We start from the raw sequence: 57,671 nt of genomic DNA, 5'->3' as shown, positions 1-57,671 counted from the left end.
CTATGCGGCGGGACCGGGAGCGACCGTATTCTCGGTGGGAAGGGTAACGACCACATCACCAGCAGCGGCGACGCTACAGTCGGGTTTCGTCAAAACGCTAATGAGAAATGGACTTCACCGAACGGCGAGACGATGCTCGTGCAGGGGCCGTCCTGGGGTGTCTACATTTCCAATGACCCTGACAAAACCACGGTCTGGGCTGGTGTGACTATGCCCGCAGGCGATGACGGTGACTTCGTCGATGCCGGCGCCGGAAATGATGATGTCATTGGCAGCGGCGGCGCCGACCGGCTGCTCGGTGGTGATGGCGATGACCAGCTCGACGGCATCGCCGGTAACGACGAACTCGAAGGCGGCGACGGTAAGGACATCCTCCGCGGCGATGGCTTGACCAAACCGGGATTCATGAACAGCCTCCCGGCCGCTTCGCATGGTGCCGACTTCCTCGACGGTGGTGCCGGAGACGACATGTTGTTCGGCAGCGGCGCGGGTGACGTGCTGTTCGGCGGTGTGGGCAATGACAGGCTGTGGGGCGATTCCGGCGGCAAGACTGACGATCCTTACTATGTTGACTTGGCGTACCACGGCAACGATTACCTCGACGGTGAAGATGGCGACGACTACCTCGAAGGTGGCGGCAAGGACGATACGCTGTTCGGCGGCGCAGGCAACGACAATCTCTGGGGTGATACCCCGATCAACAATATCACCAGGCCGGGTGATAACGCCAAGATATGGGGCAACGACTATCTCAATGGCGAGGAGGGCGACGATTTTGCCCAAGGCGGTGGCGGAAATGACACGCTGAGCGGCGGGAGCGGCAAGGACGTCCTGTACGGGGACGGACGAAGCTCGGTTGTGGCCGGCAGCTTCGAGGGCGATGACATGATCGACGGCGGCGATGGAGACGATCAACTCATCGGTGGCGGCGGCAAGGATAATCTGAGCGGTGGCGCCGGCGACGACCTGTTGCTCGGCGACGATGACGTCGCCAACCTGTCGATCGAAGCCAATGGCAATGACTTTCTCGATGGTGGCGATGGTAACGATCAGCTCGGCGGCGGTGGCGGTGACGACGTGCTGCAGGGCGGTGCCGGAAATGACACGCTCGATGGCGGTACGGGTGCCGATGTTCTCGACGGTGGCGAGGGCGACGATGTGTATACCGTCGACAATGTAGGCGATATCATCCGCGAAACCGCGCCGCCGCAAACAGGCGCGGCGGGCAAACAATCGGCATCGGGGAGCGGCCTGGATCATCTCGGCGGCACGTTGATGACGACCAATACCATGTCCGCTGCAGTTGCAGCCGCTGCGAGTATCGACAATGTCAACAGCAGCGTCAGCTACCAACTGGGTGACAACCTCGAAAACCTCATACTGAAGGGTAACGACGCAATCGACGGCACGGGAAATGAGCTGGCAAACGCGATGTTCGGCAATAGCGCCGACAATACGCTCGATGGCGACGCCGGTGCCGACACGCTTGACGGCGGTGCTGGTGCCGATCAGCTCGACGGCGGCGCCGATATCGATTCCTTGTTTGGGCGTGTTGGCGACGACCGCTTAACCGGTGGCACCGGCAACGATGTGCTCAACGGCGGCGCTGGCAACGACGTGTACATCTTCAACCGTGGCGACGGTAGCGATACCATCGAAAATAGCGATCTCCTGCGCGATAGCGCCAACCTGGCGACTGCCCAGGCGGTCGATACCCTGCGTTTCGGCGCAGACATCGAGGACGCGGATATCATCGTTTCACGCAGCATGAACAGCCTGGTATTGAACGTCAGGGGAAGCGATGACCAGGTCTTCATCAACGATTACTTCGCCGCAGAAACAGTGGCGGGAACCCTCGTGTCCGATTTTAAAGTCGATCGCATCGAATTCGCGAACGGCGTTGTCTGGAATCCGGCCAAGATCGATGCCATCCTGCTGCGGCAGGCGAATAACCACGCCCCTGTTGCCGGTCCTGGGGTCCCATTTCTTGGCGCGCGCGCTGGCGCCCCGTTCAGCTACACGCTCGCTGCCGCAAATCTGACCGATCCGGATGCGGACGACACGCTCCACTACAGCCTTCAGCTGGAGGGCGGCCTGCCAGCGCCTGCCTGGGTCAAATTTGACGCTGCGACCCGTACGGTGTCCGGCGTGCCCGACGACGCCAGCGTCGGCAAGTTGGTGCTGATCGTCGTAGCGACGGACAATTATGGCGCCGGTACCGGTATCGGCCTTGTCATGAATATCGGCGCAGCCAATCGTAAGCCGGTATTGAACGCTGTCCCGGTCGACGCGAAGGCTGCGCGCGGCACGCTGTTGACCTACAACGTTCCCGCTAATTTATTTACGGATCTCGATGGTGATGCGCTGACCTACAGCGTGACCCTGGACAAAGGCGGAAGCCTGCCATCCTGGTTGAGCTTCAATCCCAAGACAGGTGTACTGAGCGGTACACCGACCACGCTCGATCACCTGGTGCTGGCCATCACCGCCACCGACGTGCATGGCCTGAGCGCCCAAACGCTGATGAAGCTCGATGTCGACAATCGGGCGCCAACGTTCGGCGCCTGGGCGCAAGTGCCAGGCGGGGCGGCCAACGATGTCTGGCAGTTTACGCTGCCGCAGGGCAGTTTCACCGACAGCGACCCGGGCGACATCCTGTCCTACGCCGCCACGTCGCCCGATGGCAGCGCGCTGCCGGCATGGCTCAAGTTCGACGCCACTACCCGCACGTTTTCCGGCCGTCCGCCGGCAGCGGGAAAGTACGAGGTGCTCGTCAAGGCAAGTGACGTCAGCGGCGCAAGCGTATCTGCTTTACTCCCGATCACGATCGACCCGAACCAGGTCTACTCCGGCACCGACGCTGCCGATGCGAAAGAGGGCGGCTGGGGCCACGATAGCCTCAAGGGCCTTGGCGGCAACGACACCTTGCTCGGCTCCTTCGGCAACGACCGCCTCGATGGCGGCACTGGTAACGATGTCCTCAAGGGTGGTGGCGGCGCGGATACCTATGTGTTCGGCAAAGGCTACGGCAACGACATCATCGACAACCAGGACTTGCCGTCGCAAGCAGGTATCGACACCATCGAGTTCCTGCCCGGCGTCGCCGTGGGCGACGTCAAGCCGACCCGCTTCGACAACGACCTGATACTGAGCCTGCCGGCAAGCGGCGACAGCCTGCGCGTGTTGAATTACTTCAAGGCTGACGAGCTTGCGCTGTCGCAGGTCGAGACCATCAAGTTTGCCGATGGCACAAGCTGGACCCTGGCCCAGATCCTGCCATTCTTGCTGGTCGGCTCGGCCGGTAACGACAAGCTGTACGGCACCGATGGAAACGACCTGCTCGATGGCGGCGCCGGCAACGACCGGCTCGACGCGGGCGCTGGCAACGATACCCTCGCAGGCGGGACCGGCAGCGATGACCTCATCGGCGGCGCCGGCGCGGACACCTACCGCTTCAACAAGGGCGACGGTAAAGATACGATCTCCGACGTCAGCCCGGCCGTCACGGCACCGGACGTCGACCGGCTCGAATTTGGTGCCGGTCTGTCACCGGCCGATGTCGAGGCCGTGCGCGACGGCCCCACCTTGCGCCTCAATTTCGGCAACAGTGGTGACGGGGTCACCATCTGGAGCTATTTCAGCGCACGCACCGACCTGAATCTGGCGGTCGAGCAGATCGCCTTTGCCGACGGCACCTTGTGGACCCAAGCCATGGTCCTGCAACAGGTGCTCAAAGGCACCGACCTGGACGACAAGCTCGACGGCACTTCAGGCAACGATGTCATCACCGGCCGCAAAGGCCAGGATACCTTGCTTGGCATGCAGGGCAATGACAGCCTGTCCGGCGGACCAGGCAACGACACGCTTGACGGCGGCGCCGGCGACGATGTGCTCGACGGCGGCGCGGGGCGCGACCGCATGGTGGGCGGCGCCGGCAATGATACCTTCGTGTTCGGCCACGGCGACGGCCCGGATTTCATCTTCACCAGCGACACGGCGGCCGGCAAGGTCGACACCATCCGCTTCGCAGACGACGTGCAGGCCAGCGATGTGCTGGTCGAGCGCTGGGAAAACAAGCTGGTGCTGACCATCCGCAGTTCCAAGGATACCTTGTTTGTAGAGGACTATTTCCTGGAAACTAACGGGGTACGCACTGGAAAGATCGAACAGGTGCAATTTGCCGAGGGCGTCAGTTGGAGTACGGCGGTCATCGACCAGATGGCGGTTCCCCACACGAACACGAAACCGTTCATCTCTGACATGCCGTTCGACATGTACGGGAACATCAACAGTACATTCAGCGTGGTGTTGCCCACGAACCGGATCGTCGATCCAGATTATTATGACGTGTTGTCCTTTACTGTAGGCACCTTGCCGGGCTACCCTGCGGTGCCCGCATGGCTGAAATTCGATCCCCTCACGATGAAGTTGTCGGGCACCCCGGGTGCCAGCGACCAGGGCGTCGTGCCTTTCTATCTCTTCGGCACGGACCTGTACGGCGCCACGACTGCGCGCCAATTCTTTATTAACATTGGTCCGGTGAGCGTCGCACCCACGCTCCAGTCGCCTGTGCCCGACATCGTGACGTCGCAAGGAACGCCATTCCAGATCACTCTGGGCGACGTGTTCAAGGACGACGACAAGGGCGATGTGGTCGCGTACAGCGCAACCCTCGCTTCCGGTGGCGTGCTGCCGACATGGCTGAGCTTCGATCCGGCCACCCGTCAGTTCAATGGCTTGTCCAACGCTGCCGGGACGGTGAGCGTCAAAGTCACGGGAACTGACCTGGGCGGCAAGACGGCATCCGATGTGTTCGATATTGTCGTCAGCGCCAACAATACCGTCACCGGCACTGCCGGCAATGATACCTTGAAGGGTGGGGCCGGTAACGACCTGATCAAGGGACTCGGCGGCAACGATGAATTTGAAAGCGGACCGGGACGCGATACCCTCGAAGGCGGTACTGGCGACGATACCTATGTCATCAATGATGGCGACGATAGCGTGACCGAGAACGTCAACGAGGGTATGGATACGGTGCGTACCGCGCTGCCGAGCTACACGCTGCCGGCCAATGTCGACAACCTCGTGTTCAGCGGTGAGGGAACGCAAAGCGTTCTGACAGGTAATAAGCTCGACAATAACATCAGCGCCGGGCCCGGCAGCCAGACGCTCGATGGCGGCGTGGGCGCCGACACCATGGCCGGCGGTGCCGGTAATGACACGTACGTGGCCGACAGCACGCTCGATATGGTCGTGGAACTGCCTGGCGGCGGGTACGATATGGTCAATGCCAGCGCGAGCTTCACATTGCCCGCCAATGTGGAATCGTTGGAATTACTGGGAACGGCAAACATGGATGCCACTGGCAATGCGGCAGACAATACGATCCAGGGAAATGAGGGCAATAACCGCCTCGACGGCGGCGGTGGCAGCGATTATTTCTACGGCCGCGGTGGCGACGATACCTACGTCATCGACAGCATCGACGATGAACTTGTCGATGAAAGCGGTAACGATACGGTCGAGACCAGCATCAGTTCCCAAAATGTTCTGTTCGCTGGCATCGAGAACCTGACACTGACCGGCGGCGCGCTCTCGCGCTTTGGCAACGCGCTCGACAACGTCATCAAGGGCAACGCGCTGAAAAATACCCTGTCCGGCCTTGCAGGCAACGACCAGCTGTTTGGCGGTGCCGGCGACGATACCCTGTCCGGCGGCGCGGGTAACGATGTGTATGTCGTCGAACGCGGCGACGGCAAGGACGTGATCGTCAACGACGATGTGCTTGGCGCCGTCGATACGCTGCGCTTCGGCAAAGACATCGCAGAAGCCGACGTCATTGCGCAACGCAGTGGCGACAATCTGCTTCTGCAAATCAAGGGGAGCACGGATCAAGTGACGTTCTCCAAATACTTCATTGCAGACGTGAGCAAGGATGGGGCGATCGTCAACAACAAGATCGAGCGTGTCGAGTTTGCCGGCGGTGCCGTATGGAATCAGGCCAAGATACAGGCCCTGGTCGATATCAGCACCGCCAACAAGGTGCCGGTACGCGGCCCGGCGGCGGTGGCGCCGTTCAAGGCGGAGGTGGGCAAGCCGCTCACCTTCACCCTCGCAGCCAATACCATGGTCGATCCGGACCCGCTCGACACCTTCGCCTACAGCGCATCGTTGGCCAACGACGTGCCCTTGCCGGCATGGCTGAAGTTCGATGCGGCCTCGCGTACCTTCACCGGCACGCCCACCGCCACCGACGTGGGCTCGGTTCCGGTCAAGCTGTGGGGAACGGACAACCATGGCGGTCGAGGCTATATCGACTTGCCGCTGGTCGTCAGCCCGGCCAACCGCACGCCGGTCCTGGCGGCCGCGCTTGCTGACCAGGCCAACGCCCTGGGTACCGCATTCAGTTATGTGGTGCCGGCAGGCGCATTCACCGATCCGGATGCGGGAACGGTGCTCAGCTATAGCACCACCATGGCAGACGGCACGCCTTTGCCTGGCTGGATGTCGTTTAACGGCACGACGCGGGCATTTGGCGGCACCGCGCCGGCCGCCGGAACGTTCAGCGTGAAAGTCACCGCCCGCGATACCGGCAATCTGAGCGCCAGCGATGCCTTCGATCTCGTCGTCAGCGTCAAAAACCTGACACTGACCGGAACCGCCGGCGCCGACCAATTGAACGGTGGTGCAGGTAACGATATCCTCAATGGACTGGACGGCAACGATAAGCTCAACGGCGGCGAGGGCAACGACAGCATGGACGGTGGCCTTGGTATCGACACCATGAGCGGCGGTACGGGCGACGATGTGTATGTGTTCAATCAGGCGGCCGACGTGGCAGTGGAAGCTGCCAACGAAGGCAACGACACGGTCAAGTCGGGCCTGACCACGGTACTGGGCAACAACATCGAGGCGCTGACCCTGACGGGAACGGCGCCGATCAACGCCACCGGCAATGCGCTGAACAATGTACTGACCGGTAACTCGGGCGACAACATGCTCGACGGTGGTAGCGGGGCCGATGTCCTCAACGGTGGCTCCGGCAACGACCTCTACATCGTGGACAATACCGGCGATAGCGTAAACGAGGGCAACTACGTCGGCATCGACACCGTGCAGACGGGCTTGAACTACGAGTTGGGCGCCTACCTCGACAACCTGACCCTGACCGGTAGCCTGGCGGTCGATGGCAAGGGCAATGCCGGTAATAACGTGATCAAGGGAAATGCCAACAACAACCTGCTCGATGGCGGCGGCGGGGCGGATGCACTCAGCGGCGGTGCCGGCAACGACACGTATATCGTCGATAATGCCGGCGATACCGTGGCCGAGCTGGCGAACGAAGGCATCGATACCGTCAAATCCGGCGTGAACAGTGTCCTGGGCGCGAATATCGAAGCGCTGTTCCTGACAGGCGCGAACGGGATTGGCGGCACCGGTAACGCGATCAACAACCTGCTCGTCGGCAATGGCGCCAACAACGCGCTGAACGGGGACGCGGGCAACGACCTGCTTCAGGGCGGGGCCGGCCTGGATACGCTCACTGATACCCTCGGCAATAATCTGCTCGATGGCGGTGCCGGCAATGACGCGCTCACCGGTGGCGTTGGCAAGGAGATGTTGATCGGCGGCGCCGGCAACGATGTGATCGTCACCGGCGACGGGGCCGATATCATCGCCTTCAACCGCGGGGACGGGCAGGATGTGGTCAATGCCAGCACCGGCAAGGACAATACCGTTTCCCTGGGCAAGGGCGTGCTGTACGCGGATTTGCTGTTCAAGAAAACCGCTAACGACCTGGTGCTGGTGACCGGAGCTGCCGAACAGATCACCTTCAAGGACTGGTACGCGGCGCCCGCCAATCGCAGCGTTGCCAACTTGCAGGTGGTGATCGAAGGCGGCAGCGACTACAACGCCGCGTCGGCCAACAAGCTGAGCAACAAGAAAGTCGAGCAGTTCAACTTTGACGGTCTGGTCGGGGCGTTTGATGCTGCCCGGACTGCGAATCCGGCGTTGACGAGTTGGGCCCTGTCGACCTCCTTGCTCAATTTTTACCTGAGCGGCAGCGATGCGGCGGCACTGGGCGGCGACCTCGCTTACCAGTACGCCAGGAACGGTAATTTGTCCTCGATGTCGATGCTGCCAGCCGGCGCTCTGTTGTCGAGTCCGGCGTTCGGTGTCACTGCGCAGCCGCTGCAGGCGGGATCGGCATTACGCGACCTGTCGCCACAGCTCGTGTGATTTGATGAAGCTTAGGAACGGGTGAATACCCGTACCGTCGTCACGAAAGCCGCCTGGGTCATACCAGGCGGCTTTTTTATCAGGTACCGATGCCTGCATGCCACCCGGTGTCGAGCAATCTGATCAGCGCCTTGGATTGTTCTTCTGCTCGGAAGTTGCCAGCAAGCCCGTTGAGCTGGCGCGAAAAAATCGGACCAGAGAGGTCAAACTGAGCAATACTTGGATAAGACATCAAGCGGCATCTTGCGCTTCGTCCAGGAGGGACGCGAAGTCTTCTTTCGACATCGGGCGAGGGGGCGTGGTACTTGCCCGCAGCGCATTCTCAGCAAGCGCAATCAGGGTCAGTTCACTGAACCCGGCGGACGCCAGCGGTGCAGGCGCGGCGTAGTCGAGCACCGTTTTATCGCGTCGCGTGACTAAATTGATGTGTTTGCGAGGTTGTCGGGCCATGGTAGCCTCCCTGTGTCATGTCGTCTTCCCAACGCCGCTGCCAAACAGCGGCGCCATGGACCAACACTATCACGGCCATGCGCGCGCACGCGAGCAAGCGCGCCCTCAACGGCGGGGAAAACGCCAATTTCACCTGTGCCGTTCCCGGCCGCCTCACAAAATTCCCAATGACCCTCATTAATACAAACAATGAGGTGCTCGCCTCATCTTGTCGTATCATAATAACCAATGAGAGCTTCTCATTCGATAGTTTTTCTTAACCCACAAAATTCACGCACGAGGATACCCATGTCGCTGATCAATACGCAAATTCCGGTTTTCAAAACCCAAGCTTTCCACAACGGCAAATTTGTTGAAGTCTCGAACGAGTCGATGAAGGGCAAGTGGTCGGTCGTGATCTTCATGCCTGCCGCGTTCACCTTCAACTGCCCGACCGAAGTCGAAGATGCGGCCCAGAACTACGCCGAATTCCAGAAAGCCAACGCGGAAGTCTACATCGTCACCACCGACACCCACTTCTCGCACAAAGTCTGGCACGAAACCTCGCCGGCCGTCGGCCAGGCCAAGTTCCCGCTGGTGGGCGATCCAACCCACACGCTGACCCGCGCGTTCGGCGTCCACATCGAAGAAGAAGGCCTGGCGCTGCGCGGCACCTTCATCATCAATCCGGAAGGCGTCATCAAGACCCTGGAAATCCATGACAACGCCATCGCCCGCGATGTCAAGGAAACCCTGCGCAAGCTCAAGGCTGCCCAGTTCGTTGCCGCCAACCCAGGCCAGGTGTGCCCGGCCAAGTGGAATGAAGGCGCGAAGACCCTGACCCCATCGCTGGACCTGGTCGGCAAGATCTAAATAGCAGCAAACAGGGAGGGCGCGGCGCCTTGCGCTGCCTTTCCTGCACCGGGAACCAGCCCGACGGTTCCCGGATTTCATTCAAGGCACTTTCTTACGGATATGAACATGCTTGACGCCACCCTCAAAACCCAGTTGCAAGGCTATTTGCAGAACCTGCGCGCGCCGATTCGTCTCATCGCAACGCTCGATCACAGCGAAAAAAGTGCCGAACTGCGGGAACTGCTGGCCGAGATCAGCAGCCTGTCCGATAAAGTCAGTGTTGACGAGTCGGGCACCGATAGCCGCAAGCCTTCGTTCGTGATCGCCCGCGAAGGCGAAACCCACGGCGTGCGCTTCGCCGCCATTCCCCTTGGGCATGAATTCACCTCGCTGGTGCTGGCCCTGCTGTGGACCGGCGGCCATCCGCCGAAAGTGGAACCCGAAGTGATCGAGGCCATCAAGGCACTCGACGAAGCAATCGATTTCGACGTCTACATGTCCCTGTCCTGCCACAATTGCCCCGACGTGGTGCAGGCAGCGACCTTGATGGCGGTCTTCAATCCGAAGATCCGCACCGTGATCATCGATGGCGGCTTGTTCCCGTCGGAAGTCGAGACGCGCCAGGTGATGGCGGTCCCGATGGTCTTCAAGAATGACAGCATGTTTACGTCCGGTCATATGACCGTGGAAGAACTTGTCGCCAAGCTCGACGTGAATTCGGCTGAACGCGAAGCGAAGAAACTCAATCAAAAGTCCGCCTTCGACATGCTGATCGTCGGCGGCGGCCCGGCCGGCGCGGCGGCAGCGGTGTATGCGGCACGCAAAGGCATCCGTGTCGGCGTGGCGGCCGAACGCTTCGGTGGCCAGGTCAACGACACCATGGCCATCGAGAACTATATCTCGGTGCTGGAAACGGACGGCCCCACCTTCGCCGCCGCCCTCGAAGCGCAGGTACGGCACTACGAAGTCGACATCATGAACCTGCAGCGCGCCGAACGCATCGTTCCCGCCGCCACGCCGGGCGGCCTGGTCGAGGTGCACATGCAAAACGGCGGCGTGCTCAAGGCCCGCAGCGTGATCGTCTCGACCGGCGCGCGCTGGCGCAACGTCAACGTGCCCGGCGAAGCCGAGTACAAGAACAAGGGCGTGGCCTACTGCCCGCATTGCGACGGCCCCTTGTTCAAAGGCAAGCGCGTGGCCGTGATTGGCGGCGGCAACTCCGGCGTGGAAGCGGCGATCGACCTGGCCGGTATCGTCCAGCACGTGACCCTGGTCGAGTTTGCCGATGCGCTGAAAGCCGATGCGGTACTGGTCAACAAGCTCAAGAGCCTGTCCAACGTCACCATCCACGTGAACGCCCAAACCACCGAGATCACCGGTGACGGCCAAAAAGTCAATGGCCTCGGTTACAAGGACCGTAGCACCGGTGCGGAGCACCACGTGGCGCTGGAAGGCGTGTTCGTGCAAATCGGCCTGGTGCCGAATACCGAATTCCTGAAAGGGACTTTGGAACTGAGCAAGTATGGCGAGATCGTTGTCGATGCCAAATGCCACACCAGTCTGCCGGGCGTGTTTGCCGCCGGCGACGTGACCACGGTGCCGTACAAGCAGATCGTCGTTGCTGCGGGCGAAGGATCGAAAGCCGCACTCAGCGCGTTCGACTACCTGATTCGTCAACCGGTGGTGAGCAATGTTGCCAATGAAGAGGAAGTCGCGCTGGCAGCCTGATCGCAGCAGTGCTTCGCTTCACAAAAAACCGCCCGGCTTGAAACCGGGCGGTTTTTTTGCGCCTGCGAACTGGGCTCCCCGGCGCCAATGAACTTTTGCCCAGGAAATGCGACTGTCCGCCGCACCGCTTTTTCCGCAAACGGGACTGCGCCTGCGTGCCGCCGCAGCGTGATATGGCGCAGACGCGCTCGCACGCACCGGCCTATTCTTGAAGCGGGCCATGCGCGCGGCACGCCGCAACGCCCGGGCCGGGTTCGCGCTCATCGAACCCATCCGATTTCCGTCAAGGAGTCCTCCATGTTCATCCCCAGGCATTGCTTCGGACTGGTCCTGATTGCCGCCCTCGCGTTGCCGCTGGCAGCCCCGGCGGCGACGCGCTACACCGTCCACACGGTTGGCGTCGCCGGCAGCAGCGCGCGCGATATCAACCTGAGCGGTCACGTGCTCGGCGCCTATACCGACGGCAGCGGCACCATGCGCGGCTTCCTCAACACCGGTGGCATGCCGCTCGACGTGGGCTACTTCGGCGGCGACACGGTCGCCAGCGCCCTCAACGACGGCGGCATGGTGGTGGGCTCCTCGAGCAACCGCGCCGGCCGGGAGCGCGCGTTCAGCTATGCCAACGGCGCCACGCGCGATCTCGGCACCCTGGGCGGCACCTACAGCGGCGGCTACGGCGTGAATAATCAGGGCGATATCGTTGGCAGCTCCAGCACCGGCGATCCGGCCGAATCGGACCTGGAGCGGGCATTCATCTATTCCGGCGGCGTGATGCGCAACATCGGCACCTTGCCCAACGGCGACATGAGCCGCGCGCTGGACATCAACCATGCCGGCCAGGTCACCGGGCTATCCTCGGTCAGCAGCGACGGCGGTCCCGAGCATCCCTACCACGCCTTCCTGTACAGCGGCGGGGTGATGACCGACCTGGGCACCCTGGGTGGGCTGTACAGCACGGGTTACGCGATCAACGACCGCGGCGCGGTCGTCGGCGATGCCGGCAGCATGGAGGCGTATCCGGCCGGCCATGCGATTCCGCACGCCTTCCTGTATGTCAACGGGGTGATGAGCGACCTCGGCACCCTGGGCGGCAAGGAAGCCGGCAGCACGGCCTTCGACATCAATAACCTGGGCCAGATCGTTGGCGAAGGCAACAGCGAGAGCGTGCAGCGCGCTTTCCTGTATGAAAACGGCGTCCTGCGCGACCTCAATACGCTGATCGATCCCGCCTCCGGCTGGCTGTTGCAGGAGGCACGCGCCATCAACGACTGGCAGCAGATCGCCGCCACCGGCTGCAAGGATGGCCAGTGCTACGCCTTGCGGCTCGATCCGACCAGTGCCGTGCCCGAGCCTGACACCTATGCGGTGCTGCTTATTGGCCTGTGCATGGTCGGCTTTGCCGCCCGCCGCGCCGCTGGCGTGGGCGCCAACCGCACGGTGTCGAGCAGCGAGCGGTACGGTGCTGCCGCGCTGCCATTCGCCCGGTGAGCGGCGAGGGCAGCGCAGCAGGTTTTTACACGCCGCAGTAGGCGGTCTTGACGGTGGTGAAGAACTCGGCCGCGTACGTGCCCTGTTCGCGCGAACCGTAGCTCGACCCTTTGCGTCCGCCGAACGGCACGTGGTAATCGACACCCGCGGTCGGCACATTGACCATCACCATGCCCGCTTCGGCGTGGCGCTTGAAGTGGGTGGCGTACTTGAGCGAGGTGGTGACGATGCCGCTGGCCAGGCCGAACTCGGTATCGTTGGCCATGGCCAGCGCATGCTCGTAGCTGTCGGCCGGAATCACCATGCCGACCGGGCCAAAGATTTCCTCGCGGCTGATGCGCATGTCGTTGCTGCAGTCGGTAAACAGCGTCGGGCGCAGGAAGAAGCCCGGCGTTGCGCATTCCACGCGCTCGCCGCCGAAAGCCAGGGTGGCGCCTTCTTCGCGGCCAATGCCGATGTATTCCATGTCCTGGTCGAGCTGGCTCTGGTCGACCACCGGGCCGATGTCGATGCCGTCGCCGAGCGCGTCGCCGACTTTCAATGTGGCCAGCTTGTCGCGCATGGCGGCCACGAATGCCGGGTAGATGCCTTTTTCGACGATCAGGCGGCTCGACGCCGTGCAGCGCTGGCCGGTCGAGAAGAACGAACCCTGCACCGCGCAGTTGACGGCGGTGGCGAGGTCGGCGTCATTCAGGACGATCAGCGGATTCTTGCCGCCCATTTCGATCTGCACCTTGGCCATGCGGCCGATGGCGGCGGACGCCACCTTGGCGCCGGTCGCGGCCGAACCGGTGAAGCTGATCGCGTTGACCCTGCGGTCATTCAGGAATGCCTGGCCGACCACGCTGCCGCGGCCCATCACCAGGTTGAACACGCCCGGCGGCAGGCCGGCGCGGCTGATGATGTCGGTCAGGGCCCAGACGCTGGCGGGTACCAGTTCGGCCGGCTTGATCAGCACGCAGTTGCCGTAGGCCAGCGCCGGTGCGATTTTCCAGGATGGGATGGCAATCGGAAAGTTCCACGGCGCGATGATGCCGACCACGCCGACCGGCTCGCGCGTGACTTCCACGTCAAGGTTGGGACGCACGGACGGCAGCTTGTCGCCGCGCAGGCGCAGGCATTCCTGGGCGAAGAATTTGAAGATGGCGCCGGCGCGGGCGACTTCGCCGATGCCTTCCGGACGGGTCTTGCCTTCTTCGCGCGAGAGCAGGGTGCCGAGCTCTTCTTTACGGGCCAGGATTTCGCTGCCGATCTTGTCGAGCGCATCGGCGCGCATCTGGATGTTGGACAAGGCCCAGCCCGGTGCTGCGGCAGCGGCGGCGGCGATCGCCAGCTCGGCTTGCTGGGCGTCGGCCTGGGCGTAGTGGCCGATGATGTCGGTCGTGTTCGAGGGATTGATGTTGGCGGACGACGAAGCGCCGTCGACCCAGGCGCCGTTGATATAGTTCTGTTTCATGGAAGCTTTCTACGTGGTTCGCAGGGGATCGCGATGCGTGTTTGTCAAAAAACAAGAGCTTACCATTGCGGGGGGAATGCTGCCGGAGGGAGGCGCTCGATGATGGGCAATTGTGCCGATTGCGGCGTGGTTGGTGGAGACTTGCAACCGAAATCCGCCGTGCACGCCTGCTCCGTCGGTCCTGCCAATGGCAGGGCCGACTGGGGGCTTAATACTTGTAATGCAGCGCCAGGCCCACAGCCCGGTCGTAACGGCGCGTGTCGCGCACCAGCCCCGGGTCCTTGTTGAAATAATCGTGGTACGGCTGGTCCAGCAGATTGTTCCCATCCAGGGTCACGGTCAGCTGCTTGTTGATCCGGTACGACAGCGACCCGTCGAGCGAGCGCAGCGGTGCCACATACAAGTCCAGCTTGTCATTGCCCCGATAGCGTTCCTCCACCATGAACTTCGAGCGCCAGTTGTAGGCCAAACGCGCCGACCACGCCTCCTTCTCGTACAGCCCCACCAGGTTATACGAGGTCTTCGACATCCCCAGGAAGGTCGACTCGCGTCCGTCCGGATTGGTCTGCTTGCCGGTGATGTAGGTGAAGTTCGCCTCCAGCCCCAGCCCGCTCAGCATCCCCGGCAGGAAGTCGTAGAACTGCCGGTAGCTCAACTCGACGCCTTCCAGATTGGCCTTGCTCAGGTTGTAGCGGCGCGTCACATCGTACTCGCGGCCGTTGATGATTTCGCGCGCCGCCTTTTCCACCGAGCGGTCGGTGAACTTGTGCTGGAAAATGGTCCCGGTCAGGGAACCCGTCGGCGCAAAATACCACTCCAGCGCCACGTCGATATTGTCCGACCTGGTCGGCCGCAGATTCGGATTGCCGGCCGCGCCGGTGCCGACGATGCCCGACGAGGTCGGCGTCGCCGCCACCCCTTCGGTCAGCCGCAGCGCAGGATTGTAGTCGGCAAACGCCGGCCGCTCGACCGCGCGGCCACTGATCAGGCGCGCCACCAGGGTCGGCGCCAGGTCCGCGCGCAGCGCCAGGCTCGGCAGCACATCGGTGCGGCTGGTATCGGCCGACACCGGCGCGATCACGCCGGCGATCGACGAATTGCCCTTGAGCGTCTGCTCGGTGCGCACCACGCGCGCGCCCACCACGCCGCTGATCGGCACGCCCATGTGGAAGCCGAACCTGGCTTTCGCGTACAAGGCCGAGGTGCGCTCCACGTCGCTGTAGTACGACAGCGGATTGTCTTCCAGTTGCGCGGGCGAACCGGTCAGGATGGTGCGCACGACGTCGGTATGGTCGAGGATGTAGTTATGGTCGGCCACCACGTAGCGGTTCACGCCATAATTGCCGCCGGTCGGTGCCGACCGCGTCCACAAGCCAGGAAAGCTGCTCGCCGCCACGCCATGTTGCGGACTATTCGCGTACCACATGTCGCGGATGCCGCGCGAGGACGCCTTGCGCTCGGCCAGGCGCACGCCGCCGGCCAGTTCCTTCACAAAACCGAGCACGCCGTTCTCGCTGGCGTCGTAGACCACATCGCCGCGCCAGTCGTTCGAGGTGCCCTGGCGCGCGTTGGCGATGTCGGTGCCGCCGCGAACACGAAAATTGGCGTCGTCCGGGTCTTCCATGTTCGTGCCCGGGAAGTCCAGGTAGCCGCCGCCCGAGCGCACCGCGCCCACGAAGCCGCGCGCCGTGTAATCGAAGTCGAAAATCACGCGCCGCTCCTTGAAGTAGCTGGCGGTGCGCGCCACTTCGGTGGTCAAGCGCAGGGTCGGCGTGGCGTCCCAGCGCGCGCCCACGGCCACCTGTCCGTTGCTCACATCGTGCTGGTAGGCCTGGGTCGACGAGAAGCCTGGCGCGTCCTGGTTCAGGCGCGTGATGGCGTCGAGATTGTTCGTGCCCGGCTTGGTCGTGATGGTCGCGCCGGCGAAGTGCGGCGGGAAACCGAGCATGAAATTGTTCTGGAAGCGGTGATCGATATTCGTGCGGAAGCCTTCCGCGAACACTTCCACGGCCGGACTCGGACGCCATTGCAGCGCAAAATTACCCGCTTCGCGCTTGCGGTCGCCGTTCCCCATGAAGCGGCCGAAGTTCTCGGCGCCGGTCACGCCATTGTCGATCGGGATCGGAAAGCCGGCGAACGCCACTTCATCGTGGTAGCGCCCGCGCTGGTACGACAGGCCGACCAGCGCGCCAATCTCGCCGATACCGGTCTTCCAGCGGTCACTGACCATCGCGCTCAGGTCGGGGTTGTTGGTCTTGGCCTTGTCGCGGTTCTCCACGCGCGCATTCAGCTTGACCTGCTTGCCCTTGAAGTCGAACGGGCGGTTGGTGCGCACGTCGATCACGCCGGCGGTGCCGCCTTCGGGCAGGTCGCCGCCCTGGGTCTTGTAGACGTCGATGCGTTGCAGCATGGAGGCCGGCACATCCGACAGGTACAGGCTGCGGCCGGTGTCGGAAAAAAATTCGCGGCCATTGAGGAGGGCGACCACGCCGCCCAGGCCGCGAATGATCACGGTGCCGGCTTCGCCGCCGCCGCGCGTGACTTGCACGCCAGGGACGCGCTGCAGGATTTCGGCCACGTTCTTGTCGGGGAACTTGCCGATATCGTCGGCGACGATGGAATCGACCACCTGGTCGGCGTTCTTCTTGATCGTCTGCGCGCTTTGCGCCGCCTTGCGCACGCCGCTGACGGTAACGATGGCCGTATCGGCCGGAATGGGAAGGGCTTCCTGGGCGGCGACCGAGACGTGACTGAGCATGCCGGCGCCGAGCAGGGACGCGACCAGGGATTTGAGGACGATGGGACGGGCCGTGCGGGCGCGGCCGCAGGCGGGGGCGGGATGATTCATGGGTCTCCGATGATTGTTATTGAGCTAAATGCTCTTATTTGCCCGAATCATAGGGGACACGCAGAAATTGCTCCAATCATGTTTTTGCCGCTGCCGATACCGATCCTGGTATCGGCGGCACGGATTTCATGTGCTGCTTTACCGGGGTCAGACCCCGGTCAAGCAGCAGCGCCAGCCGGCTAGTCGTCGTTTTGCCAGAACGGGCCATTCTCCACGAACACCACCGTCGTGCGTGGCGGGATGGTGAAGGTGCCGCTGGCGCGCTCGTACGTCGCCGTCCGGGCGAGACGGTCATTGTCCGACTTGCGCTGCACCTTGTGCACGGCTAGCCTGCGGCCCTTGAGTTCAGCGATCGTGATGGTCTTGGCGACCTTGTCGACGTTGAAGAAGCTCGCCACGCTGCCGTATTTCGCGCCCGGATAGCGCCGCCCGTCGATGCTCATCGCGATCAAGCCGGCGATCTGCTGCGGCCCCACGTTATGGAACCTGAGCCGCTCGCTCACATCCCTGGCGCTGCGCAGGCGGAACAGGGTGCTGTCCTTGCGTATTTCCAGCAGGTCGAGGAAGTAATCGCGCGCCGATACAATTGCCGCCGTATCGGGCTTGATCAGCGCATTGGCCAGGATCGGCGACATGAATTCCCAGTTGGCCTTGTTCACGCCGGCCATCGGCAAACCGACGCCGAAGTTATTCGACTGGTATGAAAAGTCGAGACGGTTGAACCAGTCGCCCGCGTTGTAGCTGTCGCGGTCGAGCGACTTCGAACGCAGGATCTCCTGCCCCGCGTGGAAGAACGGCACGCCCTGCGACAGCATGTTGATCGCCGCGCCCAGGTTCTGCACGCGCACGCGCTCGGCCAGGCTGGTCGCCTGCGGCAGCTTGAAGGCGTTCAGGTCGAACAGGGTCTGGTTGTCATGCGCTTCGACGTAGTTGATGGTCTCGGCCGGACTGGCCGCAAACCCGGCCTTCTGCCCGAAATAATCGATCTCCGCATTCTTGCGCACGACGCCCGTGCGGTCGGTGAAGCTGTAGTCGCGCAGGGTGCCCGACAAGCCCACCTTGATCAAGTCGCCCAGGCGCAGCAGGTCGTCCTTGGTTTGGGTGCTGGCCGCATTCGGGTCATAAAAAGCGCCATTGATGAAGCCCTGCTGGCTGATCAGGTCCGCCCCGCCGTCGCAGCAGCCGCCGCCCCGCACGGCATCGCGCAGGCGGTCGTTGAACGAGCCGATACCGCTGCCGAACATATTGGCCTGGCGCGCCTGCACGAAGCGGGCGTCGTTGCCGACCACGCCGAAGTTCCAGGCTTCGCCATACAGGTAGATATCGCGCTGGGCGGCGCGCTCGACTGTCGCTTTCAGTTTTGTGAGGACCGACAGCGGCGCCATGCCCATGATGTCGAAGCGGAAGCTGTCGACCTTGTAGTCGGTGGCCCAGGTGACGACGGAGTCGGTCATCAGCTTGGCCATCATCGCGTTTTCGGCGGCGGTGTCGGCGCAGCAGCTGTCGTTGATGATGGCGCCGCTCGGGTTGAGGCGATAGTAATAGGCCGGCACGATCTTGTCGAGCACCGACAGCGGGCCTTGCTGCGAGCCGCTGGTGTGGTTGTAGACCACGTCCATCGTCACGCGCAAGCCTTGTTCGTGCAGCGACTTGACCATCGCGCGGAACTCGCGCACGCGCACCGCGCCGTCATTGGCATCGGTCGCGAAGCTGCCATCGGGCGCGCTGTAATGGACCGGATCGTAGCCCCAGTTGAAGCAGTCGCTGTCGCCGGCGGCCGCCACGGCGGCTTGCTGCGCCTCCGAATTGGACGCCGCGGCCGGAATGACGGGCGTGGCGCAGCCGGTTTCATTGACGCTGGCGATGTCGAAACTTGGCAGCAGGTGGATGTGGCTCATGCCGGCGCGCTGCAATGCGCGCAGGTGGCGCATGCCGTTCGAGTGCACGTCGGTGAAGGCGAGGAATTTGCCGCGATGGCTGGCCGGCACCGTCATGTCGCCGGCGCTGAAATCGCGCACCTGCAGTTCGTACAGGGAGATATCGGTCGGATGCTCCAGGCGTGGAATCGGATGATAATCCCAGCCGGCTGGCTTGAGCGTGGCGCTGTCGAGGTTCGCGACGAAGCTGCGCTGGCCGTTGGCGTTCAGGCTCAATGAGTAGGGATCGGTGACCACGTTGCTCACCACCGTGTTATTGGCCCAGCGCGACAGCACATTGACCGTGTAGGTGTAGTAGGCGCGGTTGGTCCAGGCGGCGTTGGGGGCCGTGTAGTGCCACACGCCGCTGGCGGCGTCGCGCGTCATCGGCACGCTGCTGGCGCTGGCCGTGCCGGCGTTCGCGTACACATTGAGCGCGACCGACTTGGCGGTCGGCGCCCACACGCGGAAGGTCGGCACGCCGGCGCGGTTGAAGGTGGCGCCGAGCGCGCTGTTGGCGGCGGCCGGGGCGAACAGGGCGTCCAGCAGGCCGCTCGTTTGCAGGGACGTGAGCTGTACCAGCTTGCCCGCCGCGTCGAACTGGGCGATGGCGAACTGGCCGCTGACTTTGGCGGCCAGGCCGGCCACGTCGGCGGCGGATAGCGTCAACGCGGTGGACCCGGCCAGGTGCGGATACTTCGTTTGCAGCGCCGGCGTCAGGGCACCGGCCACGCGCAGCGCGATGCTGCCATCGGCGCCGGTAACGCCGCCCGGTGCGGAACCCAAGCCGCCGTTGGCCGCGTAAAACAGCTTGTAGCTGCCACCGGCCGGCGTGCCCGGCCACACCACGGTATCGGGCGAGAGCCAGTGCGCGGCGGCGTTGGCCAGGTTGCCGAAGCTGATTGCCGGGGCGCTGGCGTAGACCTTGCAGTCGCCTTCGAGCAGCCAGACTTCCTGGCCGCGGGTGGCGATGTCCGCCGCAAAATCGCCGGCCTGGTCGCTGGCGCAGTTCTTGTTGCCGCTGCCGTCAGTGAGCAGGAAGTCGATTTTGGTCTTGGTGGCGTCGACCGGAATGTCGACATAGCCGCCGTAGCTGTCGCTGGCGGCCAGCATGAAGCGGTCCTTGATCCATTCCACGCTGGGCTTGGCCGGGCCGGACCAGGAATACACGCCCCACTGGGCTTCGTCGCGCTGGGCGCGCCGGTAGTGCATGCGGAGGGTGCCGGGTGCCACGGTAGCCACCGCGACCGATGCGCGCTGGACCGACTCCGACATCATTGTCGGGGTTTCGGGGGCGCTGGTGGAATCGGAACCGCCGCAGGCGGCCAGCAGGCTGGCGCACAAGCTCGCGCTGAGCAGGCGCTGATATGGCGATGTGAGGCGTGAAGTAATACTACCTAGAGAATGCATGTGCAACTCCTGAAGAGGGGGGATGTGCAGCGGCGCCCTTGTCCTTGATACGTCGTTTTTGTGATGCCGCTGGCGATAGGCTGAAAGCCTGTGTAATATTACTACATATCTTTTCAGGAGTTATAAGAAAATCAAGGCGAACGCCGGCCGCCGCCGCTGGTGAGGGCGGGACGGGATGGCTGTTTTGTAAGGATGGAAGGGCGGGGCGGGAGGTAATTGTGCTACGAACAGCTCAGGGCAGGGCCCAGATCCAGCGCACGATGTGGAAGAAGACCGGGGCGGCGAAACCGAGCGAGTCGAGGCGGTCCATGTAGCCGCCGTGGCCGGCGATGCCCGTGCCCCAGTCCTTGGCCCCGAGCGAGCGCTTCACGCCCGACATGACCAGGCCGCCCATGACGCCGCCGATGACGATCAGCGCGGCCATGCCGGCCGCCTGCAGGGGCGTGAACGGCGTGACGAAGGCCAGCAGCGCGCCGATCCCCATCGTCGCCAGGCCGCCGCCGATCAAGCCTTCCCAGGTCTTGTTCGGGCTTAGCTTGGGCACCAGCTTGTGCTTGCCGAACAGCTTGCCGAAGACGTACTGCAGCACATCGCTGATCTGCACGATGAAGACGAAGAAGAACAGCAACTGGGCGTTGTGGCCTTTGAAGCTCGGGATGTCGAGCATCAGCAGCGCTGGCGCGTGGCTGACGCCGTACACGCAGATCATCACCGCGAACACGATGCGCGCATTACGCGACAGGAAGTCCTCGGTATCCTGGCTGATCGCGCTGGCGGCCGAGATCAGGAAGAAGATATACACCGGGATCATGATCGCGAACAAGCCGTACCACTGGGTCCACAGCAGCCAGTACTGGGCGGGTAGCGCGATGAAAAAGGCGATGAACAGCGGCCAGTAATCGCTCTTGCGGGTCGGCGTGAGGGTGAGGAATTCGCGCAGCGCCATCAGCGAGGCGAAGCCGAACACCACGATCGTCACATTGCGGCCCAGGACCAGCGCCGAAAACAGCACGCCGGCCATGATCCACCAGGCGTTGATGCGGGCGTTCAGGTTGACGATGGTGGCGCTGCCGGGATTCCTGAGCCGCAGCACGAAGCCGATGCTGGAGGCGACCACCAGGATCGCCAGCAGGATCTGGCCGGTCAGTATGAATTGGGGAGTCATCGGGGGCGTCTCAGAAAGTATCGGCCAGGTCGCACACGGCCTGGTGCATGCGGGCGAGGAAGGCGTCCTTGTCCTCGCCGCGGTCGTTGAACAGCGGCGCGCCGAAGTGCGAGCGGCACAGCAGCGGCAGCGGCAGCGGGGCGCCCTTGGGCAGCGCGCGGTGCAGGTTTTGCTGGTACACCGGCACCAGGGCCAGGGTCGGCCGATCCTTGCTCAAGTGGTATAGCCCGGATTTGAACTCGCCCGGCAAGGTCGCATCCTTGCGCGTGCCCTCGGGGAACACGATCAGCGAATCCTGCTGGTCGAGCGCCTGGGACAGCGGCACCAATGCGTCGGCGCCGCCCTTGGCGCGGTCGACCAGCACCACATTGAGCAAGCGGTGCGCGATGTAGCGGCGCAGCGCCGTCTTGTCCCAGTAATCGGCCCCGGCAACCGGGCGCGTGCGGTCGCGCATGGCCGGCGGGATGGCGGCCAGCAGGCCGGTGGTATCCAGATGGCTGGTGTGATTGGCGAAAAACACGCAGGGATGAACTGGCGCCACATCGTAAAAGGCGGCGCCGCCCACGATCAGTCGCTGCAGGCCGAGCAAGGCGTCGCGCTGCATGCGGAAGAAGGGGCTCACTGCCTGGCTTTCTGTTCGAGCTGGCGGCACAGGGCCAGCGTGCGGGTCACGCAGGTGACCAGGCTCAACAGGGCGATGATGGCCATCGCCACGCCCATGGTCGGGTAGCCGAGCGGAAGCACCGGCACGGCAGCGGCGGCCAGGCAAGCCACGGTGAGGACGGCCATCCGGTGCTGCTTGGCCATGGGGCCGCGGAAATCGTGGCCGAGGCCGCAGGAAGCGCCGTACACGCGCACGTACGCGGTCAGGGCGGCGGCCAGGGCTGCCAGCCAGCCGAGCACGGGATCGCCGGCCGCATAGCCGGCGGCCACCAGCAGCAGGGAATCGGCGATACGGTCGGGGAATTCGTTGAACACGGGGCCGAGCGGCGTGGCCTTGTTGTACTCGACCGCCACCATGCCATCGAACAGATTGCACAAGAGGCGGCCCTGGATGCAGAGCGCGGCGGCGACCAGGAACGGGGCGGCGTGCTGCATGAAGAGTCCGCCGCGGATGAGTGCGGCGGCGCCGAGGGCGGCAAAGACGATGCTGAGAACGGAAATCTGATTCGGGCTGATGCCTTTGCCGGCCAGCCATCGTGCAATCCGCCGTGCCCAACCGGCATCGCGGACGGTAATGGGCCTGCGGTCCGATTCATCGTGTTGCGTCATAGCATCTATTATTGGTAGTAAAGGCGCCCCAGTGTAGTTGTTATTTAACTGTCTATCAACGTTAATATTTTTGCTTTGTGCAATTCATGCACAACCGGGGTCTGACCTCTGATTAGCTTCTGATTAGCAATTAATTGCACTGTTGCATCAAATTACATCAAGACACCAATCGGGGTCTGACCTCTAATTAGCAATTAATTCCAATAGACATAACCGGACATAACCGGGGTCTGACCTCTGATTAGCAATTAATTGCACTGTTGCATCAAATTACATCAAGACACCAACCGGGGTCTGACCTCTAATTAGCAATTAATTCCAATGCTGCATCAAATCACATCAAATTAGGCGGATGTGTCGTTGATCTGGTTAATCGGGAGGCCGCCCAGAGCGGCGAGGTTCGCTGCGTAAGAATTTATCCGCGCTGGGCCAGTTGCTCGTTTGAAATAATTTCTAATCAGAGGTCAGACCCCGGTTGTAGGAAGTTACCCTTGGATTTTGCGGGTTTTCTGACTCTGATTGAGCAATTATTTCTAATCAGAGGTCAGACCCCGGTTGGGTATAATCAGAGGTCAGACCCCGGTTGGGTAATTGTGATTGGCGGTTAGCCTTGGGCGATGCGGCCGGCGATGTGGGCCAGCGCTTCGTCGACCTGGTCGATCAGGATCAGGCACAGGTCGCCTTCGCCGAGACGCGCCAGCGCCGTGTCGATCGCGACGAACTCGCCGTTGATTTCGTCCACGTGCGTGGTGCGCACGGCGCCCGTCAGGCCCTGGCGCAGCAGCGCAACGACTTCGCCGTCGGCACGCCCGCGCTGGCACTGGTCCTGGTACAGCAGCACCTCGTCGAACGCGGCGCCGAGAATCTCGGTCTGCTGGCGGATGTCTTCGTCGCGCCGGTCGCCGGCGCCGCTGATCACCACCGAGCGCCGCTTGGCCGGCATGCTTTCCACCGCGCCGACCAGCGCCAGGATGGCGTCCGGGTTGTGGCCGTAGTCGGCAATCACGGTGGCGCCACGGTAGCTGAAGACGTTGAAGCGCCCCGGCGCGTTGTCGCTTTCGTTGGCGAACGATGTGAGCCCGGCGCGGATGTCGTCCCACGCCGTGCCGACCGCCCATGCCGCCGCCACCGAGGCCATCACGTTATCGACCTGGAAGCCGATGCTGCCGCCGCGCGTGATCGGCACGTCGGCCAGCGCGATGCGGTGCTCTTGCTTGCCTTGCGCGGCAACCAGCATGCCGCCGTCCACGTAGACCACGCGCTGCCCTTGGGCGCGGTGGGTCGACATGACCGGATGCCCGCTGTCGGCCGTGAAGAAGGTGACGCTGCCACGGCAATTGTTGGCCATGCCGACCACCACCGGGTCGTTGGCGTTCAACACCGCCACGCCGCCGTCGGCGACGTTCTGCACGATCACGCGCTTGAGCACCGCCAGGTCTTCGACCGTGGTGATGTAGTTCAGGCCCAGATGGTCGCCGGCGCCGATGTTGGTGACCACGGCCACCTGGCAGCGGTCGAACGCGAGCCCTTCGCGCAGCATGCCGCCACGCGCGGTCTCGAACACGGCGGCATCCACGTCGGGATGGAGCAGCACGTTGCGCGCGCTGCGCGGGCCGCTGCAGTCGCCGCTGTCGATGCGCCGGCCTTCGATGTACACGCCGTCGGTGTTGGTCATGCCGGTGCGCAGGCCGCCGGCCGTGAGCAGGTGGGCGATCAGGCGCACCGTGGTGGTCTTGCCGTTGGTGCCGGTGACGGCCACCACGGGAATGCGGCCGTCGTCGCCATCGGCGAACAGGGACGAGATGATCGCTTCGCCCACCGGACGGCCTTTGCCGAACGAGGGCGAGAGGTGCATGCGCAGCCCGGGGGCGGCGTTGACTTCGACGATGCCGCCGTTCTGTTCTTCGATCGGTTTGAGCACGCTGTCGCACACCAGGTCGACGCCGCAGATGTCCAGGCCCACCATGTGGGCGGCGGCAATCGCGCGCGCGGCCACTTCGGGATGGACGTCGTCGGTGACGTCGCTGGCGGCGCCGCCGGTCGAGAGGTTGGCGTTGTTGCGCAGGATGACGCGCTGGCCCTTGGGCGCCACCGATTCGGCCACCAGCCCTTGCTTGGCCAGGCTGGCCAGCGCGATGTCGTCGAAGCGGATCTTGGTCAGCGAGGTCGAATGCCCATTCCCGCGGCGCGGGTCGAGGTTGACCTGGTCGACCAGTTCGCGCACGCTGTGCTTGCCGTCGCCAACGACGATCGGCGGGTCGCGCCGCGCGGCCGCAATCAGCTTGTTGCCGATGACGAGCAGGCGGAAATCGTGGCCGGGCAGGTAGCGCTCGACCAGGATATCGTCGCGGAATTCAGCGGCGGCGTGGTAGCCGGCCACCAGCTGTTCGCGGGTGGTGACGTTGACCGTCACGCCCTTGCCCTGGTTGCCGTCCTTCGGCTTGATCACCACCGGCAGGCCGATTTCCAGCGCGGCGGCCCAGGCGTCGTCCGGGTCGGCGGCCACGCGGCCCAGCGGCACCGGCACGCCGGCCGCGTGCAGCAGTTTCTTGGTCAGTTCCTTGTCTTGCGCGATCGATTCGGCAATCGCGCCGGTGCTGTCGATTTCGGCGGCCTGGATCTTGCGCTGACGGCTGCCCCAGCCGAACATGACCAGGCTGCCATCGGTCAGGCGCCGGAACGGGATATTGCGGGCCACCGCGGCTTGCACGATGGCGCCGGTGCTCGGGCCCAGGCGCACGTCTTCATCGAGGTCGCGCAGTTGCAGCAGGGCGGCACCGAGGTCGAACGGGGTATCATCGGCAGCGGCGGCGCACAGTTGCGCGGCCAGGTTCATGGCGAGGCGGCCGACCGCTTCTTCGGAGTACTCGACCACGACCTGGTAGATGCCCTTTTCGGGCGTGGCGGTGGTGCGGCTGAAGGTGACCGGGCAGCCGGCTTGCGCCTGCAGCGACAGCGCCGCCAGTTCCAGCACCTGGGCCATGGCGATGGGGTCGTAGTGGCCGAGCGTTTGCAGCGAACTCATTTGCGGGAACAGCGCGCGCAGGCGCTTTTCGAAGCCGGGCAGGGCGTCGATATCCTGTTCGCCACTGGTGCAGGCAACGATCGCTTCGATCGAGGTGTGGTGGCTCCAGAGGTTGGGACCACGCAGGGCCCGTACGCGAGATACTTCCATAAACCGTTTCATCCTAAGTGTTGCGCTGGTGCGTCGCTGCGCCCTCGGGCGTTGACACTGCCGGCAGCCAGGCCGTTTCCGGCCGGGCGCTGTTTTGTTAAAGTTTGGCTTTTTTGGCTGTGTTGTTCGCCGCCGTGTCGAAGGTGCGCAGGCCGGCGCCGATCAGGGCCGCCGGTACGTCGAGCGCCCAGGCCGCCGCCACCGCCGCCAGCACCGTGTCGGGATACTTCGCGGTGCCCGGCTTGAGCGTGGACATCTGGAACAGCACCGTTTCCTGGGCGCCGTCGCCAAGCACCACGTCCTGGCCGCGCATGAAGACCGCGCGTTCGCCGGCGGCGCGGTGCGCCACGATCACGGGCAGTGCGGGGTCGAGCGCGTAGAAGATCACGCGCCCGTCGCACAGTTCGGCCAGCGCCGCCACGCGTTCGTCGGCGCCGTTGAGCACCGCCGCGCCGTCGGGCAGGATCACGTCGACCTGGGTGCGCAGCACGTTGGCCATGCCGTCGGCATCATGGATGTGGAATTCGGTCAGCGCTTCCTGGCCATCCATGTCGGTCACCACGCCCACCATGCATTTGTCGTAGGCCAGGCCTTCGGCCAGGATGGTGTGCGCATTGCTTTCAAAAACAGCCGCTTCGACGGTGCGGTTGATCAGCAGGCGCTGGCCGGCCTCGAAGGTCATGGCGTCGTCGCCGGTGACCTGGCGCTGGTCGAGGAACAGGCCCTGGCCGCTGGCCACGCCGGTGTGTTTGCCGGTCAGGTGCACCAGGCAGCCGATCAGGCGCGCAATCAGGCTGGTGCCCCTGGTGCCGGTCACGCCGATCAGCGGAATGCGCCCGCTCTCGCCCTCGGCGAACAGGTGCTCGATGATGGCCGTGCCGACCGGGCGCGCTTCGCCCTGGCCGGGTTTGAGGTGGGCCAAGAGGCCCGGACTGGCATTGACTTCGATGATGGCGCCGCGCTGGGTGTCGAGCGGGCGGGTGATGTCTTCGGCCACCAGGTCGATGCCGGCGATGTCCAGGCCGACGATGCGCGCGGCCAGTGCGGCGGCGTGGGCGATCGAGGGATGCACCTGGTCGGTGACGTCGATGGCGACGTTGCCGTTTGGCTGGATCAATACTTTTTGCCCGGCCAGCGGGACCGAGTGCGCGCTCATGCCCTGGCGTTCGAGTTCGAGGATGATTTCGGCGGAGATGTCGGGCGCGATGAGGTTGAGCGGCGAATCTTCGCCAACGCCGCGGCGCGGGTCGATGTTGATCTGGCTGTCGACCAGGGCGATGATGTCGCCCACGCCGTCGCCGGTGACCCACAGCGATTCGCCCTTGGCGGCAGCGACCATGCGCGTGCCGACCACCAGCAGGCGGTGTTCGTCGCCGGGGATGAAGCGCTCGACGATCACGCTGGCGCTTTCGCCCTTGCGCGCGGCCAGGTGGTAGGCTTTTTCAACGTCGGCCTGGGTCATCAGGTTGAGCGAGACGCCGCGCCCGTGGTTGCCGTCGTAGGGCTTGAGCACCACCGGCAGGCCGATGTCCTGCGCTTCTTCCCAGGCTTGCGCGGCGCTGCGTACCAGGCTGCCCTCGGGCACCGGCACGCCGCACGATTGCAGCAGGGTCTTGGTCAGGTCCTTGTCGCTGGCGATGCTTTCGGCAATCGCGCTGGTGCGGTCGGTTTCGGCGGTCCAGATGCGGCGCTGGGCGGCGCCATGGCCGAGCTGTACCAGGTTGCCGTCGGTCAGGCGAATGAAGGGGATCTTGCGCTCGGTGGCCGCTTCGACGATGTGGGCCGTGCTGGGCCCCAGGCACTGGCGGTCGACGATGTCCTTGAGGGTGGCGACGGCGGCGTCCAGGTCGAACGCGGTGTCGTCGATGGCGGCCATCAGGAGGGCGCGCCCGGTGTCGAGCGCGGCCAGGCCAACTTGTTCCTGGCGCGTGCGGAAGGCCATCTTGTACACGCCAGGCTGGCCGGTGGAGCGCGTCTTGCCGAAGCCGGTGCGCATGCCGGCCAGGTTTTGCAGTTCGAGAACGACATGTTCGAGGATGTGGCCGGACCAGGTGCCTTCGCGCAGGCGTTCCAAAAAGCCGCCGCGCTCGCCCACGCCGCAGCGGTGCTCGACCAGGCCGGGCAGCCAGGCGGTCAGGCGTTCGTACAATCCGGGCAGCAGGTTCGATGGAAAATCTTCGAGCGCGCCGATATCCAGCCACGCCTCGATGACCGGGCGATAGGTCCAGATGTTGGGTCCGCGCAGGTGACTTACCCGCAGAACACTGATTTCTTTCTTCTTTGTCATGTCGTTATTTCTTGATAACAGGCTTGGCGTTGTTCACGCCCCAAGACCTTGTAAGGCTTTTCAAAGCGCATCATGTTGTATACTTGCTAGAGACGAAGCTTACCGTGCTGAACCGATTTCTGCCAGTCTGGATTCCCGAACGCGTCGCGCGGGCCTGCCCCGCAGCGCTCCGGTACGGCATCTCCGGGAACCTTCCTGATTGCTCCCACATTGAACAATTTCCGCCCGTAAATTCGTGGCCCAGAGCCGGAACCGCACTACGATGACTATAGATCCATCTGTTTCTCCTATGACGACGCCCTCCGGGCCGCTTTCCCTGCCTGGACACTGGCAGGCTGACGTCGCCAAAATACTTGCACCTGGGGAAAACGTTTTAAGTGGCGTCGAGGTTGACCTCGATGACAAATTGCGCTTCAAAAAAGGCTTGGTGCTGGTCACCAGCCACCGCCTGCTGGCGCGCGCGCCGGGCGAAACCGCGTGGCGCGAGTGGGCTTTCCGGCCCGGATTGTCGCTCACGCACCACGATCATGCCGGCGTCGGCCATCTGCAATTGTTTGACGAACAAGGTTTGCTGAGCTCCTGGCGCTTCACCCTGGGGCAGAACTTGCACGCCATCCGCGTGCTCGACCATTTCAGCGAGCAGCGCGACAGTTTCCTGAGCGGCTTGCCGGTGCAAATGGCCGAACAGAATGTGTGCCCGAGCTGCAAGGCGCCGCTCGAACCGGGCCAGGATGAATGTCCGATCTGCACCAAGGTGCTGTACACGCCGCCGTCGACCTGGACCCTGTTCCGCCTGTGGCGCTTCGCCAAGCCGTACAGCGGGCAGCTGGGGCTGGGCTTTTTCCTGATGCTGGCCAGCACGGCGGCGCACATGATACCGCCGTATCTGACCATGCCGCTGATGGATAACGTGCTGATCCCGTTCCAGAACGGGCAGCCGGTCGACCAGCAACTGGTGTGGATGTACATGGCCGGCCTGTTCGGCTCGGCCGTGCTGGCTTACCTGCTGGGCTGGGGCAAGACCTATGTGCTGGCGCTGGTGTCGGAACGGATGGGCGCCGACCTGCGCTCGGCCACCTACGAACATTTGATGAAGCTGTCGCTGGAGTATTTCGGCGGCAAGCGCACGGGCGACCTGATGTCGCGCATCGGCAGCGGCAGCGACCGCATCTGCGTGTTTTTATCCCTGCACCTGCTCGACTTCGCGTCCGACGTGCTGATGATTATCATGACCGGCGTGATCCTGTGCTCGATCAATCCGATGCTGGCCGTGATTACGCTGGTGCCGCTGCCGTTTATCGCCTGGATGATCCATATCGTGCGCGACCGCCTGCGTACCGGCTTCGAGAAAATCGACCGGGTCTGGGGCGAAGTGACCAATGTGCTGGCCGATACCATTCCCGGCGTGCGCGTGGTGAAAGCCTTCGCCCAGGAACAGCGCGAAGCGACCCGGTTCCGCGACGCGAATAAACATAACCTGGCCGTCAACGATAAACTCAACCGGGTCTGGTCGCTGTTTTCGCCGACCGTGTCGTTCCTGACCGAACTCGGTTTGCTGGTGGTGTGGGTATTCGGCATCTGGCTGGTATCGAACAAAAATATCACGGTCGGCGTGCTGACCTTGTTCATTACCTACAGCAGCCGGTTTTATGGCCGTCTCGATTCGATGAGCCGGATTGTGTCGGTGACGCAGAAATCGGCCTCCGCCGCCAAGCGGATTTTCGATATCCTGGACCATGTGTCGAGCGTTCCGGAGCCAGGCAATCCGGTCAAGCTCGACAAGATCGAAGGGCGCATCGATTTGCGCGAAGTGGGTTTTCGTTACGGCAACCGCGCGGTCAACCGCGGCATTTCGCTCAATATCAAGGCGGGCGAATTCGTCGGCCTGGTGGGGCATAGCGGATCGGGCAAGAGTACCCTGGTCAATCTGATCTGCCGCTTCTACGACGTGTCGGAAGGGGCGATTCTGCTCGATGGCGTCGATATCCGTTCGTTTGCGGTGTCCGATTACCGGAAAAATATCGGGCTGGTGCTGCAGGAGCCGTTCCTGTTCTTCGGCACCATCGCTGAAAATATCGCGTACGGCAAGCCGCATGCGACGCGCGAGGAAATCATCGCCTCGGCGCGCGCGGCGCACGCGCACGAATTCATCCTGCGCCTGCCGCAGGGCTACGATTCGATGGTCGGCGAGCGCGGGCAGGGCTTGTCGGGCGGCGAACGCCAGCGCATTTCGATCGCGCGCGCGCTGCTGATCGATCCGCGCATCCTGATCATGGATGAAGCGACGTCCTCGGTCGATTCGGAAACCGAAAAGGAAATCCAGAAAGCGCTCGATAACCTGGTGCAGGGCCGCACCACGATCGCCATCGCGCACCGCCTGTCGACCTTGCACCGGGCCGACCGCCTGGTGGTGCTGGACCGGGGCGTGGTGATGGAAGAGGGCAGCCATGACGAATTGATGGCGCGCGAAGGCGCCTATTTCCGTCTGTACGAGGCGCAGGCGCGCAACGTCGATACGGATATGGACGACAAGGATGGGGATTAAGACATGGCAAGCGCAGCAAGCTCGATATTTACATTAAGCCGCGACAGCTTCGGCAAGCTGACACTGACGGCGGAAGACGGCGAAGTGCATTACGGCGTGGCGCCGGTGCGGGCATTCCCGATCCAGGCGCCGGAGCAGGGCATTTCGATGGTGCTATCGAACGGCAAGGAAGTCGGCTGGATCGACGATTTGGGGGCATTGCCAGCGGCGATCCGCGACTTGGTGCAAGATGAACTCGATGGGCGCGAATTCATGCCGGTGATTCACCATATTGTCAGTGTCAGCAGTTTTGCCACGCCATGCACATGGGAAGTCAAGACCGACCGGGGCGATACCGCGTTTACGCTCAAGGGCGAAGAAGATATTCGCCGGATCGGCGACGCGTCGCTGCTGGTGGCCGATAACCATGGGATCCAGTTCCTGATCCGCGATATGTTCACCATCGACAAGCACAGCCGGAAGATTCTCGACCGGTTTTTATGATGGCGTTTTGATGGAGATTGCATGCATTATTTGTTATGTTACGACCTGGCCCCGGATTATCTCGAACGTCGCGGCCAATACCGCGACGAGCACCTGAAACTGGCATGGGAAGCGCAGGAGCGCGGTGAAGTGATCATGGGCGGCGCGTTTTCCGATCCGGCCGATATGTCGGTGCTGATGTTCCAGGGCGATTCGCCGGCGGTGGCCGAGCAGTTTGCCAAGGCCGATCCTTATCTGATCCACGGCGTGGCGACCGGTTACAAGATCCGGCAGTGGAACACCGTGGTCGGCAAGGATGCCTTTGCGCCGGTGCGCCCGGAATAAAAAGCGTTAGCCTCAAGTTCGTCGTTCCTGCATTGGCAGCAACGACTCCCCGCGCCACGGCGGCACTCGGCGCGGATCCATGGTCGTTTGAATTCACCCCCACACTCATGCGCGCCTTCCACGCCGTCATCCTCCTCGTCCTCTCTGCCTTTCACGCCGCGGTCCTCGCCGCCGACCCTCCCCAGCGCCCCAAAATCGGCCTGGTGCTCTCCGGCGGCGGTGCGCGCGGCGTGGCCCATATCGGCGTGCTCAAGGTGCTGGAAGACATGCGCATCCCGGTCGACTACGTGGTCGGCACCAGCATGGGATCGATCGTGGCCGGCGCCTACGCCATGGGCAACCGTCCGGACGCGCTGGAAAAACGCATCGCCGCCGTCGAATGGGACAAGGTCCTCACCGACAGCCCGCCGCGCGGGGAACGCTCCACCTACGCCAAGGCGACCGAACGCAAGAACATCGTCAGCGGCGAGATCGGCTTTTCCGACGCCGAAATGCGCCTGCCGCGCGGCTTGAATTACGGCCAGCAGATCGAATTCTTTTTTAATACGCTGGCCGCCAAGACGGGCGATGTCACGCATTTCGACGAACTCGATATTCCTTTTCGCGCCATCGCCACCGACATCGAAACCGGCAAGATGGTCGTGCTCGAACGCGGCGGCATTGCGCGCGCGATGCGGGCCAGCATGTCGGTGCCGGGCGTGTTCGCCCCGGTTGACATCGACAACCGCGCGCTGCTCGACGGCGGGCTGGTACGCAACCTGCCGGTCGACGTGGTGCGCGCGATGGGCGCCGATATCGTCATCGCCGTCAATCTCGGCACGCCGCTGCTCAAGCGCGACAAGATCGTGTCGGCCTTCGGCGTGGGCCAGCAAATGCTCAATATCCTCACCGAACAGAATGTCGAGGCCTCGCTGCGCGAATTGACGCCGCGCGACGTATTGATCCTGCCGCAGTTGGGCGACTTCAGCGCGGCCGACTTTGAAAACTCCGCCAAGACCATCGACATGGGCGCGGCCGCCGCGTGCGTGGCGGCGGAGCGCCTGGCGCCGCTGGCCTTGTCCGAAGCCGACTTCAAGGCGCACCTGGCCGCGCGCGCGGCGCGCCATCCGGCCGCGCTCAAGGTCAATTCGGTGCGCATCGATACCAAGCAGCTGAAAAATGTCAGCGCCAATTTCATCAACCGCAAATTTTCGATCAAGCCGGGCCAGGCATTCAGCACGGCGGAACTGCACGCGAATATGAACAGCCTGTATTCGACGGGCGACTTCGAAAACGTCACCCACCGTTTCGAGAATGGCCCGGACGGGCGCACGCTGGTGATCGAACCGGTCGAAAAGGAATGGGGTCCGAATTACCTGCAAGCCGGCGTGCGCTTGTCGACCGACCTGGCCGGCGAAAGCGACTTTACGATCCTGCTGGCGCACCGTGGCAAATGGCTGACGCGCTCCGGGCTGGAATGGCGCAATACCGTCTCGCTGGGCCAGGTTAATTCCTTCACCTCGCAGCTGTATCAGCCGCTGGGCGGCGCAAGCCGCTGGTACGTGGCGCCCACGGTGCGCTTTTCGCAAAACAAGGATAACTTGATCATCAACGACAAGGCGGTGGCGACGTACAGCGCGAAACAGGCATCCATCGGGATCGACCTGGTCAATCACGTGGATGACGACAGCACCTTCAAGGTGGGGCTGGAACGCGGTACCGAACGGGCCGATCCGAGCATCGGCGTGGCGCAGCTGGCCACCGCGAAAAGCCAGATCGGCGTGATCAAGTTCGAATACGTGCAGGACCGGCTGGACGATTGGGTGTTTCCATCGACCGGCAATTACAGCGTCGTGAATGCGCGGATTGCCCCGACCTCGGTCGGCGCCACGGTCGAATACAAGCGCCTCGAAGCGGGCCACGAAATGGCCTGGAACCGGGGTTCGCACAGGTTCAGCGTGGCCGGACGCGCCGGCCATCTGTGGGGCGACGAATTGCCGCTGATGGAGCTGTTTTCGCTGGGCGGATTCCTGAACCTGTCCGGTTACCAGGCGCGCCAGCTCCTCGGCGGCGATTACCTGTTCGGGCGCGGCGTGTACACGCTCAAGACCACCTTGCTGGGTACACGCAATGTGTACCTGGGTGGTTCGGTCGAACTGGGCAAGATGACGCGCCGCTTGAATGGCGACCAGATGGAACGCGCCCAGTTTGCCGGCTCGGTGTTCGGCGCGGTCAATACCGCCCTTGGGCCATTCACCGTAGCGGTTGGCGTTGGCGAACGCGGCAACCAGACGTTTTATCTGTTCTTCGGCAAGCCATAAAGGAGCGCTGTCCCGAACCTCAACGGCGAAGGCGTGCTTCGCCGACGATGTAAGGCAGCAGGCGCGCGATATTGCGGGCGTCGTCGATGCCGCGATGGTGCGCGCCGGCGAAGGTCATGCCGGCCATCCGGATGGCTTCGCCCAGCCCCGGCTTTTTTGACAGTTTCTGGCGTTCCGCCATCATGCGCTTGACGTTCGCATGGGACCCGCTGATCGGATAGGGCACATTGTGGAATGCGCAGTCCTGGCGCAGCTGTTTCAGGTCGTAGTCGCCCCAGGAACAGAAAAGGAAGTCGCTGTATTGATACAGCCAGGTTTTGAAGTGGCCGATCGCTTCCTCGAACCGCGGCGCACTGTCGACGTCTTTTTGCCCGATCGAGGTGAGCGTGGTGCAGAACGGCGTGAGCTGCGGATGGCGCAGCGGGCGGATGAAGCTCTGGAACTCGTCGACCACGGCGAGGCTGGCGCCGTCGACCATCACGGCGCCAATTTCAATGATTTCCATATGGTCGCGCGCCACCGTGCCCTTGTCGCAGCAGGTGGCTTCAAAGTCGATGACGAGATAACGGTTGGCTTGCATGTCAGTGAATTTCCCATGTGTGTTCAGGGCGCTACTATAATCAATGAATGAAAGCACACGACATTTCACTGATGTTGGCCGATATTGCGATGGTCGGGCAGATCGAGTACGCCCTGCTCGAATGCGAGGAAGACCTGAGCGAGGAAGAAATCGGCGTGCGTTTTTGGCGTATTGGCGATATTCTGCTGGCCAACGCGCGTATCCACGATCTGGATGAAGATTTGATGAATCTTCTGTGCTTGTCGCGCTGCGTCGCATGCGAGTTGCTGTGCGAGCCCATGCGCACGAGGCATTTTCATGGGAAATGCTGGGAGTTCAAGCCTCCCTATACCAGGCATCATGGTAACAATGACGGCAGCAGCGACGTCCGGCCCGTTGAAACGCAGAAGGTCGGTATGGTGATGAACCTGCTTTATTTCCTTCGCTATGATCCGGTGTTCGTGCCCGGCATCAAAGTCCTGCGAGCCTATCACCTGCGGCATGATTTGTGGACCGCGGCCGATGTGATCTGGCGCGAATGATGGGAGCCGTAGCCCCCATCCCGCGTGCCGCTATTTTGCCGATGCGATCCAGCGATCCACGCGCGCTTCGAGCAAGGGCAGCGGCAGGGTACCGTCACCGATCACCACTTCATGAAACTTGGGCAGGCTGAATTTGTCGCCCATCGCCTTGCGCGCGCGTTCGCGCAATGCCAGGATTTTCAGCGCGCCGATCTTGTAGCTCAGCGCCTGCGCCGGCCACACCATATAGCGCTCGATCTGGTTCTTGGCGCGCGCCTCGCTGTAACCGAGCGTTTCGCGCGCGTACGCAATCGCCTGTTCGCGGGTCCAGCCTTTGGCGTGCATGCCAGTATCGACCACCAGCCTGACGGCGCGCAGCAATTCATCGTTCAGGTGGCCGAAGTAGGCTTCCGGATCGTCGTACAGGCCGAATTCGTGGCCCAGCGTTTCCGCATACAGGGCCCAGCCTTCGGTAAATGCGCCGATATTCGGGTTTTCGGTATTGAATTTGCGGAAGTCCGGTACGTCGAGTTCCTTCAGCAGCCCGGCGTGAAAATGGTGGCCAGGCTGGCCTTCGTGCAGGTACAGGGTGACCATGCCGGTCCTGCTGTATTGTTTGGGGTCGTTCACCACCGCCCAGAACACGCCCGGATGCGAGCCGTCCGCCGCCGCCGGCGTGTAATGGTCGGACGCCGTGGCGCGGCTCAATTCCGGTTCGAGCTGCAGTTCGAGCGGCGCTTTCGGCAGCAGCGAAAACAGCGGCGCGAGTTTACCCCTGACCTTGGCGTCGATCTGGCGATAGGCGTCGAGCACCTCGGCCTCGGTCTTGAATGGCTTGAATTTGTCCTGTGCTTCGACCCATTGCGGCAGCGCCGCCGGTGGGCCGCTGTAACCGAGCTTGGGACCGAGTAGCGCCCATTGCTGCTCGATGCGGGCCACTTCCTTCAATCCCAGCTGGTGAATCTCTTCCGGATTCATCGATACCGTGGTGCGGTCCTTGATTTGCGCCTGGTACCACGCCGCGCCATTGGGCAGGGCGCTCCAGCCATCGCTAGCCCGGCTGGCCGGCAGGTAGTCCTTTTCCAGGTACATCGCCAGCCGATCCAGGGCAGGGGAGAGCTTGTTCGCAATCGTGCTGCGATAGGCCGCAGTCAGGCGCTCCTGGTCCGCCTGCGAAAACGCCGCAGGGAGATTCCTGACCGGCGTGTAAAAGATATTCGCTTCCGGCGTGGCGCTGCGCAATTGCTGGAACTGGGGCAGCATCGCCACCGTCATCGCTTTCGGCTGCACGATGCCGCGCTTGACGCCCTCGCGCATATTGGCGATGGCCTGGTCGATCCAGGCCGGGAGCTGGTTCAGCCGGCTCAGGTAATCCTGATACTGGGCCACCGTGTTCAATGGCTGGGAGCCGGTGCCGCTGGCGTAATTGGCCAGGGTGCCGGGAACGTTCTCGAAGTGGTTCAGCGGGAGCAGGTGCTCGGGGAATTTTTCCAGGCCGAGGCCACTTTCCAGCTCGAATGCGAGCAGGTCGTAATTCAATTGTTCCTTGTCGCCCAGGCGCGTGCGGTCAATGGCTTTCAATTGCGTCTGCATGCGGCGGTACAAGGCAAGCTGGCGGGTGCGGCTTTTCGGCGATATGCTCATTCCCAGCTGGTCGTTATAGCGGCTGTCGCCGTTGGCGGTAATGAGCAGCGGATCGAAGCGGGCGCGCGCCTGATAAAACGCATCCGCCAGCTTGTGGAGCTGATTCGTGGCGCGCGCGGGTGCGGTGCTCGCGCTTTGATTGGCCGGTGGTGCGGCGGTCGCAGGGGAGAGCGGGGACATCAGCACGGCCAGCAATGCCGTGGTGCCGAGCAGCGGACGGGAAAGGCGCAAACGCATGAAGATTCCTTGATGTGGATGGTGGAGACGGGAACAGAATAGCGCAAATGCGCGTGGCTGGGCAGTGCCGCCACTGTATGATGAGCGGCCTTTCGGGCCGTTCCGGCCGCCGGGAGGATCATCGTCTTATGGAAGCGCCATGTCCGATTATTCGACCGTTTTGCCGCATATTGTCGTGGTTACCACCGGCACGGCCGGCGACCTGTTTCCCTTCCTGAGGCTTGGGCTCGGTTTGCGCGAGCGCGGCCATGCCGTTACCTTTCTCGCGCCCGCCATGCATGAAGCGCTGGTGCATCAGGCCGGCCTGGCGTTTCATGCCATGCCGGCCGATCCGGCCGTCCTGAACGATCCCGACCTGTGGCATCCCCGGCGCGGTTTCGGCGTGGTCTGGCGCGCCATGCAGCCTGGCATGAACGAGATGCGCGCTTTCATGGCAGCCCTGCCGCCGGATCAGCCGTGCACGATGCTGGTCCATCCGCTGATCGTGGCGCATGCCGATCTGTGCCGGGCGGATCGGCCCGGCATCAGCATCGTGGCCGGGATCCTGGCGCCATCCAATCTGCGCACGGTCCACGATCTGCCGGTGCTGGGGCCGTTCGCGGTGCCGCGCTGGATGCCATTGGCGGTGCGCCGCTGGATGTGGCGCGGGGTCGAGGCGTCGGCGATCAATCCGGTGGCCCTGCCCGACGTGAACGCGGCGCGCCGGCTGCAAGGGAGATCACCGATCTCCAGCTATATGGACACGCTGTCTGGCGCGCCCGATTTGTCGGTGACCTTGTTTCCCGAGTGGCTGGTCGGGCGCCAGCCGGACTGGCCGTCGGCGCTGGTGTGCGGCGATTTTCCGCTGTACGACCCGCACCCGGGCGCGTCGATGGCGCCGGAGCTGGCGCAGTTCATGCGCGCGGGCAGTGCTCCGCTCATCGTGACCCATGGCACCGGCAACTTGCAGGCGGCCGCGTTTTTCGCCAATGCGCTGGAAGCGGCGCAAACGCTGGGACGGCGCATCGTGTTCCTCACGCCGCACCGGGCGCAGGTGCCGGCGACGCTGCCGGCATCGGCCTTCTGGCAGGATTACTGCCCGCTGTCGGCCTTGCTGCCGGGCGCGGCGGCGCTGGTGCACCACGGCGGCATCGGCACCACGGCCGAAGCCATGCGCGCAGGCACGCCCCAACTGATCGTGCCGATGGCCTACGACCAGTTCGACAATGCCGTGCGCGTCACGGCGCTGCACGCCGGCTTGGCGCTCAAGGCGGGCCGTGCCAGCGCCCGCGCGCTGGCCGACGCCCTGCGCCAGTTGCTGCAATCGCCAGAGGTGCATATCGGTTGCTCAGCATTAAAAGCGCGCCTGGCGGCGGGGAGCGAGCTCGGTGGCGTGCTGGAATCCATATCAAAAACGGTATCGAAAACCGGAAAAATATGATTGGATTGATTCTTTGGCTTTCCTTACTATCCGGTTCAAGGGCTGAAAATACCCAGGAATCATATAACTAGAACGCCAAGGAGACGTATGACATTGCACGCACAAGGCCCCGTCGCGGCCATTTCCCGCACCCCCTTGACCTTGAAGATGACCGTGGCGGCGCTGGCCGGCGCCGGCATCCTGAGCGGCGCCTCGGTGTGGGCGCAGGACGCGCTCCCGGCCGAGGGCACCAGCGTGGTCACCGTCGCCGGCGTGCGCAAGGCAGCCCAGAGTGCCCAGGCCATCAAGCGCAATGCCGATGAGGTGCTCGATTCCATCGTCGCCGAGGAAGCCGGCAAGTTCCCGGACAAGAATGTCGCCGAAATGCTCGGTCGCATCACCGGCGTGCAGATCCGCCGTGAAAACGGCGAAGCGCGCGACGTCGTCATTCGCGGCTTGCCGGGCCTGGTGACCCTGCTCAATGGCCGCGAAATGTTCACCGCCGGCAAAGAGGGACGCAGCCTGTACCTGGCCGACATTCCTGCCGCCATGCTGCAGCGCGTGGACGTGTATAAAACGCAGGGCGCCGACATGGTCGAGGGCGGCACCGCCGGCGTGATCGATGTGCGCACCGCGCGCCCCTTCAATGCCAAGGGCTTCGCGGCCAGCGTCACGGCGCGCGTGGAAAACCGCGACAAGTCGAAAACCAACGATCCCAACCTGTCGGGCATGATCTCGAACCGCTGGAAAACCGGCTATGGCGAGATCGGCGCGCTGCTCGGCCTGTCTTACCAGGATGGGAATTACCACGATGAGGTCACCTGGAACTCGCCGCCGAAGGACCGTGCCGCCGATCTCGGCGCCGGCATTTCCGCGCCGGACGAGCTGGGCCATGTGCTGTACCAGGGCCAGCGCAAGCGCGTGGCCGCCAACCTTGCCGTGCAGTGGCGCCCGAACGCGGATCTGGAATTTTTCGCCGAAGGCATTTCCACCGAAATCCATCACGACGCCGAACGCCAGTTCTATGTCGGTTCGCTCGGCCTGAACAAGCGTTCCAGCTATACCCTCATTCCCGGCACCAAGCAGGTGCAGACGGCCACCTCGACCAACGCCAACCCGTTCGCGCTGGGCTCGACCCAGGCGCCGCACGATTACTCGCTGGGCAGCCAGGGCGCCATCGGCGCGCGCTGGAACGTGTCGCCGGGCTGGCGCGTGAGCACCGAGCTGGCGCGCACCCTGAGCCGCGTGCGCCAGGAATTTCCGATTGTCGACCTGGTGGCGGCCCCGCCTACCATCACGGGCAATACCTACGTGAATGGCGGAGCGCAATTCTCCTATCCCGGTTACGACATGACCAACCCGGACAATTACCGGGTCACCACGTTCTTCGATAACCACAACCATGCCGAAAGCCGCTCGACCGACTGGCGCGCCGACGCCACCTGGAGTCCGGACAACGATGGCTTCATCAAGGAAGTGGCCACCGGCGTGCGGGTTGCCAAACGCACTGCGGCATATGTGCACGAGCTGAACGGCTTCACGCCGGCGCCGCGCAATATTCCTCTGGGTTCGGTGCCCGGCCTGGCCTGCAATTCGATGCCGATGGCGGGCGACTACGGCATGGCCTCGTGGGTCACGCCGTGCGCTTCCTACATGCACGACAACATCGGTTCGCTGCGCACCCTGTTCAACGGCACCGGCGCCAAGACCGCGGAAGACAAGCTGTCGCAGTTCGACAACCAGGAAACCACCTACGCCATCTACACCAAGGCCAAGTACGGTTTCCGCGCCGGTGATGTTCCGGTCGACGGCACAGTCGGGGTGCGCGTGGTGCAGACCAAGGGCGTGCTGAACGGTTATTCGCAGGCCAACGACGTGATCTTGCCGGTATCGAGCTCGCCAACGTCGACCGATGTGCTGCCGAACGCCACGCTCAAGGCCATGATCCTGCCGGAGGTGCAGGCGCGCCTGACGGCGGGCAAGTCGGTACAGCGCGCCAATTTCGACCAGTTCAATCCGGGCGTGTCCTACAACGTGCCGAGCACCACCGTGCAAGCGGTGGGCACGGGCGGCAATCCCGACCTGAAACCGATCGAAGGCAAGAACTTCGATGCCGCCGCCGAATGGTATTTCGCGCCGACCGGCTCGCTCACGGCCACCCTGTTCCGCCACGACTTCAAGAATTACATCCTGACCAGTTCGACCAAGGAAAGTTATAACGGCATCGTGTACGACGTGAATCGTCCGCGCAATATGTCCAAGGGCACGCTGCAGGGCGCGGAACTGTCTTACCAGCAGTTCTACGACAAGCTGCCGGGCTGGCTGGGCGGCTTCGGCCTGCAAGCGAACCTCACCTACATGAAAGGCGAGCTGACCGATACCGGCGGCGTGCTCAAACCCTTCGTGGGCATGTCCAGGCTGTCGTACAACATCGTTGGCCTGTACGAGCGCGATGGCTGGTCCGGCCGCCTGGCCTACAACTGGCGCGACAAGTATGTCGACACCTTCAATTACCGGGGCCTGGGCTTCGATCTGATCGTCGATCCGATCAAGACCATGGATGCCTCGCTGTCCTACAAGATCAACGAAGCGATGAGCCTGACCATGGACGTGGAGAACCTGCTTGACCGCAAGTACCACGATTACCATGGCGTCGCCAGCAATCCACGCGATATCCGCCGCTACGACCGCGTGCTTGGCTTGTCGCTGCGCTACAAGATGTAAGTCGCGACTGGTGAACGTCCCGGAAGCGTTGCGTGGACATGGCACGCAGCGCTTTCTGTCCTTGTATGGCTGAGAAAGTTTGAATGAATATGCTGGCTAACAATTCCCAAAAGTTGTCGACCCTCGAAAAAGTCGGTTTCGGCACCGGCGACATGGCACTGAACGTGGTGATCTCGTCGATGATGCTGCTCATTACCTTCTTCTACACCGACATCTACGGTTTGCGCACCGAGCATCTGGCGCTGCTGTTCGTGGTGGTGAAAATCATCGGCGCGGCGGCCGACCTGGCCATGGGGCAGGTGACCGACCGCTTCACCTCGCGCCTCGGCCGCTACCGCCCGTGGCTGCTGTGGCTGTGCGTTCCCTACGGCGTCAGCGTGTTTTTCGTGTTCACCACGCCTGCCTGGGGTTATGACGCCAAGCTGGTGTGGGCGTACGGCACTTACATCCTGATGACCTTGATGACGGCCGGCGTCGGCATTCCCTACATTTCCCTGATCAGCGGCTTGACCAGCGACCCGCAGGAGCGCCTGTCGGCCAACGGCTACCGCCTGTTCTTCGCCAAGATCGGCGCCTTCATGGTGACCATCATCGTGCCGCTGCTGGCCGAAGAATTGGGCAAGGGCAGTGCGGCGGCCGGTTACCAGGCCGCGATGGCGGTCATGGCGGTGATGGGCGTGGCGCTGTTCCTGTTCTGCGTGTTCACGACCACCGAAAGGGTAATTCACGTGGTCGAGCGGCAATCGCTGGCCGAGCAGTTCAAACTGCTGATGCGCAACGACCAGTGGCTGATCCTGTGCGGCGTGTGCGTGACCGGCACCGTCGGCTACGTGGTGCGCGGCTCGGTTGCCATTTACTACGCCACTTACTACCTGGGCCTGGGGCCGAAGATGGTATCGGCCTTCCTGTCGACCGGCGTGGCGGCGGCGATCCTGTCGATGGTCGCCTCGACCTGGATCACCAAGTCGTACTGCAAGGTCAAGCTGTTCCGCTACACCCAGCTCGGCGTGGCCCTGATCAGCGTGCTGATGTACGTGGCCATCAAGCCGGGCGACGCCGTGCTCGCCTTTATCCTGTATTTCATGCTGTCCTTCGTGGTCGACCTGCATGCGCCTGTGTTCTGGTCGGCCATTGCCGAAACCATCGATTACGGCCAGGTCAAGACCGGCAAGCGCGTCTCCGGCTTTGCCTTCGGCGGCATCTCGGTGTGCCAGAAAGCCGGCATGGCGGTGGCCGGCGGCATGGTCGGCCTGTTGCTGACCTATTTCCAGTACGTCCCCAACCAGGCGCAGACCCCGCTGGCGCTGAGCGGCATCGCGCTGATGCTGACCGTGATCCCGGGCTTCTTTCATTTCCTGATGGGTGCGCTGATGTTCAAATACCGCATCACCGACAGCTACTACGGCGACGTCAAGAGCGACATGCGCAAGCTCGGCCTCGCCGCCACCTGACTTTTCATGCACAACGCAACGACCATGCAGATCCTGACACCCCTGATCGAACAACGCGCCGATCCCTTCATCTACAAGCACAGCGACGGCTATTACTATTTCACCGCCTCGGTGCCGGAATACGACCGCATCGAAGTGCGCCGCGCGCGCACCATGGCGGAACTGGCGAATGCGCCCGCAGTCGATGTCTGGCGCAAGCCCGATTCCGGCCCGTACAGCGAACTGCTGTGGGCGCCGGAAATCCACTTCAACCAGGGCGCATGGTACGTCTACTTCGCCGCCGCGCCCAGCCGCGAGATCAAACACAAACTGTTCCAGCACCGCATGTACGCCGTGCGCAACACCAACCCCAATCCGCTCGAGGGCGCGTGGGAATTCATGGGCCAGATCGATACCGGCATCGACACTTTTTGCCTCGACGCCACCACCTTTACCCATGCCGGCGTGCTGTACTACCTGTGGGCGCAAAAGGACGAGGCGATCGAAGGCAACTCCAACCTCTACATTGCGACGATGTCCACGCCGTGGCAATTGACAGGGCCGCCGGTCATGCTGAGCAAGCCCGAATTCGGCTGGGAAATCCGCGGCTTCCGGGTCAACGAAGGGCCGTCCGTGCTCAAGCGCAACGGCAAGATCTTCATCAGCTACTCGGCCAGCGCCACCGACGAGAACTATGCCATGGGCTTGCTGTGGGCCGACGAGAACGCCGACCTGCTCGACCCGGCCGCATGGACCAAGCTGGCCGAGCCGGTACTGCAAACCTGCTACGAACACGGCATCTACGGCCCGGGCCACAACAGTTTTACCTATGGCGAGGATGGCGACACGGTGATGCTGGTGTACCATGCCCGTACCTATACCGAGATCGTCGGCGACCCGCTGTGGAACCCCGACCGCCATACATTCGTCAAGCCATTGCGCTGGGACGAGCAGGGCATGCCCGTGTTCGGGCGTGCGTCGCTCGCCTGAGCGAACCCACACGAGGAGCACCGTGCAAGCGAGTATCACGCAAACCGCATTCGGCCACCTGCCCGACGGCAGGGAGGCCACGCTGACCACCTTGACCAACCCGAACGGGCTGCTTGTCAAAATCACCGATTTCGGCGGCATCATCACCGACATCCACGCGCCCGACCGCAACGGCGTGCTGGCCGACATCACGCTCGGCTTCGACAGCGTCACGCCGTACGTGAAGGAGTCGCCGTACTTCGGCGCCCTGATCGGGCGCTATGGCAACCGCCTGCGCGATGGCCGCTTCACGCTCGACGGCCAGGTAGTGCAACTGCCCGCCAACGATGGCGCGCACCACCTGCACGGCGGCGCGCTGGGCTACCACCGCGTGCTGTGGCGCGCGATTCCCTTTCAAGAAGGCGACTCGGTCGGCGTCACCCTGATCTACCGCAGCCCCGATGGCGAGCAAGGCTATCCCGGCACGCTCGACGTCACCGTGGTGTACGAACTGACCGCCGCCAACGAACTGGTGGTGGCCTTCGACGCGGTGACCGACAAGGCCACGCCGGTCAACCTGACCCAGCATGCGTACTTCAACCTGGCCGGCGGCGGCGACATCCTCGGCCACGTGCTGCGCATCGATGCCGACGCCATCACGCCGATCGACCGTACCCTGATTCCGACCGGCGAGCTGGCGCCGGTGGCCGGCAGCGCCTTCGACTTCCGCACGCCGCACGCAATCGGCGAGCGCATCGGCGCCGACGAAGAACAACTGCGCCACGGCAGCGGCTACGACCACAACTTCGTGCTCAACAAACCGGCGCCGCGCACGATGACCCTGGCCGCGCGCGTGCATGAGCCGGTGTCGGGCAGGGTGCTCGAACTGTTCACGGAAGAACCGGGTGTGCAGTTTTACAGTGGTAATTTCCTCGACGGGACACTCAGCGGCAAGGGCCGCACCTACGGCTTTCGCAGCGGCTTTTGCCTGGAACCGCAGCACTTTCCCGACTCGCCCAACCAGCGCACGTTTCCGAACACCATCTTGCGCCCCGGCGAGGAATATGCGACCGTATCCAAGTACAAATTTTCGGTGGAGAAATGATGCTTGAACTAATGGTCGACGCCAACAATGCGCTGGGCGAATGCGTGCTCTGGTGCGAGCGTAGCGGGCGCGTGTTCTGGACCGATATTCTGGGGTCGACCCTGTGGGCGCACCATCCTGCCACGGGCGCCACGCGCAGCTGGGCCATGCCGGAGCGGCTGGCATCGTTCGCCTTCACCGACCATGACGAACGCCTGCTGGTGGGCCTGGCGACGCAAGTGGCGTACTTCGAGCTGGAAAGCGGGGCGCTCACGCCGATTTGCGAGGTCGAGGCCGGGCTGAGCACACGCCTGAACGATGGGCGCTGCGACCGCCAGGGACGTTTCGTGTTCGGTACCTTCAATGAAGTCGAGCCGCGCCTGGCGATCGGCGGTTTCTATCGGCTCAACCGCGACCTGAGCCTGGAGCGCCTGCCGCTGCCGCACGTGGCGATTGCCAACAGCATCTGTTTCAGTCCCGACGGCGCGACCATGTATTACTGCGATTCGCCGGAGCGGATGATCCGCTGCTGCGACTACGACCTGGTCAGCGGCGCGCTGTCGAACCAGCGCGTGTTTGCGCAGGTACAAGGCGAGGGCGAGCCGGACGGCTCGTGCGTGGATGCGCGCGGCTACCTGTGGAACGCCCAGTGGGGCGCGGGCAAGCTGGTGCGTTATGCGCCGGACGGCAGCATCGACCGCAGCGTGGCGCTGGCGGCCAGCCAGCCGAGCTGCGTGGCGTTCGGCGGCGCGCTGCTCGACCAGTTGTATGCGACCAGCGCCAGGGTCGGGCTGGCCAATCCGGTGCAAGCGGATGGCGGGCTATTCAGGGGGACGGTGCCGGGTGTGCGCGGCTTGCCGGAGAGCCGGTTTATTTGCTGATCGTGCCCCTGGGGTTATTCCAGCAAGGTATTGATTGCTGCAAGGTCGTCAACGCTCAAGCGTCCGCCAGCCTGCTTGAGCAGCAGCAGTGCGACCACATGGCGATGGCGCGCTTGGGTCAGTTGCAGTTGTGCCTGGCCATTGGTCTGGATCGCGTTGAGCACATCGGTGAGGGTGCGGGTGCCGATTTGCTGGCCCGAGCGTATGGCGGCAAGCGCGCGCTCGGCCGCTGCCGCCCCCGCTTCGATGATCTTGATTTGCGTAATACTTCCTTGTGCCGCCTCCCATTGTGCCTTGATGTTGCGCGTAATGTCGCGCCGGGTCATTTCGACTTGCGCGATTTGAATGTCTCGCCTTGCCACGGCTTGCCTTTCTTGTGCCAGGGTGGCGCCACCCATCATGAGCGGGATCGACAGCTGCAGGCCTACGGCCGAACGCGTCGACGTCCTTGGGGGCTGATAGTCACGCGGAGCCCGTTCCGAGGTGACGGTGAGCGCTAATGTGGGAAGATGACCGGCCTGGGCCGCATGAATGCGTTCTTTTGCCGCGCTAATGCTGGCGTCGCCAGCTTGAAGTTGCGGGTGGTCGGCCAGGGTATCGGCTTGCGGGTCGGGCTCAAGCACGGCAGGCTGCCATGTTTTCTTCAGGTGTTTGAGTTGTTCCGGTGCACGGCCGACCAGTTGCTGGAGTGCCTGGCGGGCGTCGGCCAGCGCCTCCTTTGCCTGTTGGGTAATCGCCTGTGCCAGGCCGAGAGTGGCGCGCGCTTGATCGACGTCCGCGGCTGCCGACAGCCCCTCGGCCACGCGCACTTCGCTCTGCCGTACCAATTCGGCAAATGCGGCTTCGTTGGCGCCGTACGTGGCAAGCTGGCTCTCCGCGGTCAGCATGTCGAAGTAGCGAATGGCGAGCTCGGCCAGCAGAGCCTGCTTGGCTACATGGAAATTGGCGTCTTGTGCATTCGCCTCGGCGCGCGCGGCGTTCAAATTGGCGCGGGCGGCGACATCCACCACCGACTGCGTGATTTTACTGCTGGTCGTATTGTAGGATGGGGCTCCGCCCGCGCGCTGCTGCGACACACTCAGCTGCCATTGCGGCAGCAATGGCGCACGGGCGGCATCGACATCCGCGCTGGCCAGGCGGGTTTGAGCGGCGGCGCTTTGCAGCGTCGGGTAGTTGACGCGCGCATGCGTGTATAGCGTGAGCAAGTCGTCGACTGGCGCTGCCGCCACATGAGGCCCGATGCCAAGTAACGCGATCCAGGCCCACTGCTTCACGCACTGCCTCCCTTGGCAGTGAAGGCACTCGACAGGCGAGTCACTTCGCTTGCGTGGCCATCCTTGACCCGGACGATCCGTTGGGCGCGCTCGGCCAAGGGCAAATCGTGCGTTACCATGACGATGGTTGCGCCGCCAGCGTGGAGCTCTTCCAATAGTTCCATGACGCCGCGCGCCATTTCGCTGTCGAGATTACCGGTGGGCTCGTCGGCCAGCAGGAGTGCCGGCGAGCCAGCCAGGGCCCGGGCGATTGCCACCCGCTGTTGCTGGCCACCCGACAGTTGACCAGGATAGTGCTTTGCACGGGAGCCGAGACCGACCCGTTTTAGTGCGGCTTCAGCCAGTTCCAGACGCTCGGAGGCTTTGATGCCCCGGTAAGCCAAAGGGACTTCAATATTGTTGATCAGGTTGAGATCAGGAATCAAATTGAAGGCTTGAAAGATGAAACCGATCTTGCGATTGCGGAAGCGGCTCCGTGCGCTATCGTTCATCGTGCTCACGTCGGTTCCATCGAGCGAATAGGTGCCGCCGGTGGGCGTATCGACCAATCCGGCGATCCCCAGGAAGGTACTTTTTCCCGATCCGGACGGCCCGGTGACTGCGACGAATTCGCCTTGCTTGACGCTGAGGTTAAAGTCACGCAAGGCGTTTGTTTCGACGCTCTCGGTACGGTAGACCTTGGCAATATGTTGCATCAGAAGCATAGATAACCCTACTTGATTAGTTGAACGCGTTCGGCGTTTTTGAATAGTTCGCTACCTGAAATAATGATTTCTTCGCCGCTCTTCATGCCATCCAAGATCTCCACTTGCGACATGCCCTGTGCACCGAGGCGTATCGGGCGGCGGACCGCCACATCGCCCGTGACCACGTAAGCCCAGCGCCCGCCGCCTTCTTCCACAAACGCGCCGCGCGCGATGCGCAGTATCTTGGCGCGGTTGTCGAGTAATACGCGGACGGAAAGCCGTTGATTCTGGCGCAGTGCCTCAGGTTGCGCCCCATCAAAACGCAGTCTTGCAGAAACTTCCCCATTGACTACTTCAGGCGACACGCTGCTGACGCGGCCGCGCCACTGTCCGCCATTGCCGCTGATTTCCCCGGGCATGCCAGCGGTCAGCTCGCGCGCCTGGCTTTCCGCGACTTGAACCTGGACCTCAAGTTTGCTCAGATCGACGACTGCCAGCAGTTTTGCATCTTTGGCAACCGTGGAGCGGTCGTTGACGAAAATCTGGCCCACTTGCCCGTCGACCGGTGAGCGCACCGACAGTTCTTCTTGTTGCCGCTCCAAATCGCCTACCTGTAATTGAGCGCGTTCGTAAGCATGGCGGCGCGCGGCAAGCTCGAAGCGGGTCGCGTCATTTTTCAGGGTCGATGCCTTTTTCGCTTGCTCATACGCAATTTTGGCGCGCGCCACGGCATCCCGCGATTGTTCGACTGTCAGGCCGGAAGTCGCGCCGACGTCGAATGCACGCGTCTGGCGAGCAAGTTCGTTGCTGGCAGAGGCAAGTCCCAATTCGGTCGTTTGCACCGCAGCCTCGGCGCTCGCATCCGCCAGGCGTGTATCAGCCTGGGCCAGCAGCCAGGCGCTCTTGACCGCGTCGGCGGCACTTCGGGCCTGTGCCAGATTGGCTACTAATTCAGGGCTGGTGATCGTTGCCAGGACCTGGCCTGCTTTCACAGGGTTGCCAGGTTCGACGCTCAAGGTGATCGATCCGCCCGAACCCGCATACAAGGTCGGCGCCGAAGCGGCCACCACTTTGCCTTCGGCCGAGACATCGCGGGTCAGATCGCCGATCTCGGCAGTTGCCGTGGTCAGACGCGAACGGCTGTAGCTTGCTCCCCCGTTGGCGGTATGTTTGAACTGGAACCCGATGCCGGTTGCCACGGCGATGGCGAGTATCCCGGCGAAAAGCAAGCGTTTTTTACGCGCTCCGGAGGTCGGAAGCGCAGAGTCCTGGGCAGAGGTATCGGGTATCATTTTCCGGGAAGAATTATGCGTGTTGGGTTGTCAGGCGGACTTGATTGCGCTCATCGGTGAAATGCTGGAGGCGCTCAGGGCCGGCGCCAGGACCGCCAGCTGGCCCAGAATCCATAGCACAAGCGCGCCGATCGGCATGTAGACAAGTGGTAGTTTGGGCAATTCGTAATACCGCATCAATCCGAGATTCATTTCGTAGGCGAATAGCATTCCCAACGTGATCCCGAGCGTGACGATGATAAAGTTTTCGATTTGAAAATAACGCAGGATGTCGCCTTTGGTGGCGCCGAGGGCACGCCGAATCCCGATCTGCTTGCCGCGCTGGGCGACCCAGAAGTTGGCCAATCCGATAATGCCCAATGCGGTGGTGCCCAGCAAACCCGCGATCAGGCACAGCAGCAATCCCAGCATGATGTTCGATTTTTCAAAAAAATCGTGGCGCAGGTCTGGCAGGCTCTGGCTCGCGTCCAGGTCCACTATCAGATTGGGCGCGGTTTTTTGCGTGATGTTCCTGGCGTCGGCGACGATGCGCGCCATCTCGTTCGGATTGCCGCGAATGAGGTATTTACCATCAAAACCGGCCCCACTGGCGGTCGGAACGAATACCGTCCAATCGGGATCCTCATCGGCGCTGATACTCGGATAGACCGCCGAAAAGTGGTCCATCACACCGATCACCCGGAATACCGTGTTGGTCACCCAGAATTGTTGTCCTATCGGGTCCTTCCCGGGCCAGAATTTCTCTGCGAGCTTCCTGGTGATCAGGACGGGAGGATTGGCGGGAAACAGTTGGGTGAGCGGTGTGTACTCGTCCTTCGATGGCACGCGCCCGCTCACGAGCCGCAAGCCGAACGATTCGATGGCGGCATTATCGCCGAGATAGAAGTCGATCACGCCGGCCGACTGTTTTTGTTCGGGGTCGAGATGCACCCCGGCCCTCAGGCCGCCACCGCCGAACGGGACCGCGCTGACCACGCTGACGTTCTGGACCCCGGCCACGCCACGCAAAGCGGCGACCATGCGGGCGTTCAAGTCGGGCGCCTGCTGTTGATCGTAGCCGACGATTTTGATCAGCGCCAGGGACGGTTCTTCAATACCGCTGTCAATGCGCATCGACTCGATACGCTGCATGATGAGAAAGCTGGCATTGCAAAGAACGGCGCAGGAGAGCGAAATTTGCAGGGTAATCAGAAATGTCACCAAGCGATGCTTGCGTAACGCGGCCAGCACATATCGAATCTGCATAAACTCCTCTCTATAACTGGTTTAATTGTACTGCGGGTTGAATCAGCGTGGCACGCAATGCCGGTATGATTCCAGCCAATAAGCTGACCGCCACGGACAGCGCGAACGTCATGCAGAACATTGGCACGTCCAGGTAAGCAAGGTCGACATAAGACACGGGCTGCTGACGCACCAGATAAAGGCCGAACAGGGTTAACAACAAGCCTGTTACGCCACCCAGCAAACCGATGCAGGCGGCTTCGGCAAGGCACTGCGCAAATATCGCGCCGCGCGTGGCGCCGAGCGCGCGGCGCAAGCCAATCTCGGGGCTATGGCGCAGGAATTTTGCCAGCAGAAGCGCCACCACATTGATCAGGCAAATGGCCAGGAAGGCGAATGCGAGCACGGTTTGAAGTTTGACATCGGCGGGCACCACGAGGTTAAAGTCCAGCCATTCGCCCAGGGTCCGAAGGCGCGTATTTTCAGCATATTTGACGCGCCCTTGCTGTTTGAGTTGCGCCGCGCTGTTGTCCAGGAAGCGCTTATAGGCGGCAACCTTGGCCGGGTCATCCAATCGAACCCACAAGCCAATCCAGGTGCAAGGCGCGCGTTCCAGGTTTTCCAGCTGATCGCGTTTCGCCCAGCAGTTGAAAGGTTGGAAATTTCCGCCGTTGACTTCCAGGCTGGTAAAAAAAGGCATGAATACATCATCGGGTTGCCGGTAAAACGACGATGTGTCGCCGCCACTGAAGCGGCCGCCGCGGACGGCATAAAACAAGGGCGCCGGTCGCCACGCTGCGAGCACACCGACGATCTTGACATCGGCGTTCGCTACGCGAATGACCTTGCCGACGCTATTCGCGCCGCCGAACAGTTTTTCATTGAGCGATGCCGAAATGACCGCCACCCGCGTCCGTCCAGTGTCATCGGCGGCGCTCCATGCTTGTCCAAAATGAAAAGGGACATCAAACATGGAAAAGAAATCGGCAGTCGTGGCGCGCAGCGACAGCATTTGCGCAGGGAGCGACCCATCGGCCGGGCGCACCTTGGCCTTGCTGCCTGCGACCAGGACTTGCTGATCCGCCTGGCCGGCCTTCCACAGGTCGACCGCCGTTTGGTAATCAAGGACGTCTGGCGGCTCCTTGCCCTTGGACTGCGGGTTGACATCGATTTGAGCATAATAAATGTGCTGGCTTCGACCGGGCAGGGGATCGCCTGACAATAGACGCATCACGGTGAGCGTGGTCATGCTTGCGCCGATCCCGACCGCGATCGCCAGCACCATCAAGGCAGTCAGTACCCTGTTGCGCTGCGTATTATGCCGAACTACTTTTAAAATATAACTTAACATAAGCCGACCAATTAAAAAGACCCAGTGGGGGATGTCGCCGGCCCCGTGTTGCCGGGCAGGCGCTGAAGAATTCATTTCCAGGCGCAATTGAAGTCAAGTTTCCCGGCGCCGCATTGCGATTTCCTCATCCGCTGTATCGGGGCGCGAACCCGGAATGTGATCGCGGCCCGGCGAAGCGTTGCGGCGCTTGAATCGGCATTTTTTAACCGGGCTGGGCTTCTTCCGTCTCGACTGCCTCAAGCACTTGCCTGGATGGCACGCTTGCACTGCTGCCTAGCGTATGGACCTTATCGAACATCGAATAGTATTCTTCCGAGGCATGCATGATCATCACTAAAATCTTTCCCTTTGTATGTTCCCAGACGGCTGCCATCGCGATTTGACGGCTGTTGATATCGAGATTGGCCAACGGTTCGTCGAGTACATACAGGTCCGCCTCTTTCGAAAGAGCCAGTGCCAGCGAGACTTTCTGCTGCTGCCCGGCCGACAGTTGGTCGGGATATGCATCCAGGATGTCCGGCTTATCGATCATGAAGCGCTTGAACAGTTCCGCCTTGATTTCCAGGTCGCGCACGCGAAGCGGCGGGAATAATACCGGCAAGGTCGCGGCGCTGATTTCCCGGGGCAGTTCCAGCTGGCCGCTGGACGGCGACAGGTAACCGGCCAGCATGTTCGCCAGAGTGGTTTTTCCCGAACCGTTATTGCCGACAATCAGCAGGCGCGTGCCCGGCTCGACATGGATTGAAAAATCGGAGATGACCTGGTTATCGGCATAGCTGTAGCTGATGCCGCTTGCCGCCACGGCACTGCCGCTCTTGTGGTACGGGACGGCATTCTGGTCGCCGATAAACGACTTCAAGCGATTGACGATAGCGCCGAGCGCATGCAGCTCGGCCGACAGGCTGAAGATCTGGATCAAGGTGGTGGCCGATCGCCAGAATGCGTTCATGAAGGAAAAATAGGCGCCAATGGTCATCTGTTTTTTTAATACCAACAGGGAGCCGATGAAAATCGAACAGGCATCGGACACGCTCATCGTCAGATCACTCGCAGTTTGCAGGCGGCGAATGACGCGCTGCTTTTGGTAGCCGGATTCCAGCGTCTCATCCATGGTTCGATTGAACTTGTCGAGGGTCTGCGGCACCATCATGTAGGTGCGGACCATTTTGAACGCGTCCACCGATTTGGCAAGAACCCCCATCAACGAGGCTTCGTTATCGCGCTCGACCAGCGCCAGGTGGCGAATCTTCTTGCTGACTTTGACGCTGACCCAGGTGGCAACCGGGATCAGCGCGGCCAGGATCAGGAACGCTTGCCAGGAAAGAATGATGAGAACCGAGATAAGCCCGACAAACATGACGGCACAAATGATGGCCCGGCGTACCAGGATCAGCATCGGTACCAGGCCATCCTTGACGTCGGATCGGATCCTGGCGAGATAGTAGCCACTACCTTCCCGCAATACGTCGCCGTACTCCTTGCCATAATACGCATGCAGGACCCGGCCGCTGATGTCCGCCACAATCTTGTTGTCTATTCTCATTTGCCAGAGCGACAGATAGTAGCCGATGACATTGAGAACAACCCCGAGCAGTAAATAGAAGAACACGAGCATCACAAACCGGCTAAGCTCGGTTCCCTGATTGACGCCGTCAAAAATCTCCTTGACCAGCAAGGGATGGATGATCGTTTCCGAGCCGGCGGCGACGCAATTACAGAACAAGGCGGTCCAGTATTGGCGTCTTGCCGTGCCAAGCATGCTGAAAAAATTCCGGAATGTCGATGAATCGTCCAGCTTTCGGCTTGATCCGGGATGGTCTTTACTTTGTGTGTTCATCTGCTGGGACTCGATATCAGGATTGGCTTGCGGGCGCTGTCATCACTGCATCACGCTGAAAGTTGATCAAGTTCATCCAGACAAAATTCGTCCTGCGCCGGGTTTGCCCGCCGATGGAATGTCCGCATGACGCCGGCGACGCCGGTGGCGTAATCGCACGTAATTCGGAACAAGTTTTCGCCTGGCGTCGCGTAGCCATCATCAAATTTCAACAGATAAAGATCGATGATCCCCTGGAGAGACGCGTCCGCCATCGTCAGGTATTTTTTATCGTTGGAATATCGGTAGGCATCGATCAATACGTCAGCGAAGCCCGCCAAGCCGAAAATGACGCCCGCGAAACTGGCATATTTGCGATCGATATCACCCATGAATCCATCCAATTCACTGCCCCACAGGCCGTAGCGAATGGCTACTTTTACAATTCCGGCGCTACCTTCTTCAATGTAGTGTTCGTAGGTGCTGGTGTCCTCGGGGTTCGCCGCGACAGTCAGGTTGCCGGGTTCCAGTTCACGGCCCCAGGACATGTCGTACAGTACGGCTTTCTTGCCCATGGCCCGCCATTTTTCCTCGCCGGTAACCTGGGACAAGCGCAGTAAAAAGAGCGCGACGCCACTTTGCCCATAACCGAAACCGATCCACACCTGGCCATCTTCCTCCCAGTACACGCCGCGTTCATTCTCTTTCGATTGTTTCTCCAATGTCATGGCCAGATTGACTGCCGCGTCCAGGTAGCGGCCGTCTTTCAAGCGCAGATAGGCGGCGAGATTGGCCATGCCGATGCCGGCCATGCCGAAATAAAGCGAATGATGGGCGTGTGTCAGCGGGCTGTGATTTGCATGCTTGAGCAATCGTTCCGCGGTTTCCCGGTCCCCCGCCAGCAAGGAACACCATGCAATGCCAGCGGTACCGACCAGGAACCCGGGGGTGATCTCGTCCAGTTTAAGGGCCGCCAATTCATTGCGCTGGCGTTCGAGAGCGGGCAGGGGGATGTCGTAACCGCACGCCGACAGCGTATGAATAATGCCGGTCGCGCCGAAACCGAACGAACTCGGATTGTCGCGCTGGCCAAAAGGGTCGACCGGGAACAGGGTGAATATCTTATCAAGCCGATAATTTGAAGTAATGAAGCGCGCCATCTGATCGCTGATTTCCATCGGCATATCCCCTTCCAGGGCGCGCCGCTGGATCGGCTGCTCGATCGTGTACTCACTCTGTTCGAGCAGGTCGGCAGCCTGGCTGCAAGTAATCTTATTATCGACCAGCTGGGTAATGATGGAGAGCGCCGGGGTGTTCGCCCAACCCACATCGGCCACCAATCTCGGCAAGACGGCGCTAAATAAATCTTCGCGCAGGAACTGCATTGCAGCAATCGGGAAGATGGCATACATCATGATCACGCCGATCGCGAACGTATCGTCGTCGTAGGTGCTGTTCAGCTCGCGTCCCTTGGATGGGATGCGGAACTCGGGCGTATGCAGGCGTTGTGGCTCATCAATGCCAGGGCGGAATGCGCCTTCCAGGTCGATGAATCGAACCGTCATGCTGTCCCGGTCAACCAGGATGTTTTTTGGCGACACGTCGCCGATAACGATGCCCTGTGCGTGAATACGCGCCATGCCGCGCAGGGCACTGGTAAATGCCTTTTTATAGATATTGTAAAATTTTTCACTGGCGGCGATGGACGGCCGGGTGTCCACCAAGGGGCTTGATTCCAGCATCACCAGGCGTATGTCGGGAGCCGGAAAATACTCTTCAACGACGTAATAATTCTCCCAGTCCCGGAAAGAGTCGTAGATTTCGGGAGCAAGGCCGGTCCCACCGAGCAAACGGAGAATTTTTTCTTCCTGAACCAGGCGCGCCACGGCATCCATGTCGTCTTCACCCAGCTCGATATACGGGCGCGCCTCCTTGATCACCACCTGTCGCCCGCTTGCCGTTTCGGTTGAAAGGTAGACTCCTCCCGTATTCGAGAAACCAAGCGCTTCCGTCACCAGGTAGCGCCCGTTATTCAGAGTGAATTCGGCGTGATCAGGCTGTTCTTCGGGGAACGGATCGGAAGTCCACGGGGGAGTTTCGAAATACGGTGTCCGATTATCCGGAATTTGCTCGCCATCCGGTGAGAAAATGACCGACTGTTTCTCGCTCGTGTACAGCAGCTTGGTAACGGAAGTAATGCCGCCATAGCGGTAGTAGAGGCAGCGGCTATCCTTGTAGCGCCGGTCCGACAAGATGTATGAACCGATATCATCTTTCAAGACCGCATAGGCCTTTTCGATGATTTCCCGGAATTTTTCGTCGGTAGGAGGATATAGCGTGATAAATTTTCCGGATCCGCCGCGTGACCATCGCTTCGAGGTCATCATCTTGAGCGTTTCGGTGTCATTGGCGAACTTGAATTGAATATTGTTCTCAAGCGCCAGGGCTGCAACTTTGACAAGCAGGTTGCGGCAATTGGCCGCGATCGCAGACACGTGAATTTTCCACCCCTGGACCGGAAGCTTGTTCGATTCCGTACGGTTGGCGGGAAGGATGTGGGTCCATACGTCCGAGCGATGTACTTTCCATGGCTCTGCGCGTCCTTCCAACATGGGGCGGACCAGGCTGATCAGCTCTTCGCCAGGTTGATAGTGCGTGTAACCGTGTTCGTAAAAACGCTTGCTGGGCCGAAGATAGGCTATTTTGTCGATGTGGCGCAGATCGCGCATGCCCCTAAGCTTCTTAACCATATTCTAGCTCCGTTTGGTTTAATTCAACTGTTCTTTAAAACAGTTTGTCTCTGAATTGAAAAGCTGTTTATTTCTGCCGCGTCGCATTGCGCGAGCACTCGTGCGGGTTGATCGCACATGCGGGGCGAAGCGGGGTACTTGCATCACCATATCGCCGCATCTAATCTTTTTTGCAGCAATATCGCGCTGGATATCCGTTGTGTACATGGAACACCGTCAGCGACATCCTTCCCGCATGATGCCAGGGTCGTTTGGCGATAATGCGCTCATTACTGGTTTGCGGCTTGATGCGCTGCTACGATTAAAATCAAGAAAGATCGCTTTGGAATTTATATTCTCGGATGATTTCTTGAAAAAACAATTCGGGTAACAATAAAAAAAGTTACCCGAATGAAAAGCCGGTCGCGATCAGGCGCAGCGACATGCGGCTGTTGAGCTGTTGCTCCCTTCCAGGCTGACATCCAGACACTGAAAATCAAACATGACAGTCTCTGGATGCGATGCCGGATTGGATTAGCAGCAACCCGCGCCCGAGCTGGTGCAGCTCTTTACTTCTTCAACGGCTTTGTTGTAGTCGAGGCGTTGCAGATTCAAGATGCGATTCATTTTAATTCTCCTAATAAATAGTGATTTGTGAATGCAAAATTGCATCGGATTAGCAGCAGCCTGCGCCGGAGCTGGTGCAGCTTTTCACTTCGTCAACGGGTTTGCTGTAGTCCAGACGTTGCAAATTCAAAATACGGTTCATTTTAAGTCTCCTGAAAAAATGATGATTTGTGAATCTGATGCGGAATCGAATTAGCAGCAGCCAGCGCCGGAGCTGGTGCAGCTTTTCACTTCATCAACGGGTTTGCTGTAGTCCAGACGTTGCAGATTCAAGATACGGTTCATTTTAAAACTCCTAATTTTTAGTTATGGATGTGATTCCGAAACCGATAGGCAGCAGGCTGCGCATCGCGCTCCGGATAAAATGCCCTACGCTTAAAAACCCTCGACATTGCATACCTGCAGAATAAGCAATCACCCTCCGGTGCCAGTTTCTTTTTCGATTATACGAATAGCCCCGGACCAGTGATCGCTTATCAATTCATGTATTGTCAAAAGCAGATTCACTATATGTGAGTCTTTTTTTTAAGTCAACAATTTTTTTCTATCATGGTTGAAAATTCTTATATGCGGCATAGCGCCCTCAACGGCGGGCTTTTCCCTATGCCGTTACCGGCCGGGAAGCCCGTCTTTGCCCGCATTGCATAAATCAAGGGGGGGCTCGGAATAGCGCTGCTTTTGTTTTGCCGGCGCGCGACGCGCGTCGTTACCCGCATGGCATGAGTTAAAGAGTGTTCGGAATATCAGAGCATGTGTTTCTTCCGATCCGGAAGGTGCGTCATTACCCTTTTTGCGTGAATCCAGGCGTGCTCGGAATAGCCGTGCTTTTGCTATTGCCAGTAATCGCGGCGCTTGAATGCGGGCGCCGTTGCGGGCGTGGCGCATTGCTCGCCTGCTTTCCAGTCCGGGTGCTTTATCGATGACTCATCGCGCCAGCGCTTATCTTTGAAACCTGGCTTCCAGATGGCCTGCCGCGAGGTTGCAGATCGTATGCATGGATTTGACGGCGCCTGCGGAAAACGAGAGTTCGGTATCCATGATGAAAACGGCCGCACGTGCTGCGGCTGGAGGAAAAACCACGCATCCGCGAAGCTGGCGGTTTCCCGGCCGCGTTCCCGGTCTTCTCCGGCGGCGAATCGAAGCTGTCCCCGGCCGCCAATTTGAGCGGACAATGGATCTTCGGAGACACACTCGTGCCGCTGAATCGCGGAGAAGTCGTGGCGCCGGGCGCTTATACAAGCTTTACCTGGTCGTTTTCGTGGATCCGATTGCGTCGATGGCTGCCCCAACGGTAACTAG

The 57,671-nt window shown here is 61.9% G+C and carries 36 protein-coding genes (1 of these 36 running past the window's edge); 16 read left to right on the top strand and 20 right to left on the bottom strand.

The window, feature by feature from the left end; translation table 11 throughout:
* Positions 1 to 8,244, top strand: the 3' portion of a protein-coding gene (locus PO883_RS06100) for a putative Ig domain-containing protein (protein ID WP_289308942.1). 1,149 nt of this gene lie to the left of the window's left edge; 8,244 of the gene's 9,393 nt are visible here — the last part of the coding sequence; the start codon falls outside the window, past its left edge; the stop codon is at positions 8,242 to 8,244.
* Positions 8,245 to 8,323: 79 nt separating this feature from the next.
* Here the strand turns inward: PO883_RS06100 and PO883_RS06095 are convergent, their stop codons facing one another.
* Positions 8,324 to 8,476, bottom strand: coding sequence for a hypothetical protein (locus PO883_RS06095; RefSeq protein WP_289308941.1), 153 nt, complete (start codon positions 8,474 to 8,476; stop codon positions 8,324 to 8,326).
* Entirely contained in the window at positions 8,476 to 8,694 is a 219-nt protein-coding gene (locus PO883_RS06090) for a hypothetical protein (protein ID WP_289308940.1), read from the bottom strand. Before PO883_RS06090 ends, PO883_RS06095 begins: the two co-directional genes overlap by 1 nt.
* Before the next feature lie 288 nt (positions 8,695 to 8,982).
* Here PO883_RS06090 and ahpC point away from each other — a divergent pair, with 288 nt between their 5' ends.
* From ahpC to PO883_RS06075, 3 genes are all read left to right on the top strand, one after another.
* Positions 8,983 to 9,546 carry an alkyl hydroperoxide reductase subunit C gene (ahpC, locus tag PO883_RS06085; RefSeq protein ID WP_054264024.1) on the top strand — a complete coding sequence of 188 codons (564 nt, stop codon included), beginning with the start codon at positions 8,983 to 8,985 and terminating at the stop codon, positions 9,544 to 9,546.
* 108 nt (positions 9,547 to 9,654) lie between these two features.
* Positions 9,655 to 11,256, top strand: coding sequence for an alkyl hydroperoxide reductase subunit F (ahpF, locus tag PO883_RS06080; protein ID WP_289308939.1), 1,602 nt, complete (start codon positions 9,655 to 9,657; stop codon positions 11,254 to 11,256).
* A gap of 297 nt (positions 11,257 to 11,553) precedes the next feature.
* Positions 11,554 to 12,744: a DUF3466 family protein gene (locus PO883_RS06075; RefSeq protein WP_289308938.1), complete on the top strand. Its 1,191-nt coding sequence runs from the start codon at positions 11,554 to 11,556 to the stop codon at positions 12,742 to 12,744.
* Positions 12,745 to 12,769: 25 nt separating this feature from the next.
* On the opposite strand, the gene PO883_RS06070 is transcribed toward PO883_RS06075, so the two are convergent.
* From PO883_RS06070 to cphA (PO883_RS06035), 8 genes are all read right to left on the bottom strand, one after another.
* Positions 12,770 to 14,200 (bottom strand): aldehyde dehydrogenase family protein, encoded by a 1,431-nt coding sequence (locus PO883_RS06070; RefSeq protein ID WP_167089889.1) that lies wholly within the window; start codon positions 14,198 to 14,200, stop codon positions 12,770 to 12,772.
* Between the two features lie 208 nt (positions 14,201 to 14,408).
* The gene (locus PO883_RS06065) at positions 14,409 to 17,048 is read right to left on the bottom strand and encodes a TonB-dependent receptor (protein ID WP_289308937.1); all 2,640 of its coding nucleotides are present in this window, start codon (positions 17,046 to 17,048) and stop codon (positions 14,409 to 14,411) included.
* Between the two features lie 179 nt (positions 17,049 to 17,227).
* A complete protein-coding gene (locus PO883_RS06060) occupies positions 17,228 to 20,374 on the bottom strand; it encodes an alpha-1,6-glucosidase domain-containing protein (protein WP_289308936.1) in 3,147 nt (1,048 codons plus the stop codon).
* A 232-nt stretch (positions 20,375 to 20,606) separates the two neighbouring features.
* Positions 20,607 to 21,539 (bottom strand): phosphatidate cytidylyltransferase, encoded by a 933-nt coding sequence (locus PO883_RS06055; RefSeq protein ID WP_289308935.1) that lies wholly within the window; start codon positions 21,537 to 21,539, stop codon positions 20,607 to 20,609.
* Between the two features lie 10 nt (positions 21,540 to 21,549).
* Positions 21,550 to 22,143 carry a lysophospholipid acyltransferase family protein gene (locus tag PO883_RS06050; RefSeq protein ID WP_289309051.1) on the bottom strand — a complete coding sequence of 198 codons (594 nt, stop codon included), beginning with the start codon at positions 22,141 to 22,143 and terminating at the stop codon, positions 21,550 to 21,552.
* A 14-nt stretch (positions 22,144 to 22,157) separates the two neighbouring features.
* Positions 22,158 to 22,811 carry a CDP-alcohol phosphatidyltransferase family protein gene (locus PO883_RS06045; RefSeq protein ID WP_289308934.1) on the bottom strand — a complete coding sequence of 218 codons (654 nt, stop codon included), beginning with the start codon at positions 22,809 to 22,811 and terminating at the stop codon, positions 22,158 to 22,160.
* Between the two features lie 604 nt (positions 22,812 to 23,415).
* On the bottom strand, positions 23,416 to 25,986 hold the full coding sequence (cphA, locus tag PO883_RS06040; RefSeq protein ID WP_289308933.1) for a cyanophycin synthetase: 2,571 nt from the start codon (positions 25,984 to 25,986) through the stop codon (positions 23,416 to 23,418).
* Positions 25,987 to 26,083: 97 nt separating this feature from the next.
* Positions 26,084 to 28,273, bottom strand: a complete 2,190-nt coding sequence (cphA, locus tag PO883_RS06035) for a cyanophycin synthetase (RefSeq protein ID WP_289308932.1) — start codon at positions 28,271 to 28,273, stop codon at positions 26,084 to 26,086.
* Positions 28,274 to 28,562: 289 nt separating this feature from the next.
* On the opposite strand from cphA (PO883_RS06035), the gene PO883_RS06030 reads away from it, so the two are divergent.
* The 4 genes from PO883_RS06030 to PO883_RS06015 all read left to right on the top strand — a co-directional run bounded on the left by PO883_RS06030 (position 28,563) and on the right by PO883_RS06015 (position 33,925).
* Positions 28,563 to 30,818, top strand: a complete 2,256-nt coding sequence (locus PO883_RS06030) for an ABC transporter ATP-binding protein (protein ID WP_289308931.1) — start codon at positions 28,563 to 28,565, stop codon at positions 30,816 to 30,818.
* A gap of 3 nt (positions 30,819 to 30,821) precedes the next feature.
* Positions 30,822 to 31,301 carry a DUF1854 domain-containing protein gene (locus PO883_RS06025; protein WP_289308930.1) on the top strand — a complete coding sequence of 160 codons (480 nt, stop codon included), beginning with the start codon at positions 30,822 to 30,824 and terminating at the stop codon, positions 31,299 to 31,301.
* A gap of 21 nt (positions 31,302 to 31,322) precedes the next feature.
* Positions 31,323 to 31,625, top strand: a complete 303-nt coding sequence (locus tag PO883_RS06020; RefSeq protein WP_289308929.1) for a YciI-like protein — start codon at positions 31,323 to 31,325, stop codon at positions 31,623 to 31,625.
* Positions 31,626 to 31,732: 107 nt separating this feature from the next.
* Positions 31,733 to 33,925: a patatin-like phospholipase family protein gene (locus tag PO883_RS06015; RefSeq protein WP_289308928.1), complete on the top strand. Its 2,193-nt coding sequence runs from the start codon at positions 31,733 to 31,735 to the stop codon at positions 33,923 to 33,925.
* A gap of 19 nt (positions 33,926 to 33,944) precedes the next feature.
* Here the strand turns inward: PO883_RS06015 and PO883_RS06010 are convergent, their stop codons facing one another.
* Positions 33,945 to 34,505, bottom strand: coding sequence for a 3'-5' exonuclease (locus PO883_RS06010; RefSeq protein ID WP_289308927.1), 561 nt, complete (start codon positions 34,503 to 34,505; stop codon positions 33,945 to 33,947).
* A gap of 47 nt (positions 34,506 to 34,552) precedes the next feature.
* Here PO883_RS06010 and PO883_RS06005 point away from each other — a divergent pair, with 47 nt between their 5' ends.
* On the top strand, positions 34,553 to 35,026 hold the full coding sequence (locus PO883_RS06005; RefSeq protein ID WP_289308926.1) for a hypothetical protein: 474 nt from the start codon (positions 34,553 to 34,555) through the stop codon (positions 35,024 to 35,026).
* A gap of 30 nt (positions 35,027 to 35,056) precedes the next feature.
* On the opposite strand, the gene PO883_RS06000 is transcribed toward PO883_RS06005, so the two are convergent.
* Positions 35,057 to 36,886: a DUF885 family protein gene (locus tag PO883_RS06000; RefSeq protein ID WP_289308925.1), complete on the bottom strand. Its 1,830-nt coding sequence runs from the start codon at positions 36,884 to 36,886 to the stop codon at positions 35,057 to 35,059.
* A 139-nt stretch (positions 36,887 to 37,025) separates the two neighbouring features.
* Here PO883_RS06000 and PO883_RS05995 point away from each other — a divergent pair, with 139 nt between their 5' ends.
* The 6 genes from PO883_RS05995 to PO883_RS05970 all read left to right on the top strand — a co-directional run bounded on the left by PO883_RS05995 (position 37,026) and on the right by PO883_RS05970 (position 45,373).
* On the top strand, positions 37,026 to 38,306 hold the full coding sequence (locus PO883_RS05995; RefSeq protein ID WP_289308924.1) for a glycosyltransferase: 1,281 nt from the start codon (positions 37,026 to 37,028) through the stop codon (positions 38,304 to 38,306).
* Between the two features lie 87 nt (positions 38,307 to 38,393).
* The gene (locus tag PO883_RS05990; protein WP_289308923.1) at positions 38,394 to 41,009 is read left to right on the top strand and encodes a TonB-dependent receptor; all 2,616 of its coding nucleotides are present in this window, start codon (positions 38,394 to 38,396) and stop codon (positions 41,007 to 41,009) included.
* An 83-nt stretch (positions 41,010 to 41,092) separates the two neighbouring features.
* On the top strand, positions 41,093 to 42,460 hold the full coding sequence (locus PO883_RS05985; protein ID WP_289308922.1) for an MFS transporter: 1,368 nt from the start codon (positions 41,093 to 41,095) through the stop codon (positions 42,458 to 42,460).
* Positions 42,461 to 42,466: 6 nt separating this feature from the next.
* Complete coding sequence (locus PO883_RS05980; RefSeq protein ID WP_289308921.1) at positions 42,467 to 43,429, top strand: glycoside hydrolase family 43 protein; 963 nt, start codon at positions 42,467 to 42,469, stop codon at positions 43,427 to 43,429.
* Between the two features lie 22 nt (positions 43,430 to 43,451).
* The gene (locus PO883_RS05975; protein ID WP_289308920.1) at positions 43,452 to 44,513 is read left to right on the top strand and encodes an aldose epimerase family protein; all 1,062 of its coding nucleotides are present in this window, start codon (positions 43,452 to 43,454) and stop codon (positions 44,511 to 44,513) included.
* Positions 44,510 to 45,373 carry an SMP-30/gluconolactonase/LRE family protein gene (locus tag PO883_RS05970; protein ID WP_289308919.1) on the top strand — a complete coding sequence of 288 codons (864 nt, stop codon included), beginning with the start codon at positions 44,510 to 44,512 and terminating at the stop codon, positions 45,371 to 45,373. The genes PO883_RS05975 and PO883_RS05970 overlap by 4 nt, the downstream gene beginning before the upstream one ends.
* A gap of 14 nt (positions 45,374 to 45,387) precedes the next feature.
* Here PO883_RS05970 and PO883_RS05965 read toward each other — a convergent pair whose 3' ends face one another.
* The 8 genes from PO883_RS05965 to PO883_RS05930 all read right to left on the bottom strand — a co-directional run bounded on the left by PO883_RS05965 (position 45,388) and on the right by PO883_RS05930 (position 56,372).
* Entirely contained in the window at positions 45,388 to 46,647 is a 1,260-nt protein-coding gene (locus PO883_RS05965; protein WP_289308918.1) for a TolC family outer membrane protein, read from the bottom strand.
* Positions 46,644 to 47,351 (bottom strand): ABC transporter ATP-binding protein, encoded by a 708-nt coding sequence (locus PO883_RS05960; RefSeq protein ID WP_167089930.1) that lies wholly within the window; start codon positions 47,349 to 47,351, stop codon positions 46,644 to 46,646. The genes PO883_RS05965 and PO883_RS05960 overlap by 4 nt, the downstream gene beginning before the upstream one ends.
* Before the next feature lie 8 nt (positions 47,352 to 47,359).
* On the bottom strand, positions 47,360 to 48,625 hold the full coding sequence (locus PO883_RS05955; protein ID WP_289308917.1) for an efflux RND transporter periplasmic adaptor subunit: 1,266 nt from the start codon (positions 48,623 to 48,625) through the stop codon (positions 47,360 to 47,362).
* 30 nt (positions 48,626 to 48,655) lie between these two features.
* Entirely contained in the window at positions 48,656 to 49,870 is a 1,215-nt protein-coding gene (locus tag PO883_RS05950) for an ABC transporter permease (RefSeq protein ID WP_289308916.1), read from the bottom strand.
* 10 nt (positions 49,871 to 49,880) lie between these two features.
* Positions 49,881 to 51,275, bottom strand: coding sequence for an ABC transporter permease (locus PO883_RS05945; RefSeq protein ID WP_289308915.1), 1,395 nt, complete (start codon positions 51,273 to 51,275; stop codon positions 49,881 to 49,883).
* 127 nt (positions 51,276 to 51,402) lie between these two features.
* Positions 51,403 to 53,037, bottom strand: a complete 1,635-nt coding sequence (locus PO883_RS05940) for an ABC transporter ATP-binding protein (protein WP_289308914.1) — start codon at positions 53,035 to 53,037, stop codon at positions 51,403 to 51,405.
* A 50-nt stretch (positions 53,038 to 53,087) separates the two neighbouring features.
* Positions 53,088 to 55,766 (bottom strand): class III lanthionine synthetase LanKC, encoded by a 2,679-nt coding sequence (gene lanKC / locus PO883_RS05935; RefSeq protein ID WP_289308913.1) that lies wholly within the window; start codon positions 55,764 to 55,766, stop codon positions 53,088 to 53,090.
* 513 nt (positions 55,767 to 56,279) lie between these two features.
* Positions 56,280 to 56,372 carry a class III lanthipeptide gene (locus tag PO883_RS05930; protein WP_187363407.1) on the bottom strand — a complete coding sequence of 31 codons (93 nt, stop codon included), beginning with the start codon at positions 56,370 to 56,372 and terminating at the stop codon, positions 56,280 to 56,282.
* 1,055 nt (positions 56,373 to 57,427) lie between these two features.
* On the opposite strand from PO883_RS05930, the gene PO883_RS05925 reads away from it, so the two are divergent.
* Entirely contained in the window at positions 57,428 to 57,667 is a 240-nt protein-coding gene (locus tag PO883_RS05925; RefSeq protein ID WP_289308912.1) for a hypothetical protein, read from the top strand.
* The last annotated feature ends 4 nt before the right edge of the window (positions 57,668 to 57,671 follow it).

The organism is Massilia sp. DJPM01, assembly GCF_030348125.1.
GTDB classification, from domain to species: Bacteria; Pseudomonadota; Gammaproteobacteria; order Burkholderiales; family Burkholderiaceae_D; genus Telluria_A; species Telluria_A frigida.
Note: the sequence above shows the minus strand (reverse complement) of the source record. Positions and strands in the feature narration are given on the sequence as shown.

Excerpts from the sequence above, each read along its gene's own strand:
- PO883_RS06095 (WP_289308941.1), bottom strand. The coding sequence starts at position 8,476 with ATGTCTTATCCAAGTATTGCTCAGTTTGACCTCTCTGGTCCGATTTTT.
- PO883_RS06090 (WP_289308940.1), bottom strand. The coding sequence starts at position 8,694 with ATGGCCCGACAACCTCGCAAACACATCAATTTAGTCACGCGACGCGAT.
- ahpC (WP_054264024.1), top strand. The coding sequence starts at position 8,983 with ATGTCGCTGATCAATACGCAAATTCCGGTTTTCAAAACCCAAGCTTTC.
- ahpF (WP_289308939.1), top strand. The coding sequence starts at position 9,655 with ATGCTTGACGCCACCCTCAAAACCCAGTTGCAAGGCTATTTGCAGAAC.
- PO883_RS06075 (WP_289308938.1), top strand. The coding sequence starts at position 11,554 with ATGTTCATCCCCAGGCATTGCTTCGGACTGGTCCTGATTGCCGCCCTC.
- PO883_RS06070 (WP_167089889.1), bottom strand. The coding sequence starts at position 14,200 with ATGAAACAGAACTATATCAACGGCGCCTGGGTCGACGGCGCTTCGTCG.
- PO883_RS06065 (WP_289308937.1), bottom strand. The coding sequence starts at position 17,048 with ATGAATCATCCCGCCCCCGCCTGCGGCCGCGCCCGCACGGCCCGTCCC.
- PO883_RS06060 (WP_289308936.1), bottom strand. The coding sequence starts at position 20,374 with ATGCATTCTCTAGGTAGTATTACTTCACGCCTCACATCGCCATATCAG.
- PO883_RS06055 (WP_289308935.1), bottom strand. The coding sequence starts at position 21,539 with ATGACTCCCCAATTCATACTGACCGGCCAGATCCTGCTGGCGATCCTG.
- PO883_RS06050 (WP_289309051.1), bottom strand. The coding sequence starts at position 22,143 with ATGCAGCGCGACGCCTTGCTCGGCCTGCAGCGACTGATCGTGGGCGGC.
- PO883_RS06045 (WP_289308934.1), bottom strand. The coding sequence starts at position 22,811 with ATGACGCAACACGATGAATCGGACCGCAGGCCCATTACCGTCCGCGAT.
- cphA (WP_289308933.1), bottom strand. The coding sequence starts at position 25,986 with ATGGAAGTATCTCGCGTACGGGCCCTGCGTGGTCCCAACCTCTGGAGC.
- cphA (WP_289308932.1), bottom strand. The coding sequence starts at position 28,273 with ATGACAAAGAAGAAAGAAATCAGTGTTCTGCGGGTAAGTCACCTGCGC.
- PO883_RS06030 (WP_289308931.1), top strand. The coding sequence starts at position 28,563 with ATGACGACGCCCTCCGGGCCGCTTTCCCTGCCTGGACACTGGCAGGCT.
- PO883_RS06025 (WP_289308930.1), top strand. The coding sequence starts at position 30,822 with ATGGCAAGCGCAGCAAGCTCGATATTTACATTAAGCCGCGACAGCTTC.
- PO883_RS06020 (WP_289308929.1), top strand. The coding sequence starts at position 31,323 with ATGCATTATTTGTTATGTTACGACCTGGCCCCGGATTATCTCGAACGT.
- PO883_RS06015 (WP_289308928.1), top strand. The coding sequence starts at position 31,733 with ATGCGCGCCTTCCACGCCGTCATCCTCCTCGTCCTCTCTGCCTTTCAC.
- PO883_RS06010 (WP_289308927.1), bottom strand. The coding sequence starts at position 34,505 with ATGCAAGCCAACCGTTATCTCGTCATCGACTTTGAAGCCACCTGCTGC.
- PO883_RS06005 (WP_289308926.1), top strand. The coding sequence starts at position 34,553 with ATGAAAGCACACGACATTTCACTGATGTTGGCCGATATTGCGATGGTC.
- PO883_RS06000 (WP_289308925.1), bottom strand. The coding sequence starts at position 36,886 with ATGCGTTTGCGCCTTTCCCGTCCGCTGCTCGGCACCACGGCATTGCTG.
- PO883_RS05995 (WP_289308924.1), top strand. The coding sequence starts at position 37,026 with ATGTCCGATTATTCGACCGTTTTGCCGCATATTGTCGTGGTTACCACC.
- PO883_RS05990 (WP_289308923.1), top strand. The coding sequence starts at position 38,394 with ATGACATTGCACGCACAAGGCCCCGTCGCGGCCATTTCCCGCACCCCC.
- PO883_RS05985 (WP_289308922.1), top strand. The coding sequence starts at position 41,093 with ATGAATATGCTGGCTAACAATTCCCAAAAGTTGTCGACCCTCGAAAAA.
- PO883_RS05980 (WP_289308921.1), top strand. The coding sequence starts at position 42,467 with ATGCACAACGCAACGACCATGCAGATCCTGACACCCCTGATCGAACAA.
- PO883_RS05970 (WP_289308919.1), top strand. The coding sequence starts at position 44,510 with ATGATGCTTGAACTAATGGTCGACGCCAACAATGCGCTGGGCGAATGC.
- PO883_RS05960 (WP_167089930.1), bottom strand. The coding sequence starts at position 47,351 with ATGCTTCTGATGCAACATATTGCCAAGGTCTACCGTACCGAGAGCGTC.
- PO883_RS05955 (WP_289308917.1), bottom strand. The coding sequence starts at position 48,625 with ATGATACCCGATACCTCTGCCCAGGACTCTGCGCTTCCGACCTCCGGA.
- PO883_RS05950 (WP_289308916.1), bottom strand. The coding sequence starts at position 49,870 with ATGCAGATTCGATATGTGCTGGCCGCGTTACGCAAGCATCGCTTGGTG.
- PO883_RS05945 (WP_289308915.1), bottom strand. The coding sequence starts at position 51,275 with ATGAATTCTTCAGCGCCTGCCCGGCAACACGGGGCCGGCGACATCCCC.
- PO883_RS05940 (WP_289308914.1), bottom strand. The coding sequence starts at position 53,037 with ATGAACACACAAAGTAAAGACCATCCCGGATCAAGCCGAAAGCTGGAC.
- lanKC (WP_289308913.1), bottom strand. The coding sequence starts at position 55,766 with ATGGTTAAGAAGCTTAGGGGCATGCGCGATCTGCGCCACATCGACAAA.
- PO883_RS05930 (WP_187363407.1), bottom strand. The coding sequence starts at position 56,372 with ATGAATCGCATCTTGAATCTGCAACGCCTCGACTACAACAAAGCCGTT.